This is a genomic window from Streptomyces sp. NBC_01006 (assembly GCF_045162725.1).
GTDB lineage: Bacteria > Actinomycetota > Actinomycetes > Streptomycetales > Streptomycetaceae > Streptomyces.
The window spans coordinates 7,072,198-7,128,497 of record NZ_CP108700.1; the positions used below are offsets into that span (position 1 = coordinate 7,072,198).

55 protein-coding genes and 2 pseudogenes (1 of these 57 running past the window's edge) are annotated in these 56,300 nt (G+C 68.9%); 31 read left to right on the forward strand and 26 right to left on the reverse strand.

Going from position 1 to position 56,300, the window contains the following annotated elements; all coding sequences use genetic code 11:
- The 6 genes from OG509_RS32020 to OG509_RS32045 all read right to left on the reverse strand — a co-directional run.
- Window positions 1-259, reverse strand: partial view of a hypothetical protein gene (locus OG509_RS32020; protein ID WP_406186103.1) — the start only. 392 nt of this gene lie to the left of the window's left edge; 259 of the gene's 651 nt are visible here — the first part of the coding sequence; it begins with the start codon at window positions 257-259; the stop codon falls past the left edge of the window.
- Window positions 256-741, reverse strand: coding sequence for a DUF6114 domain-containing protein (locus OG509_RS32025; RefSeq protein WP_406186104.1), 486 nt, complete (start codon window positions 739-741; stop codon window positions 256-258). Before OG509_RS32025 ends, OG509_RS32020 begins: the two co-directional genes overlap by 4 nt.
- Complete coding sequence (locus OG509_RS32030; protein ID WP_387284219.1) at window positions 732-1,382, reverse strand: DUF6230 family protein; 651 nt, start codon at window positions 1,380-1,382, stop codon at window positions 732-734. The genes OG509_RS32025 and OG509_RS32030 overlap by 10 nt, the downstream gene beginning before the upstream one ends.
- 107 nt (window positions 1,383-1,489) lie before the next feature.
- Window positions 1,490-2,317: a MerR family transcriptional regulator gene (locus OG509_RS32035; protein WP_406186105.1), complete on the reverse strand. Its 828-nt coding sequence runs from the start codon at window positions 2,315-2,317 to the stop codon at window positions 1,490-1,492.
- A gap of 52 nt (window positions 2,318-2,369) precedes the next feature.
- Window positions 2,370-3,566, reverse strand: a complete 1,197-nt coding sequence (locus OG509_RS32040; protein ID WP_406186106.1) for a methyltransferase — start codon at window positions 3,564-3,566, stop codon at window positions 2,370-2,372.
- Window positions 3,567-3,650: 84 nt separating this feature from the next.
- Window positions 3,651-4,001, reverse strand: a complete 351-nt coding sequence (locus OG509_RS32045; RefSeq protein WP_406186107.1) for a tetratricopeptide repeat protein — start codon at window positions 3,999-4,001, stop codon at window positions 3,651-3,653.
- Between the two features lie 107 nt (window positions 4,002-4,108).
- On the opposite strand from OG509_RS32045, the gene OG509_RS32050 reads away from it, so the two are divergent.
- The 6 genes from OG509_RS32050 to OG509_RS32075 all read left to right on the forward strand — a co-directional run bounded on the left by OG509_RS32050 (window position 4,109) and on the right by OG509_RS32075 (window position 15,661).
- Window positions 4,109-5,074, forward strand: a complete 966-nt coding sequence (locus OG509_RS32050; protein ID WP_406186108.1) for a pirin family protein — start codon at window positions 4,109-4,111, stop codon at window positions 5,072-5,074.
- Window positions 5,075-5,785: 711 nt separating this feature from the next.
- The gene (locus tag OG509_RS32055; protein ID WP_398672668.1) at window positions 5,786-7,057 is read left to right on the forward strand and encodes a helix-turn-helix domain-containing protein; all 1,272 of its coding nucleotides are present in this window, start codon (window positions 5,786-5,788) and stop codon (window positions 7,055-7,057) included.
- A gap of 65 nt (window positions 7,058-7,122) precedes the next feature.
- Window positions 7,123-8,343: a hypothetical protein gene (locus OG509_RS32060; RefSeq protein ID WP_398672666.1), complete on the forward strand. Its 1,221-nt coding sequence runs from the start codon at window positions 7,123-7,125 to the stop codon at window positions 8,341-8,343.
- The gene (locus tag OG509_RS32065) at window positions 8,334-11,618 is read left to right on the forward strand and encodes a hypothetical protein (protein WP_406186109.1); all 3,285 of its coding nucleotides are present in this window, start codon (window positions 8,334-8,336) and stop codon (window positions 11,616-11,618) included. Before OG509_RS32060 ends, OG509_RS32065 begins: the two co-directional genes overlap by 10 nt.
- Window positions 11,619-11,647: 29 nt before the next feature.
- Window positions 11,648-14,413, forward strand: a complete 2,766-nt coding sequence (locus OG509_RS32070) for an RNaseH domain-containing protein (protein WP_406186110.1) — start codon at window positions 11,648-11,650, stop codon at window positions 14,411-14,413.
- A gap of 360 nt (window positions 14,414-14,773) precedes the next feature.
- Window positions 14,774-15,661, forward strand: a complete 888-nt coding sequence (locus tag OG509_RS32075) for a DUF5655 domain-containing protein (RefSeq protein ID WP_406186111.1) — start codon at window positions 14,774-14,776, stop codon at window positions 15,659-15,661.
- Window positions 15,662-15,831: 170 nt separating this feature from the next.
- On the opposite strand, the pseudogene OG509_RS32080 reads toward OG509_RS32075, so the two are convergent.
- Both OG509_RS32080 and OG509_RS32085 read right to left on the reverse strand, forming a co-directional pair.
- Window positions 15,832-16,053: pseudogene (locus OG509_RS32080) on the reverse strand (transposase family protein); the annotation flags it as partial.
- 27 nt (window positions 16,054-16,080) lie between these two features.
- Window positions 16,081-16,305, reverse strand: a pseudogene (locus OG509_RS32085) (transposase); the annotation flags it as partial.
- Window positions 16,306-16,454: 149 nt separating this feature from the next.
- Between OG509_RS32085 and OG509_RS32090 the strand changes: the two are divergent.
- On the forward strand, window positions 16,455-16,787 hold the full coding sequence (locus tag OG509_RS32090; protein ID WP_406186112.1) for a DUF2071 domain-containing protein: 333 nt from the start codon (window positions 16,455-16,457) through the stop codon (window positions 16,785-16,787).
- A 430-nt stretch (window positions 16,788-17,217) separates the two neighbouring features.
- On the opposite strand, the gene OG509_RS32095 is transcribed toward OG509_RS32090, so the two are convergent.
- Window positions 17,218-18,663, reverse strand: coding sequence for a competence protein CoiA (locus tag OG509_RS32095; protein ID WP_406187742.1), 1,446 nt, complete (start codon window positions 18,661-18,663; stop codon window positions 17,218-17,220).
- A 689-nt stretch (window positions 18,664-19,352) separates the two neighbouring features.
- On the opposite strand from OG509_RS32095, the gene OG509_RS32100 reads away from it, so the two are divergent.
- From OG509_RS32100 to OG509_RS32125, 6 genes are all read left to right on the forward strand, one after another.
- Window positions 19,353-20,753: a protein kinase domain-containing protein gene (locus OG509_RS32100; RefSeq protein WP_406186113.1), complete on the forward strand. Its 1,401-nt coding sequence runs from the start codon at window positions 19,353-19,355 to the stop codon at window positions 20,751-20,753.
- 172 nt (window positions 20,754-20,925) lie between these two features.
- Entirely contained in the window at window positions 20,926-21,462 is a 537-nt protein-coding gene (locus OG509_RS32105) for a hypothetical protein (RefSeq protein ID WP_406186114.1), read from the forward strand.
- 179 nt (window positions 21,463-21,641) lie between these two features.
- Window positions 21,642-25,166: a HelD family protein gene (locus tag OG509_RS32110; RefSeq protein WP_406186115.1), complete on the forward strand. Its 3,525-nt coding sequence runs from the start codon at window positions 21,642-21,644 to the stop codon at window positions 25,164-25,166.
- A gap of 152 nt (window positions 25,167-25,318) precedes the next feature.
- On the forward strand, window positions 25,319-26,974 hold the full coding sequence (locus OG509_RS32115) for a hypothetical protein (RefSeq protein WP_406186116.1): 1,656 nt from the start codon (window positions 25,319-25,321) through the stop codon (window positions 26,972-26,974).
- Entirely contained in the window at window positions 26,971-27,588 is a 618-nt protein-coding gene (locus OG509_RS32120) for a hypothetical protein (RefSeq protein ID WP_406186117.1), read from the forward strand. Before OG509_RS32115 ends, OG509_RS32120 begins: the two co-directional genes overlap by 4 nt.
- Window positions 27,585-29,630, forward strand: coding sequence for an Hsp70 family protein (locus OG509_RS32125; RefSeq protein WP_406186118.1), 2,046 nt, complete (start codon window positions 27,585-27,587; stop codon window positions 29,628-29,630). The genes OG509_RS32120 and OG509_RS32125 overlap by 4 nt, the downstream gene beginning before the upstream one ends.
- Window positions 29,631-29,661: 31 nt before the next feature.
- Here the strand turns inward: OG509_RS32125 and OG509_RS32130 are convergent, their stop codons facing one another.
- Window positions 29,662-29,784 carry a hypothetical protein gene (locus tag OG509_RS32130; RefSeq protein ID WP_406186119.1) on the reverse strand — a complete coding sequence of 41 codons (123 nt, stop codon included), beginning with the start codon at window positions 29,782-29,784 and terminating at the stop codon, window positions 29,662-29,664.
- A 578-nt stretch (window positions 29,785-30,362) separates the two neighbouring features.
- On the opposite strand from OG509_RS32130, the gene OG509_RS32135 reads away from it, so the two are divergent.
- The 15 genes from OG509_RS32135 to OG509_RS32205 all read left to right on the forward strand — a co-directional run bounded on the left by OG509_RS32135 (window position 30,363) and on the right by OG509_RS32205 (window position 40,048).
- Window positions 30,363-30,644: a hypothetical protein gene (locus tag OG509_RS32135; RefSeq protein WP_355801129.1), complete on the forward strand. Its 282-nt coding sequence runs from the start codon at window positions 30,363-30,365 to the stop codon at window positions 30,642-30,644.
- Window positions 30,598-31,122 carry a DUF6879 family protein gene (locus OG509_RS32140; RefSeq protein ID WP_384365652.1) on the forward strand — a complete coding sequence of 175 codons (525 nt, stop codon included), beginning with the start codon at window positions 30,598-30,600 and terminating at the stop codon, window positions 31,120-31,122. Before OG509_RS32135 ends, OG509_RS32140 begins: the two co-directional genes overlap by 47 nt.
- Before the next feature lie 22 nt (window positions 31,123-31,144).
- Window positions 31,145-31,993 (forward strand): Scr1 family TA system antitoxin-like transcriptional regulator, encoded by an 849-nt coding sequence (locus OG509_RS32145; protein WP_384365655.1) that lies wholly within the window; start codon window positions 31,145-31,147, stop codon window positions 31,991-31,993.
- 165 nt (window positions 31,994-32,158) lie between these two features.
- Window positions 32,159-32,335, forward strand: coding sequence for a hypothetical protein (locus OG509_RS32150; RefSeq protein ID WP_406186120.1), 177 nt, complete (start codon window positions 32,159-32,161; stop codon window positions 32,333-32,335).
- 19 nt (window positions 32,336-32,354) lie between these two features.
- Window positions 32,355-32,564, forward strand: coding sequence for a hypothetical protein (locus OG509_RS32155; RefSeq protein ID WP_406186121.1), 210 nt, complete (start codon window positions 32,355-32,357; stop codon window positions 32,562-32,564).
- 113 nt (window positions 32,565-32,677) lie between these two features.
- Window positions 32,678-32,806, forward strand: a complete 129-nt coding sequence (locus tag OG509_RS32160; protein WP_355801073.1) for a hypothetical protein — start codon at window positions 32,678-32,680, stop codon at window positions 32,804-32,806.
- Window positions 32,807-32,828: 22 nt separating this feature from the next.
- Window positions 32,829-34,013: a JmjC domain-containing protein gene (locus OG509_RS32165; RefSeq protein ID WP_406186122.1), complete on the forward strand. Its 1,185-nt coding sequence runs from the start codon at window positions 32,829-32,831 to the stop codon at window positions 34,011-34,013.
- Entirely contained in the window at window positions 34,010-34,903 is an 894-nt protein-coding gene (locus tag OG509_RS32170) for an aldo/keto reductase (protein WP_406186123.1), read from the forward strand. The genes OG509_RS32165 and OG509_RS32170 overlap by 4 nt, the downstream gene beginning before the upstream one ends.
- Window positions 34,884-35,729 carry a hypothetical protein gene (locus OG509_RS32175; RefSeq protein WP_406186124.1) on the forward strand — a complete coding sequence of 282 codons (846 nt, stop codon included), beginning with the start codon at window positions 34,884-34,886 and terminating at the stop codon, window positions 35,727-35,729. Before OG509_RS32170 ends, OG509_RS32175 begins: the two co-directional genes overlap by 20 nt.
- An 88-nt stretch (window positions 35,730-35,817) precedes the next feature.
- Window positions 35,818-36,306, forward strand: coding sequence for a GNAT family N-acetyltransferase (locus OG509_RS32180; protein WP_406186125.1), 489 nt, complete (start codon window positions 35,818-35,820; stop codon window positions 36,304-36,306).
- 96 nt (window positions 36,307-36,402) lie between these two features.
- Window positions 36,403-36,924, forward strand: coding sequence for an NUDIX domain-containing protein (locus OG509_RS32185; RefSeq protein ID WP_406186126.1), 522 nt, complete (start codon window positions 36,403-36,405; stop codon window positions 36,922-36,924).
- Complete coding sequence (locus OG509_RS32190) at window positions 36,917-37,687, forward strand: GDSL-type esterase/lipase family protein (protein WP_406186127.1); 771 nt, start codon at window positions 36,917-36,919, stop codon at window positions 37,685-37,687. The genes OG509_RS32185 and OG509_RS32190 overlap by 8 nt, the downstream gene beginning before the upstream one ends.
- On the forward strand, window positions 37,684-38,511 hold the full coding sequence (locus tag OG509_RS32195; protein WP_406186128.1) for a hypothetical protein: 828 nt from the start codon (window positions 37,684-37,686) through the stop codon (window positions 38,509-38,511). The genes OG509_RS32190 and OG509_RS32195 overlap by 4 nt, the downstream gene beginning before the upstream one ends.
- On the forward strand, window positions 38,508-39,164 hold the full coding sequence (locus OG509_RS32200; protein WP_406186129.1) for an AAA family ATPase: 657 nt from the start codon (window positions 38,508-38,510) through the stop codon (window positions 39,162-39,164). Before OG509_RS32195 ends, OG509_RS32200 begins: the two co-directional genes overlap by 4 nt.
- 221 nt (window positions 39,165-39,385) lie before the next feature.
- Window positions 39,386-40,048 (forward strand): HAD-IA family hydrolase, encoded by a 663-nt coding sequence (locus OG509_RS32205; protein WP_406186130.1) that lies wholly within the window; start codon window positions 39,386-39,388, stop codon window positions 40,046-40,048.
- A 113-nt stretch (window positions 40,049-40,161) separates the two neighbouring features.
- Here OG509_RS32205 and OG509_RS32210 read toward each other — a convergent pair whose 3' ends face one another.
- Window positions 40,162-40,737, reverse strand: a complete 576-nt coding sequence (locus OG509_RS32210; protein WP_406186131.1) for a hypothetical protein — start codon at window positions 40,735-40,737, stop codon at window positions 40,162-40,164.
- A 53-nt stretch (window positions 40,738-40,790) separates the two neighbouring features.
- On the opposite strand from OG509_RS32210, the gene OG509_RS32215 reads away from it, so the two are divergent.
- The 3 genes from OG509_RS32215 (at window position 40,791) to OG509_RS32225 (ending at window position 41,784) form a co-directional block, all read left to right on the forward strand.
- Window positions 40,791-41,144 carry a VOC family protein gene (locus OG509_RS32215; protein WP_406186132.1) on the forward strand — a complete coding sequence of 118 codons (354 nt, stop codon included), beginning with the start codon at window positions 40,791-40,793 and terminating at the stop codon, window positions 41,142-41,144.
- Window positions 41,145-41,160: 16 nt separating this feature from the next.
- The gene (locus OG509_RS32220) at window positions 41,161-41,361 is read left to right on the forward strand and encodes a hypothetical protein (RefSeq protein WP_406186133.1); all 201 of its coding nucleotides are present in this window, start codon (window positions 41,161-41,163) and stop codon (window positions 41,359-41,361) included.
- 108 nt (window positions 41,362-41,469) lie between these two features.
- Window positions 41,470-41,784, forward strand: coding sequence for a hypothetical protein (locus OG509_RS32225; RefSeq protein ID WP_406186134.1), 315 nt, complete (start codon window positions 41,470-41,472; stop codon window positions 41,782-41,784).
- Here the strand turns inward: OG509_RS32225 and OG509_RS32230 are convergent.
- The 15 genes from OG509_RS32230 to OG509_RS32300 all read right to left on the reverse strand — a co-directional run bounded on the left by OG509_RS32230 (window position 41,781) and on the right by OG509_RS32300 (window position 56,196).
- A complete protein-coding gene (locus tag OG509_RS32230) occupies window positions 41,781-42,020 on the reverse strand; it encodes a hypothetical protein (protein ID WP_406186135.1) in 240 nt (79 codons plus the stop codon). The two genes, OG509_RS32225 and OG509_RS32230, sit on opposite strands and share 4 nt — an antisense overlap.
- Window positions 42,021-42,402: 382 nt before the next feature.
- On the reverse strand, window positions 42,403-43,269 hold the full coding sequence (locus tag OG509_RS32235; RefSeq protein ID WP_406186136.1) for a class I SAM-dependent methyltransferase: 867 nt from the start codon (window positions 43,267-43,269) through the stop codon (window positions 42,403-42,405).
- Between the two features lie 198 nt (window positions 43,270-43,467).
- The gene (locus OG509_RS32240; protein ID WP_355801107.1) at window positions 43,468-43,749 is read right to left on the reverse strand and encodes a hypothetical protein; all 282 of its coding nucleotides are present in this window, start codon (window positions 43,747-43,749) and stop codon (window positions 43,468-43,470) included.
- Between the two features lie 248 nt (window positions 43,750-43,997).
- A complete protein-coding gene (locus OG509_RS32245; protein WP_406186137.1) occupies window positions 43,998-45,392 on the reverse strand; it encodes a DUF317 domain-containing protein in 1,395 nt (464 codons plus the stop codon).
- A 59-nt stretch (window positions 45,393-45,451) separates the two neighbouring features.
- Window positions 45,452-46,579 (reverse strand): DnaB-like helicase N-terminal domain-containing protein, encoded by a 1,128-nt coding sequence (locus tag OG509_RS32250; RefSeq protein ID WP_406186138.1) that lies wholly within the window; start codon window positions 46,577-46,579, stop codon window positions 45,452-45,454.
- Window positions 46,579-47,814 (reverse strand): DNA cytosine methyltransferase, encoded by a 1,236-nt coding sequence (locus OG509_RS32255; RefSeq protein ID WP_406186139.1) that lies wholly within the window; start codon window positions 47,812-47,814, stop codon window positions 46,579-46,581. Before OG509_RS32255 ends, OG509_RS32250 begins: the two co-directional genes overlap by 1 nt.
- Complete coding sequence (locus OG509_RS32260) at window positions 47,811-48,740, reverse strand: hypothetical protein (protein WP_406186140.1); 930 nt, start codon at window positions 48,738-48,740, stop codon at window positions 47,811-47,813. Before OG509_RS32260 ends, OG509_RS32255 begins: the two co-directional genes overlap by 4 nt.
- A 393-nt stretch (window positions 48,741-49,133) precedes the next feature.
- Window positions 49,134-49,727, reverse strand: a complete 594-nt coding sequence (locus tag OG509_RS32265; RefSeq protein WP_406186141.1) for a hypothetical protein — start codon at window positions 49,725-49,727, stop codon at window positions 49,134-49,136.
- A 23-nt stretch (window positions 49,728-49,750) separates the two neighbouring features.
- Window positions 49,751-50,152 carry a hypothetical protein gene (locus tag OG509_RS32270; RefSeq protein WP_406186142.1) on the reverse strand — a complete coding sequence of 134 codons (402 nt, stop codon included), beginning with the start codon at window positions 50,150-50,152 and terminating at the stop codon, window positions 49,751-49,753.
- Window positions 50,153-50,408: 256 nt separating this feature from the next.
- Entirely contained in the window at window positions 50,409-50,900 is a 492-nt protein-coding gene (locus OG509_RS32275; protein WP_406186143.1) for a hypothetical protein, read from the reverse strand.
- 316 nt (window positions 50,901-51,216) lie between these two features.
- On the reverse strand, window positions 51,217-52,092 hold the full coding sequence (locus OG509_RS32280) for an alpha/beta fold hydrolase (protein WP_406186144.1): 876 nt from the start codon (window positions 52,090-52,092) through the stop codon (window positions 51,217-51,219).
- A 104-nt stretch (window positions 52,093-52,196) separates the two neighbouring features.
- A complete protein-coding gene (locus OG509_RS32285) occupies window positions 52,197-53,990 on the reverse strand; it encodes a type IV secretory system conjugative DNA transfer family protein (protein ID WP_406186145.1) in 1,794 nt (597 codons plus the stop codon).
- Between the two features lie 53 nt (window positions 53,991-54,043).
- The gene (locus tag OG509_RS32290) at window positions 54,044-54,634 is read right to left on the reverse strand and encodes a hypothetical protein (protein ID WP_406186146.1); all 591 of its coding nucleotides are present in this window, start codon (window positions 54,632-54,634) and stop codon (window positions 54,044-54,046) included.
- Window positions 54,635-54,668: 34 nt separating this feature from the next.
- On the reverse strand, window positions 54,669-55,433 hold the full coding sequence (locus tag OG509_RS32295) for a DUF317 domain-containing protein (protein WP_406186147.1): 765 nt from the start codon (window positions 55,431-55,433) through the stop codon (window positions 54,669-54,671).
- Window positions 55,434-55,536: 103 nt separating this feature from the next.
- A complete protein-coding gene (locus OG509_RS32300; protein ID WP_406186148.1) occupies window positions 55,537-56,196 on the reverse strand; it encodes a DUF317 domain-containing protein in 660 nt (219 codons plus the stop codon).
- Between the last annotated feature and the right edge of the window lie 104 nt (window positions 56,197-56,300).

Here is a 56,300-nt window from a genome sequence, read left to right on the forward strand (position 1 = left end):
AGACGGGACCTGCGGGGTTCTGGTTGCCGGGGGCGGCCGGGACCGTGCCGGTGGAGACGGAGACCGTACAGGTCACCGTCACCGAACCGGCCTTGAGGGTGGCCTTGCCGCTGAGGGCGGCCTTGAACGAGTGCCCGGCCGGGGTGACGGTGGTCGATCCGGCCAGCGGCGAGGGCGCGGCGGTGGCGGTGACCGAGGCCACCGACAGCGCTCCGGCGGCGGCCAACCCGAGGGCGAGCGCGGTACGCGTGCGGCTCATGGCTGTGCTCCTTGGGGATCGGGGTGCGCGGTGGTGCCGGTTGGGGTGGGGGAGTGCGGTGGTACGGAGTCCTGCGGCTCGGGGGAGGGGTGCGGGACGGCGGCGTTCGGTGCGGGAGGGTTCGGCGCGGGAGGGTTCGGCTGCCAGGCGAACATCAGCCCGCCGCCGAGGATCCCGAGCAGGGTGCCGATCAGGAACCCGCCGAGGTTCGACATGACCAGTGCGGCGGTGGCGATGAGCGTGGTGAGGACACCGGCGAGGCTGCGCTGTGCGGGCGAGAACCAGGCGGTGAGGCCGAGCACGATCATGACGATGCCCATCAGGACGGACGGGATGCCCGCGATGCCCTGCTGGAGCATCACCTTCAGCGGTGCGAGCGGCAGGGCACAGATCTCCGCCCCGGCGAGGACGGCGAAGAGCCCTCCCCAGAACGGCCTGCCCCGACGCCACTGCCGCCACCGCCGCCAGAGGCTCAGAAGCATTCCTTCTTGCCCTTGCTGATGTTCATGCTGAGCCCGGAGAGCTTGAAGGTGCCCGCGTTCGTGGCCCAGGCCGTCTGCTGGAGATCGGTGATGCTGACGGTGTCCGCCTGCTGGGCGAACAGGTCCTGCATGCCCACGGCCTCCGTCGGCCCCTTGTCGAGGGTGGAGGCGTCGCGGCCGATCTCGATGTTGCTGAAGACGGCGTCGCCGGAGAGCTGGGTGGCGTCGACGAACAGGTTGCTGGCCTCGACGGGGGCCTTCTTGCCCGCGGTGAGGTTGAGCGAGATGTCGCCGACGACCGGGAGCGTGGTCACGACCGACTGGCAGAGGCTGTGGAGCTTGGCCTCCTTGATGGCGGTGACCGCCACCGGGATGAGCTCCTCGCGGGCGTTGACGTCGATGCTGCCGTACTGGGCGAAGCCCTCGCCCTCCAGGCTCGTCGCCGACACCTTGAACTGCTGGCCCGACACGGCGAAGGAGGCGGCGAGCGCGCCTTGCGCGAGGGCGATGCCGAGGCCCGCGGTCACGGCGATGGCGGGGAGGGTCAGGACGGCGAAGCGGCGCCAGCGGACACGGCCGCCTCCCTCGTCGTCTCTGCCGGGCGGGGCGGAGGAATCCGATAAGTTGGGGGAATCTGCCATGAGATCGTCCCTTATTTCGGCTGTGCACCGTTGTTACCGACGAGTTGAATGTAAGAGTGCCAATGGGGGTTGGCAAGGTTGCTCGACCGTGCCTTTTCGGCCGACTCCTACCGATCGGTCACTGCCTTCCGGTGCGGCCTTTCGGGGCCTTGCACGTCCTTGCGGAGCAGTTCGGCGACCTCCGTCTCCACCCGCAGGGCCATCGCCCGGGCGAACTCCGAAGCCACGACCTCGCCCGCCACCGGACGCAGCGCCGCCACCGCGTCCGAGATGTGATCCAGTTGGGTGGCTGAAAGTCGCTCCAGCCCGTCCGGTCCGATCACATGCCGCCGGAACAGTCCGACGAACCGGTCGGCGAGCGCGGCCGCCTGCGTCTGTACGAAGTCCCCCGCGTCGAGGATCTCCGCGAGCGGCACGCCCTGCCGCACGAGCGTGAGCGTGGCCTCCAGCAGGCGCCGGCTCTGGTGCGTGACCCGGTCGCCCTCGATCCGTACGTACCCCAGCTCCGCGGCCCGCCGGGTGTCCTCGGCCGTCCCCGCGGGGCCGAACAGCCCGCGCAGCTCGGCCAGGGTCATGGTGACCGGCTCCTCGTGGACCCAGTCGCGGGTCATCGCCCGCTCCAGGCCCAGGAGTTGGGACAGGCCGCCGCCCGCCTCCCAGGCGTGCAGCAGCTCGGCGATCCCGTTGACGGTGTACCCGCGCCCGAGGAGATCGCTGATGAGGCGCAGCCGGGCCAGGTGGTCCGCGGAGTACCAGGCGATGCGGCCCTCGCGGCGAGGCGGCGGGAGCAGCCCGCGCTCCTGGTAGTAGCGCAGGTTGCGCACCTTGACGCCGGCCGCGCGGGCCAGCTCCTCGCGGCGGTAGCGCTCGCCGTCGGCGCTGCCGTCCGTACCGTCGTCTCGTACCTGACCGTCTTCTCGTACCTGCCTGCTCACGCGGCCGAGTGTAGGGCGAACCGGGGGAGCTACCGGCGGGTGTACCGGCAGGTCACATGGGGCGCGGTCGCTCCTCCTGCTTGACCGCCCGCAGCACCACGAACTTCGGTTCGCTCGCGGCGACTTCGCTGTTGCCGAAGAGGCGGCGCAGGTGGGTGTGGTAGCCCATGTGGCGGTTGGCGACCACCCACAGCTCACCGCCCGGGCGCAGCACCTTGCGCGACTGCGCGAACATGCGCAGCGCCGTCGCGTCCGTCGTCGCCTGGTGGGAGTGGAACGGCGGGTTGCACAGCACCAGGTCGACCGAGCCCGGGTCCAGCATGGCCACGCCGTCGCCCACGAGGAAGTCGGCCCGATCGCGCTCGTGCTGGACGTTGGCGCGGAAGGTGGCCTTCGCCGAGGCGACGGCCTGGTACGACTCGTCGGTGAACACGATCTCGGCGCGCGGATCCGAGACCGCGACCGCCGTACCGACGATGCCGTTGCCGCAGCCCAGGTCCACGACCCGGGCGCCGTTCGTGTTGTTCGGGATGCTCTGGAGGAAGAAGCGGGTGCCGACGTCGAGCCGGTCGGCGCAGAAGATCCCGGCGTGGTTGACGGCGGTCAGGCCGGCGCCCGAGCCCGCGTCCTCGTCCAGCGTGTACGTCAGCGGCCACGGGTCGACGGCCCGCGTCGAGGCGGCGCTCGGCGTGCAGAAGATCAGCCGGGCCTTCTTCTCGGCGAGCGAGGTCCTGGTCGGGCCGAGGATCCGCTCGAAGAGCTTCAGCGTGGAGGTGTGGATCTCCTTGACCATGCCCGTGCCCACGACGACCGTGCCGGCGTGCACGTGCGGCGCCAGCCGGTACAGCTGGTCCTCCAGCAGCGCCAGGCTCTTCGGCACCCGTACGAGGAGCACGTCGATCCGCTCGGGCGGCGCGTCCTGCGTGGTCAGCAGCCGCACCGTGGACTTGGCGGTGCCGATCCCGGCGCGGTCCAGGTTCGCGGCGGTGCCGGCCCGGGCGAGGTAGGAGTCGGTGATCTGCGTGGGGTGGTACGCGGCCAGCGCCGTCGTGAGCGCCCCCCAGCGGTCCCCGAGGATGGTGATCTGCCCGGCGCCGGCCAGGTCCACCGGGCCGTGTTCCCCCGTACCGGAGTCGAGGTGGCGCAGCAGGTACTCGTCGGCAGCGTCCCAGGCGCGGAGCTGGTCGCGCGGGTCTTCGGGGAAGCGGGTGAGCTCGTGGGAGCCGAAAGGCGTGGTCAGACGGTTCATCGTGACCCCAGGCTAGCCGAGGCTGCGGCCCGGCCCCGCACGCACGGGGCCGGGTGGTGCGCACTGGGCGCACCACCAGGGGCGCTACTCGGGGAACTCGCCCGCCATCGCGGCGGCCATCCGCAGGTGGGGGCGGGCTTCGTCGGCCCGGCCCTGGCGCTCCAGCGTCCGGCCGAGCATCAGCTGCGCGTAGTCCTCCACCGGCCAGCGCTCCAGGATGGCGCGGAGCTCGTGCTCGGCGCGGGAGAGCCGGGCGGAGTGGTAGTAGGCGCGGGCCAGCAGCAGCCGGGGCGCGAGCTGCTCGGGGGCCTCGCCGGCCAGCGCCTCCAGGATGTTCGCGGCCGTCGTGTACTCCTTCGCGTCGAAGAAGAGCCGGGCGCGCTCCCAGCGCTCGGCCGCAGTGCCGTGCTCGAAGTACGTCGTCGGCGCGTTCATCGGGATCCCTTCCGCCGTTCAGGTGATGTGTCCGCCTGCCCCAACACGTGGGGGCGGCCGGACATTCCACCGAACGCGGCGCCGGTGTCGGTACTAAGTTGTGCAGTATGAGCAATCTCGATCGCCAGCCCGCTCTCTCCGCCTGCGGCGGCCGCGGCTTCGTCGTGGCCGAACCCGTACGCGAGCTCCTCAGCCCGCGTACGGTCAAGCTCGGGGAATCCACCGAGGTCCGCCGACTCCTGCCGAACCTGGGCCGCCGCATGGTGGGCGCCTGGTGCTTCGTCGACCACTACGGCCCGGACGACATCGCGGGCGAGCCCGGCATGCAGATCGCCCCGCACCCCCACTCCGGGCTCCAGACCGTGAGCTGGCTGCACGACGGCGAGGTGCTGCACCGGGACAGCGTGGGCAGCCTCGAGACGATCCGCCCGCGCGAGCTCGGCCTGATGACGTCCGGCCGCGGGATCAGCCACTCGGAGGAGAGCCCGCGCTCGCACGGCCGCATCCTGCACGGTGCCCAGCTGTGGGTGGCCCTCCCGGAGGACCACCGCAATGTGGAGCCCCATTTCCAGCACCACGCGGAGCTCCCGCAGGTGACCTCCCCGGGCCTGACGGCAACGGTCATCCTGGGCACCCTGGACACCGCGACCTCGCCGGGCACGGCGTACAGCCCGATCGTCGGCGCGGACCTGGCGCTCGCGGCGGGCACGGAGACCCGGCTCCCGCTCGACCCGGACTTCGAGTACGCGGTGCTGTCGATGTCGGGGGAGGCCTACGTGGACGGCGTCCCGGTCCTCCCGGGCTCGATGCTCTACCTCGGCTGCGGCCGCACGGAACTCCCCCTGCGCGCATCCTCGGACACCGGCCTGATGCTCCTGGGCGGCGAGCCGTTCGAGGAGGAGATCGTGATGTTCTGGAACTGGATTGGCCGCTCCCATGAGGATATCGCACAGGCCCGCGAGGACTGGATGAATGGGACGAGATTCGGCGAGGTGAAGGGGTATGACGGCCATCCGCTTCCGGCTCCTGACCTGCCTCCGGCCCACCTCAAACCACGCGGCCGAGTGCGCTGACCTGCGATAACTGGAGAGAGGCGGGCCCGCGGGGCGCAGGTCAGGCGCCTTCCGGTTACGGAAGCCTCGGCGCTTCCGGTCGCGCCCCGCGCTTGCCCTTCGCTGGTGCGGGGCCTTCCCCCTCTGTGGGCGTCCGTGGGTGGGTGTATGTCTACGAATGCTGACCCAATGCTGACTTTCCTGACGCTGCGTCAGGTGAGGCTTCGTGCAGGTACAGACATCGAAGCGGCTTCGTCGGCGATCGGCGCTTGTCTGGAAGTTGTTCCCAGCTACCTGCCGGTCGGGTTGCCCACTGTGCTTCGCAACGGGCGGACCGAGAGTCTGATCGCCTGGGTGCTACCGCTTGTAGGAAGCCGACAACCCCTGCAGGGGTTGTCGCAGCGACGTCCGCCGTGCAGTCTCGGCGAGGCGGGCTTCCGGGAGGCGGTGCGATGAACGGCACTGCCGTAAGGGTGTCCGCGGCTCTGTGGCGTGCCTTCCCTTGCCCCTCGTCAGAACGGTTCACAGGTGCGGTTGGGCTGGTAGCCGCCAGCGTGAGTCAGCGGACCGTTCGGACGCGCGAGCGACCGGCAGTCGGCACAGACGAGGGGCCTGAGAGCGGAGTCATGCCACGGCAAGCCCGACGAGTTCGACGCGCATGGAGGTGTTGCTGACGCACAGGCTCCATCACCAGTGCGTGTCACGTGACAGCAAGGTGTCTAGAGTTAGCGCATGACCAGGAACCGGGTTCCGATCTGGCCCGACAGGCTGCGTAGGGCGCGGAAGGCGAAGGGGTTGTCCCAGACGGATCTGGGTGTCTTGATCGGTGCCGATGTCTTCCGCATCACGAGCTATGAGACTGGCAAGAGTGCTCCCTCCCCGAACCGATTGATGCAGCTAGCAAGGGTTCTGGAGTGCGAACCGTCTTACCTCATGCAGACCGATCCGGACTCCTTCCTCCTGACAGATCTCCGCATGAGCGCAGGGTTGACCGCGGCCGAAGTGGTTGCCAAGTGTGTTCCCCTCCTAGGTCGAGTCGGCGTTCCCATCTCGCGCCCCAGGCTCTTGAGGGCGGAGAGAGGAGAGTTGCCAGCTTCCTGGACCTCGCCGGATGGGCGGAACCGTGTACAGGCCGTTCTCGCGCATGTTTATGGCGTCCCGGTGCGAGCGGTGATGGATGCCTGGGTGCTCACACTGTCTCGCTCCGAAAAGTCCGGCGACAACAGTGGCAGCGGCAAGAGTTCGAGATCCGCAGTCCCCGCGTCCCGCCCTGCGACGACGAAGGCCGCGAAAGCCTGGGCCGCCCTCAACGACCGGCAACGCACATACCTGAGGGTGATCTTCGAGGAGGATCAGCGCGCCGAGCGCCGAGCGGAGAGGGCGAGTGCGAACCGTAAGAGCCCTGGTCCGGCTGCGCGATGGCGTCGGCTCGCCTTCTCGGTGCATGGGGATCTCCCGGCCGACTACACCACGATTCAGGAGCGTCTCCGGACGGAGGGTGAGCACGACACCGCCGCAGGGTCGACGCTGCGGGCCTTGACACGGCGTGGGCTCATCGAGACGGAGGAGGAGATGGTCACGGTCCCCGACTGGGGAATCCTTCGCCAAGTGATGGTGAAGGTGACCCGTGCTGGCCGGGCCTGCGTGCGCGCCGGCCTGGATATTCCCCCCACGGGGCGCCCCCCGAAGCACCTGCTTTCGGCATGGCTGTGGGAGAAGTTGGTGATGCTCGCGAAGGAAGGAGACGAGGGCCTTCCCGAGCGGATGTTGGGAAAGGCCCGCATGTACCTGGACTCCGGGAAGATCCGGGGCGGACACGCTGCCCGCGGGTTTATCGCTTCCTACCCTGTTTACGCTGGCGCGGACGACACGGGCCCTGTCGGCGAGTACTGGTGGTTCGTCAACGAGGCGGGATGGGAACACATTCGCGCATACCGCACAGAGTATGAACGCCTCTACCCCCAAGTGGAGTTCACTACCCCAGAAGGTGAAGAAACCGCCTGATCGGCGGCATTGTCAGTGGCGGCCTTTAGGGTTCGGCCGTGACTCATGACATGCCAGCACGGCACATGACTGACCAGGAGGCCCGGGAGCGGGTGATGAAGGCGGCCGCCCGTGCTGTCCCGGCCTTCACCGCCGGCGACGGGGAACCCACGAAGCGGCTCCAGACCCTGATGGATGCCCATGGCGAGATCCTCGCCGCCCGGGGCCCCGCGCACCCTTTGACGTTCTCTGGTTTCTTGGACTCCCTCACTGGCGACCTCGCCGGTCTCCTTCCAGCGGGTGTCGAGCCGGAGGAACTGGAAGGGGTCCATCTGATCGACCCCGACGGGTACCCCGCCGACGAGCTGTTCGATATCACGTACGAGCAGCAGATGGTCTTGGACGCAGTCAGGCATAAGACCCGGCGCGACGGTTCGCCCCCGACGATCGAGGAGCTGGACGGGGAGCTGGATCAGGTCATCGTCAACGAGGTGCTGCGGCAGACCGGCCGACAGGGCGACTACGTGAACGGCCGGCGGAGCCTGTCGACGGTGCCGTCAGGGACGGAAGAGGAGATCACGGAGCTTGGTCTCCCGGCCCGAATCTTCCAGTTCTACGAGCCGATCGATCACGCGGCTCTATTCGAACAGTGGTGGTTCGCATGTCCGTTCTGCCGATGGCCGATGAAGGTAACCGTCCACGGGCGCCTCGGGGAGCGGATGGGCCGGGTGCGGTGCCTGTACCCGGCGCACGCCGAAACACTCGGCGCCCACTACATGTTCTCCATCCCCGAGGTCGGTGCGCCCCCGGTACTGCTGCCGACGCTGGACGTACCGCGGCTATCGGCGGAGGCGAAGGTGCTCGCCCCGGAGGTGCGTGGGGAGATCCCGGTGGCGGTCCCGGCCGCCGGTCACTGGGCGCTCAAGCGTGGACCGTGGCGGTACACCACGGTTCCCGGTCTCACGGAGATCGCCCTGTTCGAGGTATTGCGGGAGCGCGGTGTCCAGGTGGACCTCTGGCCCGATCTGGACAGCTACGACATCAGAGCGGTTCCCGCAACGCCCTCTGGTGAGAAGGTCGAGTTCAGGATCGACATCAAGGACTTCACCTCGGGCTTCCTCCTGGGGGAGAAGATCCGACGCGATAAGGGCGACAAGGGCGGCGCGAAGTGGATCGTCGTCCCGGACTACCGACATACCCAACTCCATTACCTGCGTGGGGTGTGTGACGAGTATGGGTTGCGGGTGGCTACGGCAACCGTGATGGGCAAGATGATCTGCGAGACGGCGGGTGTTCGATGGGTATGACTGGCGGGGGGAAGCTCAGCAGGGATGAAGCGGCCCTGCTGGTGGCCCTGGCTCTGGCCGCCCACTATTTCCCCGACGAGGATCACGACCAGGACGCGGTGGCGGGGACCTTCCGGCACGCGGCATTCTTGCTGTCCGGACAGTACGACAAGTGGAGTGCGTGGCGTGGCCTGCCGCTTGGGGAGAAGCAACGGATTGCGGCGGCCGCGAGGATCGCGCCGGCGGAGTACGCATCGGCTTCCGGGGTAACGCGCGCGGCCCGTTCGCGGCTACGGGACACCGGCATGAAGGGGGTGGCGATCAGGAATTTCACGGCGGTTGGCGCCCCGGAGACGTGCGAGGCGGTGATTCCGCGCGTCGGAGGTGACCTGCTCGCCTACGCGGACCGAATCCTGGCAAGGACGGTCAAGCGGGGCGGCGTCGGCGGGGCAGGTGAGCCTGCAGGCCCCGGGTCGTGGCTGACACGCACGATCTACGAGACCGGCCCCGGTGAGATTAGCGGCCGCGTGGACATTCCCGTTTTTCCAGCCGGTGAGACTCCCGAGATGGCTCGCAGCGAGATCGCCGCGAGCACGCCGGAGATCAGCATTCCGGTGGAGGAGCTACTCGCCATCGCGACGAAGCTCGACACCCGCATGTCCATCCCGTACCTGCATGGTGTCCTGTTTGACCTGTTAGCGCAGGTAAAGACAAGCGACACGATGCCGGCGTCGGAACTCCTGCGCCTCACCGCTGGGCCGATGGAGGTCTTCAACGCCCCCACTGGCACTGGCAAGAGCGTGATGGTGCGTGTGCTGGGGTCCTGGTTCACCGTGAAGCAGATGACCGTCACGCTGGTCCTGCCGACCGTGGAGGCAAGCCTGATGACAGCCCTGGAGATCCGCGAGGACCTCGCATGGCTGACAGACAAGTACGACTACGGGATCGACGCCGCGAGTGCCTGCGTGCCACTGATGTCTGCCTACGGGCTCCACAACCGGGCGATGAAGGTCGTCTCCCGCACCGAGGGCGCCATCAGGGCAGTTGACGACAAGGTGAGGTGGAAGCTCAACCAGCTTTCCTACGGCTGCGCGATGAAGCCGTTCGTGTCGTCCACGCATCCCTACCCGCACGGCAAGGAGCCCTGCTCGGGGTTGCGGCCGTTCCCGCCGCTCAAGGGCACCCGCTGCTGCCCGTGGATGTCCTCCTGCGGGAAATACCAGCAGCACCATCTCGCCCTGAATGCCAACGTGATCGTCACCAATCACCACAACTTTATGGGCGGCCGGATGCCCATCCCCGTCGCCTTCGGCGACCGGCCGGCCGAACGTCTGTCCGTGGAGGAGTTCCTCCTGCGCCGTTCCCACGCGATCCTCCTGGACGAGGTCGACCAGTTCCAGTCCATCGCGGTCGGGAAGTGCTCGACGGAGTTGGTCCTTTCCTCCCGGATGAACAAGGAGACCTTCCTCCCACAGATTCACCGGGCACTCAAGAACCGGCCCAGCGGCACCTCCCAGGAGCTGATCCCGCTGGTCGCTCACGCCATCTACCTCACTGACTTCTTCCTCGCGGCCGCCTGCCAGGGACAGATCCACCTACGGCACGACACCGACGACGAGGACGAAGTGAAGTCCACCGGCTGGCACATTGCCGGAAGCCGGGACCGGCGCCTGATCCGACTACTGTTCCCTGGCGAGGTCAACGGCGACGACCACGAGATGCCGGAGTACCTCTTCGGTCGTCTCAACGAGCTTCGCCCCCCGAGGACAGTATTCGGGCTCTCCGACGACCCCCACCCCGACCTTGAGCGGTCTGAACCCCTCGAAGCGCCCTACGACCGCGTACGTGACACGCTGACGGATCTTCTCTCCCCCCGCGGGGACAACGTCCTCAACCACGCCAAGCACCGCTTGCACGAGCTTCTGAACGGCCTCATCGCCGACCCACACGACCGGGCCGAAGCCATCACCCTCCTGGTCATCCGCACCTGGCTGGCAGAGCTGGACGACATCCTTGGCCGGCTCATGGCCAAGCTGTCCGACCTCAAGTCCATCACCAGCGACGAAGTACGCCGCATCTCCGAACGCCTCGACGGCGCCGTAGGCTCCAAGGCCATCCCCTACGGCATGCTCGGCCGGGCCCTCTTCGGGTACCGCCTCACTGGCCTGGACGACCCCGAGAACTCTGCTGAGTTCACGTCCCAGACTATGACCGGCGACCCCCATACCTACACTGCACAGCTCGGTTCGGTGGTTTCCCTGGTCGCTGCAGGTAGAGAACGCGTCGTCATGGGCCTGTCCGCGACGGCCTACTTCCCCGAGGCCGTCCGCGAGCACATCCACTCCGAGGTCAAGTGGTGGATGACCGATGCCGCGCCAGATTCCATCCGGGCGCGCCGCCAGACCTTCACCGACCTGCTGAACAACCCCATCCAGATTTCCGGCAACGCCCAACACCTCAAACCCAAGGCCCTCAAGGCCCTCGGAGAGGCCCTGTACCGGGACGAGATCCACCGGGAGCTGGAGCGTCTGGAGCGCGAGGACAGCGATCGGGCCAATGTCGTCCTGGTCGCCAACAGCTACGAGCACTGCCGCTACTTGGCCCTAGGAATCTTCAACGCACCCGAGTTCCGCAGCAAGGACGGTCTGTGCGTGGCCATCCCCGCAGACCAAGACGCACGCCGCGACCTGCCCGAACTCCCCGACAAGATCATCGAGCTAACCCCGGACGAGTTCGAGTCCTTCCCCAAGCGGGGAAGCATCCTGATCGTGCCGATGGCCCGGATCGCCCGCGGCCTGAACATTGTGACTGGCATCAAGTCCGCGATCAGCTCCGTCTACCTGTGCACACGCCCCCTCGCGCTGCTGACGGACCCAGCCGAGATGTACGCGTCCATCAACGCCTACGGCATGAACTCCTTCCGTAGCAAGCAGGGGATGGACCCCGTGCAGGCCCTCGCCGAAGCCCGGGAGAAGGCTTGGGACCGGCTGTCGTTGATCCTGCGCTCCGCCCCGGGGTTCCAGTCCCTGTCCCAGGCTCTCCAGAACGAAATCGTTGCCGGAATGATCGTGGACATGATCCAGCTCGCCGGCCGTGCCCGCCGAGGCGGCACTGACATGACTCTGCACCTGGTGGACCACGCATTCCACTTGGAGGCGTGGCAGGGCGGACTCGCGACTGTTCTGGAGCGCATCTATCAAAAGTGGTCCCCCCAGGAACGCGCCCGGATGAACGACATCTATGGCGAGGCCCTGGCCGCCTTCCTCGCGTACGCCGGCATCGACCCGCTTGACTAGCCCCCGAACTCCAGGAGTCACCCCTTCCCATGGCTGACGAAGACCAGAGCCCCTACACCGAGTACCTCGCCTTCCGGATCACGAAGGACGTCGTTCAGGACAGCACCGTCTACGTCCGCGACATCGGCGCCGACGGCCGGACCCAGTGGAGGAACTTCCGCAACGCCTACAAGCAGCGGACGAAGAAGTCCGAGGCGCAGCCCCCGCACTCGATCGTCCCCATCACCCTGAGGGCGATGACCGGCGGCTACGTCTGGCTGGACCGCGACACTGGCCTCCTGGTCAGTCGCGACCCCATCAGCGACACCACCGTCCAGCGGGTGTTCTCCTACCTGCACGGGCTCTCCATGGGCCGCAAGATCCACGAGATCGACCCCAACATGCCTCCTCGCCTGGCCGAGATGTACGCGGCCGCCGCCCAGGAGGAGCGGCTGATCGCCGACTACCTCGACCGCACCCCCGAGGGCCAGCCCAACGCCCCGAGCTGGGTGTACAACACCATCACCTGGGACCTGTCCCGCCGCCTGTCCAAACTCCCTTTCGTCTCCGGCGGCAACGAGTACCACCTGATGCCCGACACCACCGGCGGCCTAGTTGCCTGGGACGACGTCTGGCGTGATGCCGATGGCGCCAAGGCTGTCAAGGAGCACCAGGAGCTGGAGCGCATCCGCTACGCCTTCGCCCGGATGCGGCTGAGCATGAAGACCGCGCGGGACATCAACGATCCTCTCCTGTTGGTGTCCGCGTCGGCGTCCCGCGCACGTTGGAACATGGACTTCACCCGCAACGTCCTGGTCCGGCAGGCCAGCCCCACCCGGCCCGTGATGGAAGTAGGCCTCGATGGGCGCGGCCGGGCCCGGGGGGTGAGCAGGATGGCCCTGGAGACCTTGGCTGCCATGAGCTTGGGCGAGTCCGCTCTCCACCAGATCGATGCCCGGATCGGGGCTGAGAACAAGGCCCGGGAGGCAGAGGAGACCATTGCCGATCTCGGTCCCGACCAGAATCTGCGGCCCATCGTCTCAAAGAACTACGGCTTCCCCGTCGGCGCCGGCGTCGGCACCCAGTTCCTGCGGGACGCCTACGACTGGGTCCGCGGCTTTCTCGGCGAGGACTCCCGACCGCTGACCAGCATCCCGGTCAAGAGGAAGGCCGTCCGTGGCGCCCCGAAGGAGACCTCCGACGCCTACGTCATGCCGCCGGACAACGTCCTGCGCTCCCTCGACGCGATCGGTGCTGAACGCCTGCGCGTGCTGTGCCTGTGGAGCAGTGACCCAATCCGGCTCCGTATGATCGCCACCCTCGCGTCCGCCTATGGCCTGGCCCCGGACGCTGACCCCGTCGATGGCAAGCGCTGGGAACTTCATGTTGGCCGCGTGTTCGCCGAGTTCCGACACGTCCCCGACTTGCTCGAACACGGAGACTTCACGGCTCGCAAGAAGGCTGCCGAGGGCGTCTTTAGCCTGGAAGCCGAACCTGGCGAGATCCTCGGGGTCCTGGCAGAGACTGAGTACGGAGACGGAAAGGAGGGCCGCCCAAAGCCGCCCGAGAACGACCAGGACGCCAAGCACCAGGTCCGGACGATCCTCGGAGCCAAGGGAATCGTCTCGCAGTTCATCAACAACGCCCGGCCAGCCGCCAAGTCCAAGGCCAAGAAGAGCAAGGACGGAGCCGAGAAGAAGGCGGTGGACTACGAGGTCAGGGCATCCCTGATCGACCTGTACCGCTCCCTTGGCTTCATCGACGAGCGGTTCGACTACCGGGCCTTCGGTGCCCCCATCGGCCCCTACCAGCCCACTGAACTCGGGCACTGCGGTATCCACGTACGTCGGCAGGCCAAGCAGAAGGGCGACCCCGGCGCAAAGATCTCCATCGCCGCCACTACCCTCAAGCCGCCCACCCGCCGCGGCGGAGCCTGGACACTGCACGGATGGGACGTCCTCACCGGCCGGTGGCGCCCCTACCACGAGGCGGTGGCCGCGTTCCACTCCCGGCCACTGCTCAAGGGAACCCTGACCGAAGCCGACGACAGCCCCGAAGAGAACGCGAAGGTCGCGCTCGTCCTAGACCAGGCCCTGGAAGACCTCCACCACTACCTCGGCGGCATCGCCTACACCGTCACCGTAGACGGCGTCGCCTGCCGCCGCTTGTGGCCAGGCCTGCACAACAACAAGGCCGGCCAGACACCCCCGCCCCGGACTGCGTGGACCCCTGGCGCGACGCGGGCGGCGAAATACCGTCCCGCCGCTGTTATCAGGCTCAACAAGAGCATGAGTGAGGTCGGTCGTCCTGTCCGCATGATCCACTGGCGCAAGGGGGAGCGTGAGGAAGCCATCACGACTACTCTCCTCAACCGGCTGCCCACCGACCAGGAAGACGGGCGCTCTTGGCTCCTGGTCAACATGACCCACCAGCACGACGGCAACGGCCACTACCGCAAGGGCGAGCACAAGACCAGGTGGGATGCCCGCCCTCCCGTAGAGAGGGTCAACAAGGATGAGATCGGCCCGAATTACTACTCGATGACCGCCCTGGAGATCGTCACTCTTGAGTGCCCGTCGGAGATGTGGGAACCTCTCGCCCGCCTCACCTGGAGCCTGTGTGACATCGCCATGGCATGGCAGCACCGCACCAAGTACCCCGTCCCCCTTCACGCCGCACTCCAGATGGACCAGGACCATCCGCACTACAGGCGCACACTCGCCGACAGCGACGGCGAGCCGGTGACAGATCCCGCAACAGAAGGTCCCGAGACGGCAGCCGACGAGAACGAAGACGAATTCTTCGAGCTTGTGTAGTGCGCTGCTTCAATCGGGTGGTGTGCCGGTCGGTGGCGGTCTCCACTGTCCGGGTGCTCCCTCGGCGGCGATCAAGTAGTCGGAGGTGGCAGCCCAGCCGCAACCGGGGCTGCCACCCTGGCCAGCCGTGCAGCCGTTGGAGAGAGGTGCCTGCTCTGCCCAGTGGGCGAGTGCGGGGATCGAAGCGGCTCGTAGAAATCGCCGCTCCATCACTCTCAGTAGGCGTCACGGGTGCGGCCGGGGAGGCGTTCGGCTGTTGGGCACATGCGACTCTTATGGGCCCCTCACAACCCCGATGGCTCCGCCGGAAACAATCCCGGCTCCCTCACCGTTTAGGCCTGCGAAGCACGAGCTATGGGGGTGTCGGGGCTGAGGCTGTTCGATGTGGCCGGGGGGAGCGCGGTGGAGATCGCTGCACGCCCGGCAGAGGTGGAGCGCCACCTTCAGGACGTGGTCGAGGCGAACATGGAGGCCTTGCTGGGGGTCCGGTTCCTGGCCAGCGAGTACAGCACCGGGCCGGTTCATCGCGGCCGGATCGACTCGCTGGGCCTGGATGAGAACGGCTCGCCGGTCGTGGTCGAGTACAAGCGAGGCCGCGACGCCGGCGTCATCACCCAGGGGCTGTTCTACCTGGCGTGGCTGACCGACCACCGGGCCGAGTTCCATCAGTTGGTCCGCGAGCGTCTCGGGGCAGACGCCGCTTCCCAGGTGCTGTGGAGCAGTCCTCGGCTGATTTGCGTCGCGGAGGACTACACCCGCTACGACCTCCACGCCGTGCGCGAGATCCGACGGACCATCGACCTCGTCCGCTACAGCTACTTCGGCCCAGGGTTGCTCGCCCTCGAACCGGTGGCCAAAGCGACGGCAGGGGCTAACGAGCGCAGCGAGCAGCGTCGTCGGAAGCCGGTCAGGTCAGTCGGCATGCGTGAGGGCCCCAAGGCTGGGCTGCGCAGCGCGCTCGACGAACTGCTCCAGGGGCTGGGCGACGATGTGAGCAGCGTTGATCGCAAGCAGTACCGCGCCTACCGGCGGCTGCGGAACTTCGCATGTGTCAGGCATGCCCACCAGCAGGAGGTCGTGGTCACGCTCCGCCTTGCCCCCAAGGACATCGACTTCGTCCAGGGCTTCACCCGGGACGTCAGTCAGATCGGCCACCATGGCACCGGCGATGTCGAGGTCCGCCTTCGGACGGAGGCCGAACTGAACCGCGCTGAGCCGTTGCTCCGGATGAGCTACGAGGCTGCCTGAGAGCGTGGACGCAGAGCTGGCGGTGCGGCAGGCATGGAGAAGTTGGCTCCCTCGGTGAGAGTGACCTGGATCCGGACTGGACCGGTGCCTCAACGAAAGGGTGTTGCAGAAGGTCTCTCTCCGGCAGGCCGGAGTAGTGGTTGACCTGCTGTTTCATCCTGCCAGGGCGAGTTGTGCATGGTGGCGACGGCCTGGACGGCGTGGTGGAGGCCGTCGCCTTTCTGCCGGCAGTCGCGGAGGATCTTCCAGTTCTTCATGCGGGCGAAGGTGTGCTCGACGCGGGCACGGACCCTTCGGTGCTCGGCGTTGTCCTCTTCCTGCCCGCGCAGGAGGGGACGGCCGGCCCTTCTGCGGTGCGGGACGATCAGCCCGGTGCCGCTGTAGGCGCCGTCCGTCTGCTGCTCAAGGACGCGTGCCCAGACCCCGGCCTTCGACCAGCGGTCGAAGTTCTTGTAAATCGTGTTCCAGTTCCCGAACCGCTCGGGCAGATCACGCCACGGCGCCCCGGTGGGAAACCGCCACGCCGTCGCCTCGACCACCGTGCGTCGGTCTACCGGCGGACGGCCCGTAGCCTTCACAGCGGGAAACAGAGGCCCGAGCACGGCCCACGCCTCAGCAGAGATCACGTCGCGCGACGCAAGCACAAGGCTGCGCCCGCTGACTTCGAAGGCCCTCTAGTGCCGCATCAGGCAACGTTCGCCCTATCGTGACGCGCCGTCCGGAGTGCAGGTCCGGGCGGTAAGCGCCCGCCATGCTGTCCTCGTGGCTGAGCGTGTGCGGGTGCGTGAGATCGATGCGCTCCTCGCAGGCCGAGGCCGCCCGCCCCCTCGATCACTGGCTCACCAACCGCTTCCACGCCTATTCCGCACGCATGGGCCTCCTGTGGCGCACCCCCGTCCGGCACGAGCCTTGGCCACTGGTCCACGCGACGACGGTGGCTCTCACGCAGACCCTCACGCGGGCCGCCGGCCTACCCGACCCCGAAACAGAGCCGACAACCCACACGTCCCCCTGCGTCGGACCGGTCAGACTCGGCCCGGCCCGGCCCGGCCCGACCCGCCTGAGCCACCTGGGCAGGCCGGCGTCACCTGGCCGCCAAGCCCTAGATCCAGGAGTGCGTCTTTGAGCCCGGTCAGGATCGGCCCGACCGAGTCAGCGGGAATCCGTAGGTGGACGTGGCATAGAGGGGACAGTGCTGGATTGAGCAGCCGCGCCCGGACTCCGCCGAGCTACATGATGTGCTCGTGGAGGCACTACCTCCAGGCATCGGGCGCATCGGCGAGCCATCCGGCTTATCCGGCCCATCGCGAGCGCCTGGCTCCACTGGGCTGACTGCACCCCACCCCGTACAGCTCGCCGCCGGCCTCGCCCCCGACCGATGAACCGAAGCCGTCATCAGCCCCTCCCACCGCGCGTAGGAGACGTATCGGATAGTGCGCGCCGCAGTGCCGCTCGGCTCCGGGGCTTTGCCCTCCTCATGGTCGCAGCCCTGGCCGCGCTCTGGGGAGGCCGAACGTCGACCTCCCCGGCGCCTTGCCGGCCGCGGGGCGGCCAGCTCACCCGAAGAAGAGCTGCTCGTGTTCCGGCAGATCAAAGACCACGAGCTCCTTGCACTTCACGTCTGCCAGCAGTTTGGCTTCGGCCTTGTTCCGGACGAACACCGTAAGCTGGCCGACCCCGTTCGACGGCACGAGCACGCCAGGGCATGGTCGGGCCACCCCGTACACGTACCCGTCCACCCTGAATAGGGGAGCGCCGTGGCCATAGCGGAGATCCGTGTAGAGGTCATCCGGGATCCGTAGCTGCACCTTGTGCTCCTGCCGGGCCCAGGCAGCGACCGCCTCGAACAACTCCCGCACCTGAGCGCCGGAGAGCAACGACCACCACGCCCTGCTGGCCTCCTCAGCGCGCAAGACGCGCTCCGCTTCCTCGGCTTCCTCACGCAGCCGCCGCTCCTCTGCCTCGGCCAGCTCCCGGTTTCGCCGAGCCACCTGCTCCGCTCGTTCTTCCAGCCACCGGGCGTGCCGTGCATCCGCCAACTCCCGCGCCCTGCGGTTACTCTCCTCCTGCTTCTCCAGGCGGCGCGCCTCCTCCCGCGCGGCTTCTTCCAAGCGGACCTGCTCGGCCTCCGCTTCCGCCGCCAGCCGCGCCTCTTCCGCGACCCGCTTCCTCTCCTCCTGGCGCTGGCGCATCACGTCGTGCTCGGCCTGTAAGCGGGCCGACTTTGCCGACGTCCACCACATCCCACGTCGCAGCACCCACAGCCGCCCACCCACCCGCCGCTTCACCCGGTGATACCGGCGCAGACTTACCACCGGCTCGACCTGACCCTCCAGCGCCCACCGAACGAACACCGGCAGCGGCGTCGTCCGCACACCCCACGCACCGAAACTCCAGTCGAACGCGGCGACACCATCATCCACCGCCCACGCCCCGCCAGCCTCCGGAGGCTGGGCCCGCACTGCCGGTACCTCGTCGATCCACTTCGGGGACTTCTCGTGCGGGGACACCCAGCACACTCGGATCCCCGCCTCCGCATACCGGTCTGTGCGCGCCTGGATGTCGGGAACGGTTATCGGCGACAACTGCGCCTCCCACGCCATCCGCCGGCTGCCGTCCGGGGAGGTGGCCATCACGTCGGCCCGCCAGGACTTGTCCGGCGCGCTCACTTCCAGCTCGGCGTGCCAGCCCGCATCGCGGATCGCCCCGAGCAGCACCAGCTTCGTCATGTGATGCTCGAAGCTTTCGTTCTCCAGCGGGCAGTCGTCTGGTCGCTTCCCGTGATGCGCGAAGAACCGGGTCCCGCCCCGCACCACCGCACTCATCGCGCCCTCACAGTCCGGACAGGACAGTGGTGCTCGGGGGCGTACCCGGTGGACGTCTTCCCAGACGATCCCGCACCCCAGATCCGGAAGCCCCGCATACAGCCGCCCCAAGACGGCATGCACAGCCGTGTACGGCACGAGCCCCTCCCCTCCCGCACAAACAGACCACCCAGGCATAGCAGCCCCCGCCGACAACGGCCCCGCCCAGACCATGCCGATCTGGCCAGATCGGGCGCCAGCAGACTGGGCAGAGCGGGAGAACCTGGGACTCCGAGATCCTCGCCCAGGCTTTCGGGCCTGTGGCCGACACCTACCGTCGTCGACCGCGTGGCCAGGCGTCCACAGCGCGTGCAGGCAAATGTCTCTGTAGCCACTTGCGTGCGGCTTCTTCGCCGAAGCCGTGTGTCCGGAGGCCGTCGAGCGCGGCAACTCGGACGTCCCGAGCTTTGTCAGCGCGGCCCAGGTGGGCCCGAGGTGGCGATCAAGAGGAACCGGTCGTCGCCAGCGGTACGTATGTCGCGGAGCTGCGCGGGTGAGGGGATTACCGCGCGCTCGGGGTCGTATTGCGGGGCTTGACGCCCAGGACGGGTTCTCGACGTAGATGTCGAAGCGGTACGCGTCGAGGAGGACCGACTTCACCTTGTCGAAGGTGCTGGACTGCGTGGCCAGGCTGGCGCCATTGCGTTCCATGGTCCGGATGAAGCCGTCGAAGACCTCGTGGTCGAAGGTGCTCATCCGGCGGCTGCCGAGCGTCAGGAGGAGGTGGTGCTCGAGGACGACTGACGGAGACCTTGCCCTCCGACCGGGTTGCCTCAACGCTGTAGGTAGGCTTCTTGAAGCCAGTAGGTACTGGATAGGGGGAGCCGATGACAGACGCGTTAACGGACGCGGCCCGGAACTATTGGGTCGACGTCAACACCCAGAGCTACGAGCCGCTCCGGGCCCGCGCCCTGGGCGGCCGGAACATGGCGTCAGTCATTGAGGCGACGGTCGATGCGCTGGTCGAGCACGGCATCGATCGTTCTTGGATACAGGTAGGCCGTGATGCCTACCTGCCGGGCTCCTTCGGCTTGGGGAACACTCGCTGGGACATCCTCATAGCCAAGGAAGAAGTACCGCTCGGAGCCATCGCGTTCACGGGGCAGTCCGGTCTCTCCGCAGCAAAAAACCTGACCAACAGGATTCACGATTGGACCTCACGGGCCTTTTCCGTTCGGAGTTCTCACGATCTCGGCGGGCTGCAGCCGCTGCTGGGGCTCTTCATCATGCTGGAGCAGGGAATCGAGCACCGCGTCCAGTCGAGGCTCGAAGAGGCCCTCAACCAGTTTCATGGCGATGAGCTCTACGACGAGATCGCCTACACCTGCTTCGCCGAGGAAGTGTTGCGGGAGCCGATAGCAGAGATGACCGTGCAGCGGTTCATCGATCGGTTCAGCCGTCGCCTACTAGCGCGCGCTGTGGGGCCGCTGGAAGACATCCCGCCGTATCTGGAGGGTTATCGTGAGGTAAGTGAGGCTGCACGGGGCGTGAAGAGCGACTATGCCCTGGAGCGCATCCCCGAGAAGGGTGGGCAGGCTGAGGTGTTCCGTGCTGTTCACAAGGCGTCGGGCATCGAGGTCGCGTTCAAGCGGAGACTCTCGCCAAGAGAGAAGGCAGCCGCCCGGATGGGGCGGGAGATCGAGATCTCCCGCCTGCTGAGCGGGCACCCGCACGGCACGCCGGTCCTCGACTTCGACAGTCGGCACCAGTGGTTCGTCATGCCTCTGGCTCGGGCGACGGCAGAGGAGCAGGCCGTTAACCTGAAGGACCAGAAGGAGCTGCTGAGGCTGATCAGAGCGGTGGCGTCCGTGCTGGCCGAAGCCCACCGCCACGGCTGGCGCCACCGCGATGTCAAGCCGTCGAACATACTCCTGCTACACGGCCGATGGACGCTGGCCGACTGGGGTGCTGCGCGTCGGCCTCGCGGCCAGACCACTTTCGCCGGCCGCACTGGCGCATACATAGGTACGCCCGGTTTCGCTCCACCCGAGCTGTCCGTCAACCCGCATGACGCCGTCCCCGCGTCGGACATCTACAGCCTCGGCCGGGTGGCGGCGTGGGCGCTCACCGGAGAGCGGCCGCTGCCAAACATTCCGCTCCTGCCGGCGCATGAGCCATGGCAGACCATCGTCAGGGAAGCTACCCAGCACGAAATCGAGCGGCGGCCACAGAGTATCGACGAGCTCCTGACCCTCATCGACCGTGAACACGACAAGCACCGTTCTTGACCTGGGCGCTAGGGCGTGCGCAGATGCCGGCCTCGACAAGAACGCGCGCAGATGCCGGCCTCGACAAGAACGCGCGCAGCGAATGTGGTCTTGGTGGTCTCGTCGGCGTTGAGTAGATCTCATGACACGAGAATCCACCACGACAGCTAGGGAGGGCATTTAGCCTCTATCTATGGATTCTGAGGAGATTGCACGCCGGGGGAAGGAGCTGGAGACCTACTGGTATGGGGAGAACGGGTTCCGGCAGAAGTACCTGATCGACATGGTGCCGCTGCCGTTCGTCGCCGACGAGGACGTCATTGGCGGGCGCCTCATCGTGGCCACGGGCGACATGCGGCTGCGGAAGGTCGCCGAGCAGTTCGCCGGTCACTTCAAGCGCGAGCTTCGGTTCGACTTTCTCCAGTTCACGGCGACTGGCAGCAACCGCGGTCAGGAGGTGCTGTTGATCAACTCCAGGGACGTTGTGATGCTGTCGCCAGTCGCGTGCGGCGCAGTGGGGTTCGACCTGGAGGAGAAGTGCCTGACGTGGGTCTGGATCCATCCCTTCCAGCGGGGAAGAGGTCTTCTCGATTGGGTGTGGGAAGGACTGGAGCGACGGCACGGGACAGAGTTCACCGTGGAGCAGCCGGTCTCGATCCCGATGCAGCGCTTCCTCCAGAGCAAGGGCGTTGACCCTGCCCGCTGGGGCGGGCCCTCCCCCACCGAGTAGGGACCTCGGTTTCACTGAGCCCATTCCAACGTGGGCGTGAGGCAAATGGGCTTTGGCGCCCCAGCTGTGATCAACGACGAAGCACCTGGTAGACGGGTTCTCGACCAGAGTTCTTACAGTAGGGGCACCCGCGTGTCCGCCGACCCGTTGCGTGCCATGCAGAAGGGGGAGAGATAAGGATGCCGAAGCGCGCTCGCCGTGCGGCCGTGCTCGCTGCTGAACAGCGCGCGGTCGACCACGCGTACTCCTGCTTGGAGCGGGCCCGGCAGGAGGCGTCGGAGCTGAGCGGCCTCGACGCCGCGGCCAGCGGCAAGGACTCCATCGACGTCCGGCGGACTTGGGAACGCGAGCTGGCATCGCTCGAGATAGGAGGCAAGTCCCTCGTCTTCATGAGGGCCGATGTCGACGAGGGCGAGGGCCGCGACACGTTCTACGTCGGGCGCCGGGTGGTGCGTGACGAGCAGAGCAATCCCGTCGTGGTCGCGTGGAGTTCGCAGGCCGCGGTGAACTGGCGGCTGACCAGCGAGCGGGATCCGGGAGAGGTGCTGCTGTTGCGCCAGATCATCTGCGATCAGCAGTTGGTCAAGCGCTATCTCGACCTCCACGGATCCGAAGCGGAACCAGCAGTGGTACCAGCGGGACCGGTCGACGCTGCCGCGCCGGACACGGCGGCCCAGGAATCGGCGTGGCGTGATCCGCTCCTCGAGGAGATGGACCGCGCGCGCGACGGCTTCATGCACGACATCGTCGAGACCATCCAGCGGGAACAGCTCCAGCTCGTGGCGGAGGAGCCCGCGGGCGTGCTCGTGATCCAGGGAGGTCCGGGCACGGGCAAGACCGCGGTCGGCCTGCACCGCGTGACTTGGCTGCTGGACAACAAGCACCGGACGGCCAAGGACATCCTCGTCATCGGACCCAACCGGGGATTCCTCGACTACGTGGGCGTCACCCTGTCCGAACTCGGCAGCGACGACGTGTCGATGCTCGAACTCGCCGCGCTGTGGTCGGCGGCAGCGTCGCCCAACGATCCGCGTCCGGTCGCCGCGCTGAAGGCTGACTCGAGGATGGCCGCAGTACTGCGCAGGGCCGTCGACTGCGAGACGATGAGTTCGGCCGAGCGGCTCACCGCCCTGGTGGGTGGGCCAGTATTCACCTTCGAGTTGAACCGCCGCGAAGTCGTCGTCCCCGTGGAGGAGATAGCGGAGATCGCTGGTGCGGCGCTGGCCGGCGACAGTCCGTACCAGGTGCGCCGGGAGCGGTGCGTACAGCAGATCACACAGCACCTGACCGATGTCTACGTCGGGCTGCTGCCCGGTCCCGCCGACATTGACTACCTGGCCGAGATAGGCAGGACCCGCCCTGTCGTGCGCCTCCTCAAGCGGATCTGCCCCAGCCTCGCGGCCCAGGACGTGCTGCGGGGCCTGTTCTCCGGCGGGGCCGCCCTCGGCCGGGCGGCCGAGGGCATTCTGTCGGCCGTCGAACAGGACCTGCTCACCGCACCCCACCCGGGGTCCGGTCCGGGGAGCCGTACGGCGCGCTCGCGGACCGAGCCGAGCCGTGAAGACCTGGTCCTTCTCGATGAGTTGGATTACGTACTGGGCGGGCGCCCCCGGAAGGTGTACGGGCACCTGGTCATCGACGAGGCACAGGACGTCACGCCGATGGAAGCCCGGGCTCTGGCACGTCGCTGCCCCAGCGGTTCGATGACGGTACTCGGAGACCTCGCGCAGTCGACCGGGCCGTACCTCCACCAGGACTGGGACGGGCTCGGGCGATTGCTCGCGGGCCGGGACGGATGGAGGGTCACGCAGCTGCTGACGGGGTTCCGCGTACCGGGAGAGGTGATGGATTTCGTGGCCCGGCTGGGGGCGCACTGCGCGCCTGGCGTGGCAGTGCCCGACTCGGTACGCGACACGGGTACTGACGTCGCGGTGGTCCGGGGAGCGGAGGCGGGCACTCTGGCCGCCGACGCCGTGGCACGGCTGCGGGCGAGCACGCCCGGCAACGGGGACGAACGTTCGATCGGCGTGATCGTGCCGCCGGGCGGTACGTGGGGTGGCGACATGGCGCGCGAGCTCGGTTCGGTGGGCCTCGCGAACCTCGCCGTCCTCACCCCGGCCGAGGCAAAGGGGCTCGAATTCGACCACGTCGTGGTGGTGGAACCCGCGGAGATCGTCGCGGGCGAGTCCGTGGGTCTAAGGCATCTGTACGTCGCGCTGACGCGGTGTACCCAGTCGCTGAACGTGGTCCATGCCCTGCCGCTGCCTCCGCAGATCGGCGGCCCGAACCGGCCACCCACGCCCACCGCCCCTCCGGCTCCCGCCCCGCGTGACGGGGCGGGCTCCACCGCGGATCCCGCGGCGAGCTTGTGCAGCCGCTACTTCGCCGACGGGACTCCGTGCACCCACTCCACTCACCACGCGGACAAGTGGTGCAGGACGGACCCCTGCGGAGGCTTCCGTACCGCAGAACCTGTGGCCTTGGCCAAGCCCCGCCACCTTGCCCCACCGGCCGGTGCGCGGGAACGAGGCCAGCTCGACCTCGACGCGCAGCAGAGGGCCGCCGTGCGGGTCAGCTCGGGAGCATGCGGGGCGTTCGTCGCGCGGCACCGGGGCAGCTTGCGCGAGGCAGCGGTGGAACTTCACGCCATGCTGGCCTCGTTCATCGGGCGAGCTCGGCACCTGCGCGCCGCGGACGGCACCTGGACGCTGGACCTGTCGGGATTCCGCATCGTGCTCAGCCCCGAGGCCGACACGATCACGGGCTACGACGCCGTGCACGCGGAGCGGAGCTTCGCACAGCTCGAAGCGGGCGTCGCGTCCCGGGTCGGCAAGGACGCCCGGGCCGCGCGGAGATCTGCCCTGACCGCGCCGGCGCAGGTGAGCGGACCGCCGCTGGGCGCCGTCGAGCAGGTTCGCCTGCTCGACGCCTTGACACTGCATGCCACCGCCTCGGCCTGCGCCGGATACGAACGGGTGGGGCAGATCCGAGGTACGGCCGACGAAGCCTTCGTACAAGGGATGCGCGCAGCGCTCGCCGATGATCTGAGCACCGCGGACATCGAGTTGTTCGAGACTCGTGTCATCGTCGGGGGCGGCCGCTTCCAGTGGCGGCTTTCGGCCGACGGCCGCTCCCTGCTCACCGTGCGTGAACCAGGTACTGACGTGTACCGGAGACCGCCTGCCTTGCCCGACCCCGTCTCCAAGCCTCGAAGGGCGATCATGCTCACCACCGACCCGGCACCCCGACCCGTCGCACAGGAGCGGGCGGAGGAGGAGTGGCCAGCCGAGGCAAGCGCCGGGTTGGAACGCCTTGTGGCCGCGCGTACGGTGGCGGCGCGGGCGGACCGATCCCACGAAGCGCTCCGGCACCGTCTGCTCGCCGACCTCTACGACAGCGCACCGGGGGTCGGGGAGAACGTATTCGTGGACGCCTGGTGCACGCGGGCTGACGGTACCGTGCTCTTCGACGTACTGGGCAGTGAGGAGAGAACGTACCCGTCCATCCGGGAGTCGGCACTCCACCTCATGGAGGTCTCCCACCTGCGTACGGAGGGTCAGGCGGAGTTCCTCGTCATCGTGCTGGCCGGCGAGCCGACGGAGCCATGGGTGGCCAACGCGGTCGACGGCGCCTTCAGCGTGCTCCTCGCATGGCGCGACGGCGGGACCTGGGCGGGGCCGGGCGCGCGGCACATCGTGTCCTAGCGAGGGCCCTGTGACCATCCCGAGAAGACCTGCCAAAATATGACGCAGGTTTTAACGTGGGAGACGAGCGGGGTCGCATGGGGAACGAGGACGCTCCGGCCGGTCAACTCGGCGGCGGATTCGGCGCGGGGGAACCACTGATCACGGAGTCGATGACGCGATCTGAGATGGTCGAGGCGTGGCGGGCGCGGCGGTCCGCCCGCCGCTCCGCCGCGGTGGCTGTTACCGGGACCGCGGTCGACGGATTCGCCTTGCGCAAGTGGCGCAGGGCCGGGGTCTTCGGCGCGGACGCGGTGGCGCGTGTCGAGGACGTACTGCGGGGACTGTTGGACTCCGCGGAAGCCGAGGACGAAACCCTGCGGTGGGGAGCGGACACGATTCGTGCCTGTCTGGATGGACAGCCGACGCCCCAGTTGCTCCCCGCCATCAAGGCACTGCTCGAAGCCGCTGAACCGGGCCGGGCCGTCGCCCAGACCGCCGCCGTGCTCTCCGTCGTCCATGAAGCCAGCCTGCCCTGGCTCTCCCCGACCGGTGAGCGCCGCCTCGCCGTCATCGCGGGCGCGGTCCCGGCAGCAGACCTTGGCGCGGACGACCTCCCCCTCGCCGAGGAAGACCCCGCCGGAGCCTTCGGGCTTCAGCAGGCCCTCGCCCGGGGGAGCCTGGAGGAACTGACCAGGCACCAACTGGAGGCAGTTGTCCCGTGGGCACCCCTCGGCGTGGTCGACGACCTCATCGAGTCAGGCGTACTGGACCGGGGCCATCAGCCGTGGAGCCTGCGGACGGACGCCGGCGAACAGAGCTACCTGCTGGCCAGGCTCGCACCCGAGAAGACGAACGCCGCCCTTGCCCGCTCCCTCGGCTGGGACGAGCCCGCCGAGCGGGAGGCGTTCCTGGCAGGTGCGCCGGTCCAGTCGGCACCGGGCAGCCTCTACGACCTGCTCCTGCGCATCACGGACGGCGAGACGGACGTCCTCAAGGAACTTGAGGAGCTGCTGCCCCGCGAGCTGGTGCTGCGCCTGCGCAAGGTGCGGGAGGGCGCCATGACGGGCTCCTGGGACCCGGACATCCCTGCCGACCGCGGGCTGTGGCGGCTGATGTGCGCCCTGTGGGAGCCGAGGGCGGCGGTCAATCCGGCGCGTGGCCCGTTCTACGCACTCGTGGCGCTGCGGCATGCCTACGACCTCATCTGTCAGGGCGAGAGGAAGAAAGCCCAGGCACAGGTGGACAAGCTCGTCGATTACGACGGTGCGCCGGCCGAGCATGCGGCCGAGGCGTGGAACATGTTCGCCTACCTCGCCCTGCTTGACGACAATCTCGACCTCGCCTTCGTCTCGCTGGCGCGCGTCGCCCGGACCGACCGGCGGGTCGAGGAAAACCTGGCCCTGCTGGAACGCCGTCGTGGGACCAGGCGCAACGACCGGGACCAGCCCGCAAATCCGTATCTGGAGCTGGGCCTGCCGCACAAGAGTGAGCACTGGAAGCACCAGTGGCGCGAGCGCCGACGGGCTGACCGGGACGACCTCGACCTGGCGGCACAGGCCAACTGGGCGAAACGCCGTATCGAGCAGGCTGAGCGGACCGAGGACTGGTCCGACTTCTTCGTACTGCCACTCGATCCCGCGGCCCTGCGACTGCCCACGGCCAGACCGAAATCCCTCACGCCGAGGCCCGCCGCGATGCCGCGCCGGACCACACCCCGGGCCGCCGCGGACCTCGCGGCGGTGCGCGACCGCGCGATCGCCGACCTTCTTCCCACCCTGCTGACCGCGCCCCGGCGCCCCGATCACGAGCACAGGAAAAGTTCATGAGCCGCAAGTCCGCACGCCGCAAGTCCACACCTCGCAAGTCCGACCCGAGCGGGGCCGGGCAGGCCAAGAAGCCCACCGGACTGACCCGCCGCAAAGAGGTCCGGGAGTTCGAGGCGGACATGAAGCTGCGCACGCTCAGGCCGGACGAACTCCTCCATCCGGCACAGCTCCTCGCCCGGTTCGCTGAACGGGCCTCGGAACTGATCGCGCAGTTGCCGGACGACGTCCGCCCCACCCCCGCCACGGTCAACGCCGCGCTGCGGCAAGGCGTGCTGGAGGCGTTTCGGACGCGGGACGAGCACATCGCGCGACTGGTCGAGACTGATCTCGTGGCCAGCAAGCCCGACCAGGGGGCAAAGGTCATCCGGCGAGCGGTGCGTGCCTCGCTCGTCGACATGGGGGTCCGTGTGGTGGAGGAGGCCGACGAGCAGGAACTTTTCGTCGTCGTCGAGGGAGAAGGCGAGGGCTTCGAGCTGGTCCGGCCGGCCTACGTCGACCAGGCGACGGACAAGCTGTTGCTGGCAGGGCAGCTGCGCCGCATCCCGGCGCCGAGGACCCTGCCGGAGCAGGCCGGGACCAGCGCGGTGGGCGCGCGGGGAGACGACGCCAAGTGACCTCGACAGGAATCGACTTCGGTACGACCAACTCAGTCGTGGCCCAGTGGCAGGGCGAGGACGCTGAGGTGCTGCCGCTCGATGCCCACCACATCGACGCCGACTGGCGTCGTCCTGGGTTCGAGCAGCTCTTCCCCTCAGTGGTGGGGGTCAGCTCGCTGCGGCGCGGCCCTCTGTTCGGCTGGGAGGCCAAGCTCCGCTCGGAGGAGGCGGCCGAAGCCTGCAAGCGACTGCTGAAGAGCGACGAGTACGTGACCATCCAGGGCAGGCGCTTCGCGGCGACCACGGTCGCGGCGGGTGTCTTCACCGCCATGCGCGATGGTGCCCAGCACAACCTCACCGACATCGATCGCGCCGTCATCACGGTGCCCGCCAACGCGACGGGCGCTGCCCGGTACCGGACCAGGGCGGCGGCACGGTTCGCCGGCATCGAGGTCCAGGCCCTGCTCAACGAGCCGACAGCGGCCGCCATCTCGTACGTCCACGACTTCCGCGAGGACTCCCAGATCCTGGTCTTCGACTGGGGAGGCGGCACCATCGATGTGACCGTGCTCGACTATGCGGACGGGTTCTTCGAGGAACGCGCGTCACGCGGGGTGACGGAGCTCGGCGGTCTGGAGATCGACCGGCGGCTGCGCGAACTCGTCCTCGAACGCGCGCCCGCGCGCAGGGCCTGGACTCCGGCGCAGGAACGGCAGTTCCGGCTTGACGTGGAGCGGAACAAGATCCTGCTCTCCTCCCAGCCGTTCGTCACTGTGATCACCCCCGACGGTGTCGGCGTCGAGATCCACCAGGGCGAGCTCGAGGAGGCCATCAGCGACCTCGTCGACCGCGCCCTCGGGCCGGTCGAGCAGTGCCTGAGGGACCTGCACATGGCCCCGCTCGACGTGGACGAGATCCTCATGATCGGCGGTACGAGCCAGATCCCCAGCGTGCGGGCCGCGGTGGCCGAAGCACTCCAGATGGAGCCCGTGCCCACCGAGCTGTGCGACCCGATGACGGCGGTGGCGCGCGGCGCGTCGATCGCGGCGGCGGTGCTCGCTGGTGAGACTGAGGGGGTCATCCAAGTCGCCACCAGCCATGCGCTTGGCACGATGGTCAAGGACTCCGCGGGACGCAAGCGGTTCAGCCAGATCATCCCCAGGAACTCGCCGCTGCCCTGGAAGGAGCGCAAGAGCTACACACCGCAGAAGGACCACGCGCGGAAGCTGTCCGTGGAGATCTGGGAGGGCGACCCGGACAAGGAGCTCGCCCACCGCGACAACGTGCAGCTCACCGAGCTCACCCTCACGTACCCCACGCCGGGGGTCCGCGACGAGTCCCGGTTCGACCTGGAGTACACGTACGACTCCAACGGGCTGCTCCACGTCAAGGCCACGTTGGAGCACACGGGGGAGGTAGTGGTCGACCAGGAGGTCGAAAGCTTTGGTTCGGGTGGCCCCACCCCCGAGGTTCGGGAGGAACTGGACCGCCTGCTGAAGGCCAACTCGAATCCGGACTCTCTCGGGTCGACCCCCTCGGCAGGGGGCGCCCGCCCCGTACCAGCGCCGCCCAAGGCTCGGCCGGTCACGGTCGACGGCGGCCCACACACCCTGGTCATCGACGGCTCCAACCTCGCCTGGATCGGTCATTCACCAGTCCGCCCGGGGGTCTACGAGGATGACGACCACCCGAGCTTCTCCCAGCTCCAGGCCGCGCGGGCGGCGCTCGCCAAGAAGTATCCCGAGGCCGACATCCACGTCGTGGTCGATGCCACCTTCCGGCACAAGGTCTCGGACGGAGAACGGGAAGCGGTGGTTGCTGCCCTTAGCAAGGGCGACATCATTCAGCCGCCGGCCGGTACCGAGGGCAAGGGGGATGCCCTTGTCGCGGCTATTGCGGATGACTCTGGTGCGATGGTCGTGACGAACGACAACTTTGCGGAGTTGCAAGGCCGCTATCCCTGGCTCCGGGAGAAGGGTCGGGTTCTGGGCGCCACATGGGCCAAGGGTGCCTGGTTCTTCACCGACCGCACCTGCGTGGCGCCGCGGGGGCGGGGGTGAGGGATGCCCGGCCGTGTTGATGCTGCGTGAGTTACTTGCCGGTTCGGTCCCTGCCGGGGACGGCGTTGGCGATGACCAGGAGTTGGGCCGAGACGTCGGTGAGTGCGGGGTGTGGGTCGGCGATCCGTGCTGTGGTGAGGGCCGGGTCGTACATGTCTATGCCTAATAGGTTGGTATCGGTGTACTACTTGATGGCCTTGACCCCACCCAGCCGGGTCCTTCGACGCCGGGTTCGCCTCGAAGTAGGCACCGTGGGAGCGCCGCCGCGGCGCGGTTCGCGGCGCCTAGCGCGAAGAGCGGCGTGCTGAGAGGCATCCGCTACCCACAGTTGCCGCAAGGGCGTGAAGGAAGAGGGCGGGGGAAGCCTGCTTCGGCGCCGCCGATCTGCCCTGGCTGATCGCACGGGCGGCCACTTCCTCAGAGCTGCATGGTGAAGCGGTTCGGGCCAGACGCGGTTATTCCATTGCCCAGTGGTTGGTCGGATCGAACCATCCCAGATTCGGAAACCACGCAGGCAACGGTCAGATGCCTGGGCCCCGATGAGCCAGAGGTGGGTGAACTCTTTCGGGAGCAGAGGCGCCTTCGGCGGGGGCTTCTTCGTTTCCGGGCTCAGCGCGGTCCGGCACTGGCCGGCGCCCCGGACCCTGACCGGTTCCCGCCCTTGACGCCCGGGTGCCCGTGGACGAGCGTCACACGCAAATACGCGCAACTCACTGGACAGGGGAGATCGTCATGGCGCTACGGTTCGTCGGGATAGACCCCAGCACTGGCGGCGGAGGTTCCCCCACCGTCTGGGTTGACGAGGAGAAACAGGAACTCGTCATCCAGGGGTGGAACCTCGACCCGGCCCGCACGGCCGAGGTCGCGTCCACCGAGTGGATCGCCGGGCACGCCGTCGGCATACCCGAGGGCGAGACTCCGGTGCGGGTTCCGTTCCGGCTGGTTCCGATCTTGAGGGAGGCATGTGATGTCGCAGAACGCTCCGGACTTCGCCGCACTGATGAGGCAGGCTGAGCACAGCGCGGTCCACCTGGAGATGCGCGACACCTACGGAGTCGGAGACGAGGCCGAGGAGTTCGAGGAGTTCAAGCGAACTGGCCATGTCGACCTCGACCCCACCTTGCGATGGTGGCCCGAGTGGCTCGGCATCGTCCGGGATACCGTCGGCCGCGGTGTGGTCATGCGGCGGGCGCGGATCGTCTCGGAGCCGGTGACCGACTACATCCGTTGGGAACACGCCGTCACCCCGATGAACATCGAGGCCGGGGAACAGGTCCGCTGGCTTCCGCGTCGGCGGGCGTCGGACATCGCGCTGCCGGGGAACGACCTGTGGCTGATCGATCGCCGCCTGGTGATGTTCCACTTCTGGACTGGTGAAGGCGACTGGGCCGGCCACGAGTTCACGGAGGAGCCCTCCGTAGTCAAGCTCGTCACCGACGCCTTCGAGACGGTTTGGGAGCGCGGCACCCCCCACGACCAGTACACCGTCTGACTCCGACCGGACCCACCTCCTCATGGCATCATCCCCGTCATCCAGCGCACAGGCTGCCCGTGAAGCGCTGGCCATGCGCCTGTCCCACCTCCGCAAGGACGCCGGTCTCACCGGGCGAGAGCTGTCCGCCCGGTGCGGCTGGCATCCCGCGAAAACGACCAGGCTTCAAAAGGGTGAGATCGCAGCCTCGGACTCGGACATCCGCGCGTGGTGCGCGGCCACCGACTCCGACGACCAGGCGGCCGACCTGATCGCCACCGCCCGCGCTGTCGATTCGATGTACCAGGAGTGGCGGCGCCTCCACCGCAACGGCATGCGCAAAGCCCAGGAAGACTGGTCGGACCGGCATCGGCAAGCCCGAATCTGCCGTACCTACGTCTCCAACGTGGTCCCCGGCTACCTTCAGACCCCCGCGTACGCTACGGCGCTCATGCGCAGCATCACCACCTTCCAGGGCACTCCTGACGACGTGACCGAGGCCGTGGCCGCCCGCGTCGCCCGCAGCCGGTTCCTCTACGAGGGTGGCCACCGCTTCGTCGTGCTCATGGAGGAGTGGGTCCTACGCTCCCGGATCGGCGACGCCGACACGATGACCGCCCAACTCCGGCACCTCCTTAACGTGCAGCCACTCGCCTCGGTCTCCCTCGGGATCATCCCGGCCAGCTCACAGCGCACCATCTGGCCGTTGGAGGCGTTCTACCTCTTCGACGACCGCCAGGCCGCCGTTGAGACCTTGACCGCCGAGGTCAACATCACCCAGCCCCGGGAACTCGCGGACTATGCGGAGGCGTTCGCCGGCCTGGCAGACATGGCGGTCTACGGAGATAACGCCCGCGCATTGATCACGGCCGCGATCGGCTCCCTCGGATAAGAATCCGCAATTAGGCGCAACTTCGTTGAGTGCGGATCCCCCGTCTCCCTACGGTGAGGACACGCTGCTCGGGGTGGTCACAGGCCTCCGGGTGGCTCCCCCGAAGCAGCGGACCGCAGTCCATCGCGCTGCGGTCCGCTGCCTTCCACCGGTCAGGAGCACGCCATGCCCGAGCCTCCCTCGCCGCCCGCTCGCCCGCAGCTCCAGGACCAGCCGGAGTACGCCCCCTGGGGCGACGCATTCGGCAGCCCGACCCCAGCCCGGCCGCCCGAGTCCGCGCCGAGCGCGGCATGGAGAGATGCCTGCGCTGTGCTGGCCGCGACGACCGGGGCGACCAGGTGAGAGACCAGGACGGTGCGGCATGAACAGGCTTCCCGACTGGCTGTACGCGGGCGCCCGCGTCTTGGACCCCGCCAAGGACCGCGAAGGAGTCATTCAGTTCATCGGCGAGTGGGAAGACCCTCAAACCCGCCGCGTCATCCCCAAGGCCGTTTTCCTGCGTCCTGAAGGGGGCGGCGTCGAATGGGTCGTCGCCGACCACCAGGCGCTCCGCCAGGCCGACGCCCGCTGAACCCACAGGCTTCCCGCCCCGCACCTCCTACAGCGCCAACGCCGGGGCGGGCACACCACTTCCTGCCGGATGACCGGCAGGACAACACCACGAGGAACAGGAAGGAATACGCCATGCACGAGAACACGCAGACGCAGGACAGCGGTCTGGTGGTCGGCGTCCGCCGAATCACCGCGGCCCGCACCCGTGCCGAGGAAGCCTCGGACAACACGGGCGGCAAGTCGGACATGAACGACACCTGATCCACGGAAGGACACGCGCACGATGACTGATTCCTCATCGTGGGCGGCGCGGCTGGGCGGGGAGACGTTCCTCGCCCAGTCGTGTTTCCGCGCCCACAAAGTGGTCCGCTCCACCGGCAACATCAGCGCCTCGCCGCTGTCCTGGGACGATCTGAACGAGATCATCGCCACGCACCGCCTGGAGCCGCCGAGGATGCGGCTCTCCCGTGCAGGCGAAGCCGTCCCCGCCACCGCGTACTCCCTGCTCCGCACCAACCGCAGGGGCACCACCTGGTACCAGCCAGAGCCCGCCGAGTTCCACGCCCGGCTCGCTGAGGGCGCCTCCCTCGTGATCGACGCCATCGACCAGATCCACGCGCCCATCCGCGAGTCCGCCGAGGAGCTGGAGCGCTTCTTCCGCACGCCGGTCCAGGTCAATGCGTACGCCTCCTGGACGGCCGAAGAGGGCTTCGGCACCCACTGGGACGACCACGACGTAGTGGTGCTTCAGCTCGACGGCGCGAAGCGCTGGCGCATCTACGGACCCACCCGGCAGGCGCCCGCATGGCGCGACGTCGAAGCCCCCCAGGCCCCCACTGGGGAACCGCTGGCCGACATCGTCCTCACGCCGGGCGATGTGCTCTATCTCCCGCGCGGCTGGTGGCACGCAGTTACCGCCGACCAGGGCACCGCTTCCCTTCACCTGACGTTCGGGCTCGCCACGCTGACCGGCGCCGAGTTCCTCGGCTGGGCCGTGGACGAGCTGCGCGCCAGCAACACCGTTCGCCAGGACGTGCCGCGCCACGGCGACCAGGACGAGCGCGCCACCTACCTCGAAGCCGTACGCAAGGACGTCCTGGCGCTCCTCGACGAGCCGGACGTGCTCGACCGCTGGGCCCGCTCGATCGACAGCACCCACCCCGGACGCCCCCGCCTGTCCCTGCCCCACTTGGGTGCCGTCCCCGCTGAGCCCCGGACCACGGTCAAGCTCACCGCCCCCCGTGCCTACCTCGACCAGGACGACCAGGTGGTGACGCTCGCCGGCGCGGGTAAGGAGTTCGCCTTCGCCCTCCCTGTCGCCCCGCTCCTGCACCTCCTGGCCGAAGGCGGACCGGTCACCCTCGCCGCGCTCGCGCAGCACTCCGGGCTCACCGTCGACCAGGCCGCCGAGGTCATGACCGCGCTGGTCGCAGGGCAGGCCGCCGCCGTCGTCGGGAGCAGCCAGTGACCGCCTCGCCCGGTCTGGGCACGTACAAGGTGCGCGACGTCGCCGAAGCGGCGCGCACCGCCTGCTCCCGGGGCACGGCCTGGATCGACACCGCCCCCAACTACGGCCGCGCGCACCAGGAACTCGCCCCGGTCCTCGCCGAGCACCCGCAGGTCAAGGTGTCCACGAAGACGGGGTTCTTCGGTAGGCAGGAGGGTACCGCGGCGGTTCAGCAGGGCATCCTCACCGACGACCAGGCCGCCGCCGGTCATAGCCTCGCTCCCGAATTCCTGCGGTGGCAGACGGACCGGTCCCTGGATGTCCTCGGCCGCGCCGATATCGTGTTCGTCCACAATCCCGAGCACGCCCACCTCGACCGCGAGGCGCAGCACGAGCGGCTGCGCGAGGCGTTCGCCGTGCTGGAGGAGTTCGCCCACGCCGGGCGCATCGGAGGGTACGGCGTGGCTGCCTGGTCCGCCTTTACCTCCGGCGCGTTCACCGTCGCCGAACTCCTCGACCTCGCGCGGGAAGCCGCCGGATCGGGTGAACATCACCTGCGCGCCGTACAGCTCCCGGTGAGCCTGGTCATGGCTCGACCCATCAGCCTCGCCCTGGACGGCCGCGGCCCCCTGGTGCAAGCTCGTGCGGCGGGGCTGACCACGTTCGGCTCCTCGCCCCTGCACGGCGGAGAACTCCCGCACTTGGCCACACCTGAACTCGCCGACTACATCCGCCCCGGCAGCACGCCGGCCGCCGCCTGTATCCTCGCCGCCGTCTCCTGCCCCAGCCTCGACGTGGTACTGCTGTCCGCGAGCACCCCCGAGCACTGGGCCGCCGCGCACGAAGCCGCCGCAGCCCCGCTCGCACCCGACCACCTGAGGAAGGTCACCGATGTACTCGCCCAAGGATGACGAGACCCAAGGCCGCATGGAGCACGCCCTGGCCCGCGCCTGCGACCACTTCGGTACCACCGCGACCGGCCCGGTCTCGTGGGGCTGGCTCGGCCGCACCATCGGCTCCCGCACCACCGATGACCGGTGGCTGCGTGTCCACTGCGGAGAGATCACGAAGGCATCAGCCGCGATGACGGAGGGGATCGTGGTCGCCGAGGAGCGGATCTCCAGCCTGGTCTCCCGCCCGCACCTGCACGGCCTGCACCGCTGGGAGTCCGACCCCTACGTCTTCGAGGGCGAGCTGATCGACTACATCGCCCAGTCGGTGATCTCCCCGGAGACGCCCGACCTGGCCGAGGACCCGCACCTGCCCGACGCCTGGTGGAGCGACCTGCGAAACAGCCTGGACGCCCTCGCCGACGCCGAGCCCCCGCGGACAACCATCCGCCAGGAGTGGGCGGATCGCGTGTTCCCCGAATTCCTCGGCATCCCCGCGCCGGCCATCACCGAACGCGTCACCGGCCACGCCGATCTCCAGTGGGCCAACATCACCGGACACCCCTTCGTCCTGCTGGACTGGGAACGCTGGGGAGCCGTCCCCCTCGGCTACGACCCCGCCATGCTGTACGTCAACAGCCTCCGCGTCCCGGCCATCGCCGAGCGGGTCCGCAAGGAGTTCGCGGACATCCTGGAGACGGATGCCGGGCGCATCGCCGAGCAGATCGCCCTCGCCGAGATGCTCCAGGCCGTAGGCCGCGGCTGGTACGAAGAGCTTGCTCCCCACCTGCGCCAGCGGGCCGAGGAGCTGACCGGCGTCACGCCGCCCACGCCCCTCAGAGCGTGATCCCGACATGACCGTGACCCCTCCTCGAGCGACTGTGGCGACGAAAGGAAGCGAGGAAACAGTGAGGCTTTCCAGCCGACGTCTTGTGATGCGTGGGCCAGAGGCGGGCGATGTCGACTGGGTTACCACCGAGCTGCAGGACTTGGAGATCCAGCGGAACACCGCCGTGCCGAGCCCGTACGCCAGAGCCGACGCCGAGTGGTTCGTGCACAACGCCAACACCGGGCAGCGGACCACGTTCATCATCACCGAGAGCGGTCAGCGTGCCGGAGCGATCAGCCTGCACCTGCACGACAAGAGGGCGTCGAGTATCGGCTACTGGATTGGCAAGGCAGCCCGCGGCCGCGGCATCGCCACCGAAGCCGTCACCAGAGTCTGCCGCTGGGGCTTCGAAGACCTCGGGCTGCCGATCAGCACCTGGTCGGCGAAGGTCGGCAACGAAGCGTCCCGCGCGGTGGCGGCCAAGGCCGGATTCCAGATGGAAGGAACCCTGAGGCTCCGCTCCATGTCCCAAGGCGCCCTGCGGGACTGCTGGGTGGGCTCGCTGCTACCGCACGAGCTGCGAGACATCCACTGACAGACGGGCCTCGGGGAGAGTACCGGCGGCCGAAATCGGCTGCCGGCCACGGAGAGTGCCTGTAGCGTGACCGGCCTTGACGATCGGAGGAGAGCCATGCCCGAGACGACTGCCGGGTCCGGCCGTACTTACACCGCTCACTACGCCGACGTCCATCTGATCGTCCGCCAGGGCGACGAGATCCTGATGGGGCGCCGCAGCAGTCAGCCGGTGTTCCCCGACATGTACCAGGTACCGGCCGGGCTGATGGAGGACCACGAACCCGCCACGATGGCGGCGGCCCGGGAGTTCACCGAGGAGACCGGCGCCACCGTCGATCCCGGCGACGTGCGGTTCGTGCACCTGATGCATCACGTCTCCACTCACGCCGGGTCGCGACGGATCGCGTTCTTCTTCGAGGTCGACCGCTGGCACGGCCAGATCGGCAATCCGGAGCCGGACAAGTGCCAGGGCTGGGAGTGGCATAAGGCCAACAACCTCCCGGAGCCTTTGCCCCCATATCTCGGCATGGCCCTGCAGTACATTGCCGACGGTGTCACGTACAGCGAGTACGCCTGGCCCCGCGGCGCCCAGGCCGGTGTGTCGGCGACTGCCTCCACAGGCACGACCCATGGGTGAACTCGTCACCCGCGGGCGCACCGTGCGGGTCGGCTGGTTCGGGACCAGCATCATGGAACACCTGCAGGCCAACGTGGCTGCGATGTCGGACCAGACCCGGCTCCCGCCGGTCGGCGCGACGGTGACCGTGGAAAAGTGGCAACGGCGCGGCTACCCGTACCTCGTCGCGCTGGCGCTCCAGGCCGACCATCCAGGCACGCTCTTCGAGCACGACAACCGGGCCCAGGGCGGAGCAACCATCCGCGACGTGCACCGAATCGTGCACGACACCGTGAAGGCCGGCGGGGCCCGGTACGACGTCGCGGTCATCGGCTGCGGCATCAACGACGTGTGGCGCGCCCATCAGGCCGGCAGGGAAGCGGAGGGCGTCGGGCCGGAGGAATTCGCCGACCTGTACGCGCGGACCCTCGATGTGCTCGTCTCCGCCAGCAAGGAGGTGCTCTGCATCGGTGAGACGGCGGTGGGGGCCGGAGCCGTCAATCTGGGCGCAGTGACCGAGATGAACAACACGTTGGCTGCGTACAACACGATCGCCGCGGCCGCGGCCGCGACCGGCGGGGCCCGCTACGTGGACGTGCAACAGGCGTTCCAGAACGCGGCCGAGAACCTCCCGCCCGGCCTCTCGCTGTGGACGGACGGCGTCCATCTCACCGAGCTCGGCGCCACCCTCCTCGCCCGACACGTCCACCCCCAACTCGCGCGCCTCGTCGGAACTCATTCACAGCCAACACAGCCAGTGCCGGCAAGGAGAATCGACGGATGACCGCACGCCACTGGAATGACCTGCCCGCCTCCATGAGGGACTGCCTTACGCACGACCTCGCGATTACCGGCGTGCCGGTCCCTGTGACGGGCGGCTACACCTCCGGGGTTCGCGTTCGGATTGACACCGCCCGCGGCCCGGTGTTCGTCAAGGCGATCCCCGTCGATGACCCCGCCGCCGAGATGTACCGCACCGAGATGGCAGCCGCCCGGACCCTGCCCACCGGTATCGGCCCGGCGCTGCTCACAGCGGCCGAGTCGCACGGCTGGATCGCGCTCGCTTTCGACTACGTCACAGGCCGGCACCCCGACCTCGCCCCCGAATCACCGGACCTGCACACCCTGACCGAGACCCTGAGCCACGCACACGCAGCACTCACCCCATGTCCCCTTTCCTCTGCCCCGCCGCTCGCGGACAGCCCGATCTTCAGCGGCCGCCCCCTCCCCGAGGAGTACGGGCGTGGCGACACCCTGCTGCACTGTGACCTCCGCGCCGACAACCTCCTCGTCACCCCTGACGGCACCATCACCCTCCTCGACTGGGCATGGCCCTACCGCGGCCCCGCGTGGGCAGAGTTCGCGCTTCTCGTCCCGCAGCTCATCCTCACCGGTCACACCCCCGCCAACGCCGAACGATGGGCCGCTGAGGCCCCCGCCTACCGGAGCGCACCCCCTGCCGGGATCGACGCCATCGCCGAAGCCCTCACCGACTACTGGACCAGCCGCACCCAGCAGGGAACACCGGAGCTCCGCGCTTACAGGTCCCGAGCCGCTGAGGCAGGCCGGGCATGGGTTCAGCACCGACAGGCGAACTCGACACCGTGACCGAGGAGACCACCACGAGCGCCACCAGCAACGAGATTACGCTCGACGGAAACCACTTCGGGAACGAACCGAGGGCCGGGAGCGCGCCGCGCTGCATTCTCATGGCGGGGCTACCCGGCTCAGGCAAGACCTACCTGGCTGAGGCCCTCGCCGGGGCCGGGCTGGTGCGGCTGTGTACGGATGAGGAGATGCACCGACGGTACGGGATCTACGGTGTGGACTACCCGCGCGGGACCTTCACCGCTCGCGAGCGGCCAGTGCTCGAGGAGATCCGATCCCGGGTGGGCGCCCTGTTGGGGTCAGGCCATGACGTTGTTCTCGACCACGGCCTGTGGACCCGGGCCGAGCGGCAGGAATGGCGGCAGACCGTCACCGAGGCGGCCGGCGTGCCGCTGATGCTGCACCTGCCCGCTACACATGCGCAGCTGTGGGCCCGGGTCAGGGAGCGGAATGTGACGGGAGGCCCGGCTGATATCCGGTTCGAAGAACACGACCTCGAACGGTTCGCCGCACGGTTCGAGCCCCCTGGACCGGACGAAGATGCCATCACGTACGAAGGTGACCCGGCCTTGGTGCTCGCGCTCCTCGGAAACGGCAGGCCGGCCACCGAACACAACCCCGCCCAGACCCTCGACACCACCCGCAGAAGCTAATGCGCGCACCGACAGCTCCGCCCCCTGTCGGGCGACCAGCCTCGGGAGCAGGGCCCCCGGGGTAAACGGATGAGCCGGTCCAGCGTCGACGGGGAGAATTGACTCATGCCGGGGAGCGGGAGCGGCTGCTCGGCGAGCGCGGGGCCTCCTCGAACGCTCCGCGTGTCTGGGTGCGCGGTAGCGTCCCCTGTGAGACCAATCGCGGAAGGGACGGTTACCGGATGCCGCACAGCACTGACAGCGCGAACGGGCGTGAACAGCTCGGCCTCGTCCTCGACTTCGCAGGAGTGCTCACTGCCAACCCTCTCGCTGTCCACCGCGCATGGTGCGTATCCGAAGGACTGGCCCCGGAGGCGTGGCGCAGCACCCTCAACGACCACCCGGACGGTCGGCGTCTGTACGCGGCCCTGGAGGTCGGGGAGATAGGGCAGGCGGAGTGGAACGAGGGCACTGCCGCTCTGCTGGGTGCGCACGTTGACCCGGTGAACCTGATGGGCCGGGCGTGGGCCGGGGTGCCGGCGGCTCGTCGGATGGCTGCCCTCGCCCGTGCGGCAAGGGCGGCTGGTCATCGGGTCGCCCTGTTGTCCAACAGCTTCGGCCTGGACCCGTTCAACCCGTACGAGCACGTCGGAATCTGGGATCTGTTCGATGTGCACGTCGTCTCCGAGCTGGTCGGCATGGCCAAGCCTGATCCGGCGATCTACCGGCTGACCCTGGACCGCATCGGCCTGCCCGCTGAGCGGTGCGTGTTCGTGGACGATCACGTGGTGAACCTGCCGCCGGCCGCAGAGCTGGGGATCACCACCGTCCACGCCACCGGTGAGGACGAGACCGTTGCGGAGCTGGAGGCCCTTCTGGGAGTCAGTGCGGTCCTCGCCGCTTGACCTCGGCCTCTGGCTGGTGGCGGCCTTCCTCGCCCGTTTGGAAGCCACAGGTCCTGGGTGAATTCCGGTCGGCCTGGTCGCGGAAGCCGTCGCCACAGCTCAAGGATGCTGTTCTATGCGTGCGCTGTTCGGCAGACGAGGATTCCGCCGAGGCGGGTGACCTGGAACGCGCCCTCCGCCCGGATGGCTTCGTCCACCCGTTGGTGGGCCCGTTCGATCGTCTCCTTGGACGGGACGCCCATCTGGTCGGCCCACGCCGGGCAGCCCGAGATCGCCGAAACCACGGCCCGCTGGCACACCAGAACCGACCTCGATGCCCCATCCCCGGACTGGATCCCCATCCCGACGACTGGCGCCGACTCCTCCAGCTCGTCACAGACGCCCACGGACCCGGCCGCGTACCGCTCGGCCACCTGGACCTCAAGCCGGAACACATCCGCCGCCGCGCCGACGGGCACCTCGCCCTCATCGACGCAGAAACCCTCCGCGCGGACATCACCGGGCCGCCCGATCTGATCACCCTTGCCCACACGGCGGACCAGCAAGGAAACCCGTCTCCGCGCTGGGTACGCCACGCCTACCTGCACCACGTACGCGAACTCGGCGCCCAGTGGAACGATCACGACCCCATACGCGCCCTGGCAGCGTTCGCCGCTGCCACCGGCCTCCGTTCCCTGCACGGTGCCCACGAGTGACCACCCCGGCGGTACCGTGCCACTTCCCGACGCAAGGAGAATCCCAAGTGCGCGGTATCCGCACCGTCATGGTCTTCGTCGACGATCCCGAAGCCGCCGCCCGCTGGTGGGGCGACATCTTCGAAGCCGAGGTCAAGCTCGATATCAACGGCAATGTTGTCTACGCCTGGCTCGACCTCGATGGGCTCGAGTTCGGCTTCCACCAGGCGTCTCCCAAAGCCAACGCCCACGGGCGAAGCACCGTCCCGTACTGGTCCGTCGAGGACCTCGAAACCGAACGCAAGCGCCTCCTGGAAGCGGGCTGCACCCATCACCGCGGCCCCCTCGATGTGGAGCCCGGCCGGCGCATCTGCCAGCTCATCGACCCGTTCGGCACTGTCTTCGGACTCGACGGGCCCTGACTCCTCGGAGCCCCCAATGCGCCACTGGCCCCTCACCGGCCTCCAACTCACCACCGCCGAACTCGTCCTGCGCCTCCCCTCGGACGAGCTCGACGCCCTAGCCCAAGTGGCCGCCGACGGAGTCGTCCCCGACGACGCCGTGTACTTCCCGCAGCCCTGGCCCTCCGCTATCTCACAGACGTACCAGGAGTTGTGCGGCAGCATGACCACACCCTGAGACCCGCCTCGATGGGACTACCTCGTGGCCAGGTATGGAAGGCTGTACACACTCCCGGGATCTCAATGAGTCACGTTTCGGGAGATACGCGACACCGAGGAGACGGCCATGGACCAGTCCGCCCGCGAGGAGCAGCTGCGCGCGGAGGCTGAACAGCATGGGGTTTCCCCAGCCGCGATCCAGCACGCGGTGGAGGTGATCGCAGCTGTCCAGCAGCGCGACAGGGATGACTATCGCGCCAATTTCGGCGGCGAACTCACCCTGGATCAGTGGTTTGAAGGGTACGGAACGCACGGCTTCAACCAGCTGCTCACGTACGCGGCACACAAGTCTGGCCTAGGCAGCGAGGGACCCGACATGCTGCGTCGTGTGCTGACTGCCGCTGCGCTCGCAGAGCAGGGCGCTCCGAGGACGGCCCACTAGGTGTTGGTCTGGCGCCATTCGGCCAGCAGGACCTGGGCCGCGTCGCCGTAGGCTCGGGCCCGCTCCCACACTTTGTGCCGGTCGGTATGGACCCGGCGGGTCTCGTCCACCATGTCGGGGCGGATACGCAGCCCGGCTGGTGCTCGCCTGCCGTCCGAGGCACGACTGGACTCGGTGGACTCGTAAAGGGCTGAGGAGCCCCGGACGTCCTTGGCCTGGCAGCTTGCGCCCAGCATCTCTGCCCAGGAGGTGACAGAAGCGACAGCAGGGTGATCCGGCGGCATCCCCAAGGCGCGCTCCGGCCCGGCCTTGGGGGGGTGCTCCGCCAGACGGCGCCGGAATGCCGGATCGCCTCGACCCACCAGGAGGGCGCCGCTGGACCCACGGGCAGCGGTCGGGGAAGCCACGCCGGCGGACGCCGCTTCGATGCTGCCTTCCGAAGAAAGTCAGACGCCTGATCACCCGCCTCACCCGCCCCCGCCAGAGCACCAACCACGTCCTGCACTGGTCGTACTGGCGCCGACGACGGCAACACCAAGCCCGCGTCAGCCACTACAAACGCCGAGGCCACACACCACCCGAAGCCAACAAACCATCACAGCAGACACCGTTGCAGTACTAGTTATCGCCGGCATGGCGTGCCAGGCCTCGTGCGGGAGGTTCCTTGGGAGAGCGGGTGCTGGTGATGGCGAGGATGTGGGCGGAGGCATCGGTGAGCGCAGTGTGCGATTCCGCGAGGCGAGCTGCGGCGAGGGCAGCGTCGTACATGTCCGTGCCCAGGAGGTTGGTGCTGGTGTACTTCTCGATGGCCTTGACCGCCACCCAGCCGGGTCCCTCGATGCCGTACAGGGTGGGGTCAGCGAGTCCTGCCTCGGTGACTTCCGCGCGGAGCTCGTCTGAGGTCTGGAAGTAGGCGACGGTGAAGCCGCGCTGTCCTGCGTAGCGGCCCTGGTCGAGGGTGTCGCGTACTCCATCCTGGATGGCGGGCTCGGTGATGCCGGTGGTGGCGATGTAGTCGAGGAGGGGCGAGTAGCGGGAGATCGCGGCTGCGGCGATGAGACCGCCGGGTCGGACTACGCGGGCCGCTTCGGTCAGCGCGGAGAGCCGGTCGGCCTTGTCGTGGAGGTGGTACAGGGGACCGAGGAGCAGCACTACGTCGTACGTGCCGGATGCGGCGGTGAGGTGGCGGGCGTCGCCCAGCTCGGCTGTCACGCCGTCGAGGGCGGCTGCCTGGCTGACGTGCTTGGGTACGGGGTCCACGACGTGCACGGTGTAGCCGTCTGCAGCGAGCCATCGGGCGTGGGTTCCGGGGCCACCACCGACATCAAGCACGCGGGCCGACGCGGGCGGGAGGTGGCGGCGTAGTAACTCGCGGGTGCGTGCGAGTTCCAGGGTGCCCGTGGCGGTGGTGTGCAGTCGTGCGGCCTCGTCGGAGCGGGTGTAGAAGTCGATGATCTCCGGGCGTACGGCGGGGTTGCTTGTCATCGTGGAGTCCTCGTCCTGAGGGGCAGGTGGTGTCCGGCAGGGTAGGGGACATGGCGAAGTGATCACTGCGAATTTCGGTGTCCTGCGGAGGGGGCACCGGGCGCAATTACGTGCTGCGAGGATCGAGTTCGGGCGGATGCCCTCCCAGAAGTCGTGTGATCAGACCCGTGGGAGGGCGGCGAGCTGTACCGCCTGCGTCTACGTCATGGTGGCGATGTCGTGCTGCATGACCGACTTGAGGCGGTCGCGGAGGTCACCGATTTCCGCCTTCAGGCTCTCCAGGGCGGGTCCGTCCCCGGGATCTGCGGTGGCGACGTGGCGCCGGCTGTTGCGCAGGGCGCGAAGGACAGCGTCGGCGGCGTCGGATACCGAGGCAGGAGCGAGGACGTGGATCCGGTGGCGTCTGGCTCCCAGCCCATATGCGGTGAAGGCCGTCTGCGCGGCTGCCGGACGTTCGTGCACCGGCGCGGTGCGGACCACGGTGAGGAGTTCCTGTCCGGTGTCCTCCAGCGCGGTGAGGTACTCCGCGTACAGGGCAGCGTGCTGCTCCCTGGAACGGGCCCGTTCTTCGCCGCCAGCGGCGTTGGTCGTTCATAACTGATGCGCGGCGCCCAGCAGGACGCCCAGGAGGGCGAAGAGTGGAGCTATCCAGGTCATGCGCTTTGTGTACGCGACGCCGGGAGCCGGAACGCATCAGTCGGGCAGCCATCGGGGAAGGACCCGATCGTTCAGCGTGTGGCCGCTGGGCGGGTCACTGGATTCGCGGGTCGGGGTATGGCGGGCTGCGTGGTCAGGCGGGACGGGGTTCGGGCGGTGCTGGTCCGGCGTTTCCGGTGCCCCTGGCCGTAGGCGAGCTCGAAGGTGATGTCCTGGAGCAGGGCCGCGGGGGTGTGCGTGGAGAGCCGCACGGCCCAGGTGGGCTGGTGGGGCGTGTTGCCACCCCAGACGGTCCAAGTGTCGGTCGATCCGTTCGGTTTCGTCGCGGCGACGGTGTCGAAGGAGACACCTGCAGGTTCCGCGTCCGGCGCTGTCCACTCGATCAGACGTGCCCTAACGGTCTGCGGCCAGCCGGTCTCGGCGAGGGGGCGGGTGGCTTCGGCCAGGGTCTCCTTGGTGACGGCCGCTGCCGTTCCCGAGCCCCAGCCGTTGCCAGAGGCAAGGCTGTTGAGGAGGGCTTTGGTGATCTCGAGCGGGGTAGTGGGGGTGACGGCGGCGTGCCAGAGGCGCTCGCCGACCGGGGACTCGTAGGCGGCGACGGTCCAGGCGTTGTCGCCGTGAGCGGCTTCGTGGAGGAACTCGACGCGCAGGGTGAGGGATTCGTGGCTGGCGATGGTGGTCTCGTCGTGGGGACGGTACTTCTCCCATTCCCCGTTGGCGGCGAGGAAGTCGTTCAGCAGGGCTTCGTGGTCGCCAGGGTCGGCGGCGTACACGGGCACCATCTTCGACAGCGGTTCGGCGGGTGCCGCCGTCCGGGCCGTCGCGGGCACCGGCGTTTCGGCGTGGGGCGCGGAGAGGACCTTGGCGGCGGCACGCTCGATGCGGGTCAGGGGGGCCGGTCCCGGACGCACGGCCACGGTGTACTGGCGGTGGAAGTCGGCTACAGCCTCGGGCTCGGAGTCGTAGTCCATCGTTTCCTGCCGGACGTAGTCCTCGCCGTGGAGGTGGACGCTCTTGCCGTCCTGGTAGGTGCCGACGGCGACGGTGGTCCAGCCGTCTTGGGCGTGGCGGTGGATGACGAGGCGGCCAGCGGCGATGTCGTCGTGGATTCGCTGGGCCTCGGCTGTGGCCTCGCGGATCTCGTCGCGCGTCAGCCACTGCCAGTGCGTTGGTGCGTTGCCGTACGTCCACTCGGTGTCGATCTCCTCCTGGAGCGCAGGGTCGATCTCCACGGTGGCGCCGTCCTCGCGGAGGGCTCGGGCGGCCTGGTCGGCGTAGTGGGGTTCGTCGTGGTCAATGCGGGCCAGGGTCATGGTTTCGTCGCTGGTCCAGCGGAAGCCGTGGGCTGACAGCACAGTGGCACGGGCGAGGTAGGGGTCGGGGCCGGTGAGAGTGGCTGTCACAGCGCTGGAGTGGTCCGGGTGCCGGGCCAGGCTGACCTGGGCGTCGACTGCGGGGCGGGGCATGCGGCTCGCTTCTCGGGTCCGGCCGGCGGGTGGCCGGCCGGACCCGGTCAAGGGTGGGGTTATCGGGAGGACCGCGCGGAGGCGGTGCGTGCGGTGGTGCGTGGGGCGGGCGGCCCGGCTCGGGAAGCCGGAGTAGGGCGGGTGCGTGGCGGGCCGGTAGGCGGCGGGCTGGTGGCGTGCTGCCAGCGGACTCGGACCGCGGTGAGGTCGGCGAGCGCGCGGCGACCGCCGGTGATCACCTGGTGCGTGGAGTTCGCCGGATCCTGCGCGTAGGCGCGGATGTGGAGACCGGCAGTGTGAGCGTGGTGGAGGAGGGAGCGGAACAGAATCTGCTCGCCCCAGTGCTCCGGGGGCCCGGCCGGTGCGGCGAGTAGCTCCAGTACGTCCTTCGGGGCGAATGCCTGGGTGAGGAGACCGTGCTGCTGGGCTTCCCAGAGCACGGTCACCGCATCCACAGGTTCGCCCCGGAAGGCCAGGGCGGTCAGGCACCGGTACAGGGCGCCGTGCAGCGGGAGGGCGAAGTCCTCCGGGCGCAGCCAACGCATCGATGGCAGTGCGGCGGGACGGGCGGTGGCTGTCGACAGCAGTAGCTGCTCCTCGCTGGCGACGTCGGGGTCGGCCGCGCGGCTCTGCGGGGGCGGGGGCTGGGTGCGGGGCAGCGAGCCCGGGTGTGAAGGGATGGACGCGGCCAGGTCGTCGAACAGGGAGGCGAGGGCGTCGGCCCGGCGCAGCGTCAGGGCGGCGGGGTCAGGCAGGGACGGGTCGGTGGTTGCTTGGATGAGGAGTTCGGCGTGGACGAGGACGGTGCGGCGGGCATGGTCGGCCCGGACCATCCGTGCGTACGCGGCGGCGTGCGCGGGTTCGGGGCACGCGCTGACCAAGGTGTGGAGGTAGGCAGTGGTCAGTCCGCGGGCGTGGGGGCGGGCGTGGTCGAGGACGGCGGTGATCCACACCGGCTTCTTGGCGTGGAGGGCCGGGGGCGGCGGGGCGAGCGCGGCCATCGCTGCGAACAGCGCGCGGTGCCCGGCGGAGGCGAAGTGTTCCGGGCCGAGCGGGCCGATCGTCTTGATCCGGTAGGGGTCGAGGAGAAGCGCGCCGAGGAGTGCCTGCTCGGCGTGGTGGACGGGCGGGTTCGCAGGGATGTCGTCCAGGCCGAAGTCTGGCTCCGGCAGGCGGTTGTCGGGCATCAGGCCGCCAGGATGAAGTCGGACCGGGTAAGGGTCTTGTCGAGGTGCGGAGCCAGGAGGTGGGCAGCGAGCAGCGGGGGCACTGCGTTGCCGATCTGGGAGAACTGCTGCCCCTTGTTGCCAGCCCACGGATAGTCCGCGGGGAAGGTCTGCAGTGCGCCCGCTTCGGCTGCGGTGATCCGGATGGGGGCGGGAGCCGGGTCTTCCCCGTCGGGAGCGGCGCCTGCAGGCTCGGCGACCCACATGCACTCGTTGGCCCGGTGCCCGAAGAACAGCGTCCCAGCCGGCTCCTGGACCGAACGGATGGTGGCGTTGGCCTGGTTGTTGCTGCGCAGCGACCAGGACCAGTGGTGGGTCCCGCAGGTGCAGGTCGGGGAGCCCGCGCGGGAAGGGCGAGGGCGTGGCCGGTGGGAGGCGGGGAGTGGGCTGGGCGGCTTCCAGGTACCGCGTTCGCGGGCGTCGGTGAGTGTCTTGCGTGCCCCGGACGGGAACGGCTCTGGGCCGCCCCCGGGGCCGCCGCCGGCGCAGACGGTCGGGACGGGCCGGTCTGTGGCGCCCCAGCCGAGGGCTTCGGCCATGGACACCCACTTCTCGCGGCCCGGCCCGAACAACGACTCCGGCTCTGCGGCCTGGGCGTGGGTCGGCAACGGCGGCTCGGCTGTGCGGGTTCGGGAGGCGAGCAGGATCGCCCGCTTCCTCGTTTGGGGTACGCCGTAGTCGGCGGCGTTGAGGATCCCGGTCCAGACGGAGAAGCCCCAGCCCCGAAGGATCACGGCGTATTGCCGCCACAGCGGCAGGACGTCCGGGACCTCCTCCATGGCGATCCACTCCGGCTCGCCCGCCGAGTGCAGGGCATGGAGGTAGCGCATCGGCTCCGCGGCCAGCAGGGATCGGGGGTCCTTGCAGGCGGCCAGTAGCTTTACCCGGGTGTCGCGGCCGTCGGCGAGGTCGGCGACGGCTTGGTGGACCAGCGGCTGGTCCACCAGGCCGAGCCGTTTGCCGGCCATCGACCAGGCCTGGCACGGTGGACTCGCTATGAACCCGTCGGTCCGGCCGACCATGGGCCACACCGGGTACGCCGCCACGTCGGTGCGGATCGTCAACTGGCCTGCGCGTACACGGGTTTTGCAGGCCCACTTGTCCCACTCCAGGCCTACGTCCCGTACGCCGAGCACGGCCAGGGCGTGGCTCCAGCCTCCCGGACCCGCGAACAAGTCGAAGACGTAGCGCCTCACGTCGCCAGCCCGAAGTCGTCCTGCGTCGGCTCGGACTCAGAGCCGGAGCCGCGGCAGGCCCAGGGTGAGCAGCCATTGGCCACTCCCTGTTCCAGCTCTTCCAGATCGGCGTCGGATTCCTGCTGGATGGCCGCCCACTCCGCTGCGGTGACGTGGTCGATCGGCGCTTCGCTCAGGGGTACGCGGGAGCGGTGGAGGAATGCCTGCCCGAGGAGCTGGTTTCCTGTGGCGTTGGCGCGCGCGTTTCCCTTGCGGATTGCGGCGTCGAATGCCACCACGTCCTCCCACTCGGAAGGCGAGGTGTCCCTGATCGTCCTCCACTGCCGGTTACCGTGGAATGGACATCCGAGGCAGCTGGATTTCGGGGTGTCCGCCAGACCGAGCGAGGTCAGATACCGGATGCAATCCGTGCGCGACCAATTCAGATCGATAAGGGGGTGCCGGTTGCGCATGTACTTGACGTCGGCATCCTTGGCCCGATGGAATTCGTCGGTGGAGATGCCGACCCACTGCTCGACGAACACGCCCTTCGGGACGCGGAGAGGGAATGGATAGCCGAGAAGCTCACGCACTGCCTTCTTTATCGGCTTTATCTTATATTCGCCTGTGCATTGGCGTCGAGTCATCCCATTTTTGCCGTCCTTGTTGAGGATATAGAGCGGCATTGAGGCGAATCGGTGATTCGGGTCGAGGGCGTCCTTGCGGATATTTCCGGAGGAGACTCGGACGATGGGGATACCGGCCGGTCTGGCTATCTCGCGCTCCAGCCGGTCGAGGTGCTCGTACACGGCGCGTGGCTCCCAACCGGTGTCGGCGAAAATCGCCGCATCGACCTTCGGGAGAATCCCTTCGGCGGAGAGCGCCAGAAGGGCCGAGGACTGTACGCCGGCCCCCAGGGAGAGCAGGCGGTGGCGGGGGTCTTCCAAGAGGGATTCCAGAGGGTGGTGCGGGCGCCGGAGGGGACGGCGCCGGAGGCGGGGAAGGGAAGGTGCTTGGCGGGGATCAGCGGGGTGCGGGACGTGCCCGGGCTCCCGCTCTGCGCCCGGCCGGCGTCGGCCGGGGAGGGGTGGCCGAGGGGTGGAGAGTCGTGTCCCGCCTCGGTCAGGCGCAGTCGCTGGCCAGCGCGGAGGGTGCCGATGCGGTCCAGCAGGCGAGCTGCAGGGGCTGATGTGCCCTTGGGGCTGTAGGGCGTCACTCTGTGGTCCTGCTCCGCCTGCCAGCCGAAGAGGTGGACGAGCGGGCCGATGACGTCGGTGAGCTTGTCGGCGCCGGCCTCGTACCGGGAGAGACAGGGACGCGGTCCTTGGGAGCGAAGTCGGTTACCGGCGCCCCGGGCTCCGGGGCGTGGGCGGTGCCAGTGCCGGGACGGTGGTGCCCGACGCGTTGGCCAGCCGTTCGGCGAGGGGCCGGCCGGCGACGGTCGCGACAGCGTGTTCCTGCAGTGCCCGGGTGACGATGCCGATGAGTTCGTAGCAGGTGTCGGCACTGTCTTCGAGGTGGTTCGCTGCCTCCAACTGGTGCCCGGCCATCTCGTACTCCTCCGCGGAGTACCGGTCCTCCGTCGGCATGACGTCCTGGCGGGACGGGAGGATCGGGACGTCGCGGTACGGGTTGGTGCTGAGGGCGAGAGCCAGCTCGGCGCCGGCCTGGGCGGTTGAGCCCACGAGCTTGGAAGCCGTCTCCTGGACGGTGGCCCAGCCGAGGACCTCTGCGAACCGGTCCTGGTCAAGTTCCGTCAGCAGGCTGAGCGTTTCGGCCGTCAGGTTGTGTGTCCTCAGGATCAAGGAGGCGATCTTCAGCTGCGCATCGGTACCGAGGGTGTAGTCGAGGTCGATGATTTCGCCGTAGAGCTGACCGAAGGTGGCGGGCAGCTCCCATAGATGGTCAATCGGATCGAAGTCGTCGAGCTGCATACGAAGTTGGGCTCCAGAGGATGTCAGCGGGTGTGGGGCCCGGTGGCCCGGGCTTGTACGGGGATCGGGACCGGTTCGACAGTTGCTGGGCGCGGGCTCGTCGTGGCGGGGATGCCGAGGGCGATGGTGAGGCCGGCGCCGACCGCGTGCAGGTTGTGCTTCGTCATGACGGTGATCGCGACGGTGTCGCTCTCGCTCGTCTCCTTGGGCAGGGCGTAGGTCCCGCCCGCGGGACCGGCCGTGGCGGTCCAGCCGTAGCGGATGAGGACTTCTCGAGCCTGCGGAGATCGGGCGGTGGCGGTGGCCGGTGAGGTGGTCAGGTCGATCCGGACGTCCGGATCGGGCGGGGGCTGGCTCTTCTCGTGGACTTGCGGACTGGTCAGGTCAGCGATGTAGGGGGTGTAGCGCAGCAGGGTCGTGTACACCTGGGCCACGGTGTTCAGGTGGGCGGTGAGGGACGGGCCGGGCGCGGCAGCCGGTAATGGCCGCTGTTGTGATGGCCGTCCGGGGTGAATCCGGCGGCCAGGAGGATGCCGTGGACGGGCGGGAGGTCGGCGGCGACGGCGGCGAGGGTGCCTCCGTCGGCGGTGGTGGCGAAGGTGATGTGGGCGTGGTCGGTGAAGACGGCGGTGCTCCGTGGAGGGCGGTCGGTGGTGGGATTCGTGGTGCGCGGCAGCCGTGTCAGCGTTTTGCGGGGGCGATCACGGCGCCGGTCGGTAGACGTGGCGGGAGTGGTGTGGTGGCGGGTGCCGGCGCCGGGTGACTGAGGTGCGGTCGCGGTTGGGGCATGGGGTTGTTGTGGATGTGCTTGACTTGGTCGAGTCCTGCCGCCGAGGCGTGGGTGAGGCGGGCGGTGTCCGCGAGCCACCGGGCTGTGTCGGCGGGGACGTCGTGGCGTCGGCTGGCCCAGGTGGCTGTGAGGTCGAGGATCTCGGCGAGCTGAGGAAGCTGGACGGCCAGTTGGTGGAGGACGTCGGCTCGCTGCCAGTGGCTGTTGGCTGTATGGGCTGCGTCGAGGAGGGCCGCGAGGGTGGGCGGCTCTTCGACGGGGTCCTTGGGCAGTCCGTAGAGCTCGGCGTGGACCGACCGGGCGACCGTGGTCAGCGGTCCTCCCGAAGAGCGGTCTTTGTAGCTGGACGTGGTCTGCGGGCGGACACGGAAGTTGACGATCACATCCCGTACGGGGACGTCGGTCGCGATGTGGTCCGCCAGGGCGCGGGCGATGTCGTTGACGGTGGGGGTGTCGCGTTCTATCGAGGGCTCCAGAGCGGGGGAGGGGCCAGGACGCGCGGTCTGAGGGCGGCTGGTGCGGACGGGCGTCCGCCCGAGGGTGGCGACGGCGTGGTACCTGTTGCCGGGCTAGCGGCCGGAGGTGAGGTGGGCGGTGGTCCGGGCAGCTTTCGCCACGGGTGTGACGACTGGGCCTCGGGTGGGCGGCCCGGCGTTTCAAGGACTGGGGTCGCCGGGCGGCGTGATGAGCTCCGGGCGGTCACATGCCCCCGGGGTTGCGGGGCGGCGGGTCCGGCAGGGTGACGGCGATGTGCTCGGTGACGAGGAGCGGGTGACGCAGGGGCAGGGCATGGGTCGCTTCCGGCAAAACCTGGAGCTCCGCCTCGGGCAGGCGCTGTGCGAGGCGGCGGGCCTGGTCTGCGGGGATGTGGGCGTCCCGGTCGCCGGCCAGGATCCGGACGCGCTGTCCCAGCGCCCGCAGGGGGTCGAGGTCGTGGTGCTGTTCGGTGAGGTCGTGCCACAGGGTGGCGATATCGGCTGTCGGCAGGGTGTGAAGCCCATGCCGGCAGGGGAGAGGCTGGGCCGGCACGTCCACGGGTGCTGGCGGGCAAAGTGCCCAGCGGCTGGTGGCGGGAAGCAGTCGCCGGAGCGCGTCCAGTAGCCGGGGGGCCCTAGCGCATGCATGCGCCAGGAGATTACGGCTGCTGGTGACAAGCGCGTGTCCGGCGCCGGTTCCGGTACGGGTGCTCAGCCCGGCGTGTGGCGGGGAGATCAGGACGAGGCTTGTGATCCGTGGTGCGAGGTGGGGATGGCGGGCAGCCAGCCGCATGAGTGTCATGGCTCCCATGGAGTGCCCGGCCAGCGCGATGGGCCCGTGTGGTGCGGCGGCGTCGAGAAGGTGTGCGAGATCGTCGGCGAGCTGGTTCAGGGTCAGCGGGGCGCTGCCGCGGGTGGAGTGGCCGTGACCGCGCTGGTCGTAGCGCACGACACGCAGGTTCTGCCGGGCCAGCAGCGGCACATGGCGCCGCCAGAGCGCTGAGGTGACGGAGAGACCGTGGACGAGGACCACGGTCGCGGATCCTTCGTCCGGACCGTCGATGTGCGCCGACACTCTGGCGCCGTCCGGGAGCGCCACGGCCAACGGCCTGGACGTTGCGATGGTGTGGGCATGGGTGACAGGGAAAGTCATCGATCTCCGAGACAGGGGTCGGCTCGCGACGGAGCGGCCGAGGCTGAACGTTAGGCGGCGGTGCCGAAGTCGGACTGGCGTGGTGCGTGCTTGGCCACCGCGCGGGCGGTGATCGCCCCTGACGCGGAGGCAGAGGCCGCGGACAGCTCTTCGGCTCCGGGCTCCATGTACCAGGGCCTCAGGTCGAGCATGGCGGCGCGCATGCCGGTGGCGAAGCAGAGCGCGGTGCCCTTGGGGAGGGCGCGGATCGCATCGGCGGGCAGGATCCGTTCCTGTCGCATGCTGATGCTGGTCGACTTGCCGGAGTCGGAGACGGAGGTGGACTTCGTCTCGACGTCGTGGTCGCCGATCAGCCGGGACAGCTTGTCGGCGAAGTCGGGGTCGTCGATGCCGGAACCGATCACCTTCACGGTGCTCGCGCTCCACATGGCGTCCATGCCCGCGTCCCCCCAGACTTTCTGGCCCTGTCTGTAGGACTGCAGGATGGTGATCGGGATGATCCCGCGGGAGCCGAGGTGGGAGTAGAGGTCGGGGAGGTCGCTGATCTTGCACACGTTGGCGGCCTCGTCGAGGATCGCGAGCATCGGCGGGTCCAGGCGCCCGCCGGTGCGTTCGGCCTGGGCGGTCGCGGCCCGCATCACGGAGTCCGCGCACGCCGCGATCAGCGCACTGGCTCCGCCGCCGCCGTCCTTCGACAGGAGGTACAGGGTGTCCTTGCTGGTGACGAAGTCGGCGGGCTTGAACTCGGGGATGTCCTTCTGGGGGGTGACCCACGCGGCGATCTCGCTGTTCAAGAGGGCCGACGCGTACTGCCTCGCGGTCTCGTAGATTCCGTCCCTCGTTTCGGGAGGTCCTTCCACGGTTCCCTTGAGCTGGGCGGCGACGGCCGAGTATCCGTGATCGCGGAGGATGTCGAGGGGCCTGCGATCGGCGGGGAAGGCCAGCCACTGCATGACGTCCGTGATGGGCCGCTCGTCGAGGGCGGCGGCCAGGAACAGCTGACTGAGGATGTTACTGCCGGCCTTGGACCAGAAGTCGCCCTGCTGGGAGGCGTCCACGCTCGCGGCGAGGAAGTGGCTGGCCAACCGCCCTGCTCCGTCTAGGGACTTGGCGGAAGCGAGGGGGTTCCACCACATTTCGCGGGCCGAGTGGGCGATCTGCTGCGGATCCATGCTCCATGTCCGGCCGACGGCGGAACGCGCGTCGATCGTGGCCGTGAAGGCGTCGCCCGCGGCCTTGTTGGAGGTGAGCAGCACCGGACCGGGGGCGGCGAGGATCGCAGGGATGGCCAGGCAGGTCGTCTTGCCGGATCGGGGAGCCATGATCGCGACAGCGACATCCTCGTATCCCATGCGGACTTCGTGGCGGCTGCCCTGCAGGTTGCCGAGGAGGACACCGGTGTCCTTGGCCTCGATCGTCTTCGCGTCCTTCAGGCTGGGCCGCAGGGAGCGGGCCTTGGCGGTGATGGCCTTGGCGAGCAGCGGCTCGATGTCCTTCTGCTTGGCCATCCCGGCGATACGCTTCTTCTTTCCGCGGGCTCCCTGGTGCCGGGACCACCACAGGTAGCCGGACAGGGTGAGGGCCAGCAGGAGCACGGCGGGCAGGATCCGGGTGCCGATGAGCAGCGCGGTTTCGTCGGCACCCGGCCACAGGCGGTCGGGGTGGAGGAGGGCGTCGGCCGGCTGGTAGGGGGCCCAGGGGCCGCTGTTGGTGGCCCAGGCGATCGCGTTCCCGCCGAGCCAGGCGAGGGTGGACAGGGGAAGGGCAACGGCGATGGCGCCGAGGAGGGCCTTGAAGGCTATGTCGTAGCCGTCGGAGTTCGAGTTCGGGGAAGGGGAGGGCAAGAGGGCGGTTCCAGGGGGCAGGCGGGAGCCGTCGGCTCAGCGGGGGAGGGTGGCTACCGGCGGGCAGGGGCTGTGGCTGCCTGGCCGGGGAGTGCCGGAGCGGGCGTGGGTGCGAGGGTCGTCAGGCCGGGCCGGCGTTGCTTCACCGTTGTATGGATGTCGAGGACGGCCCGGCCGTGCAGGGCCCATTCGTCCAGGTAGTGCCAGGCTTCGGCGTTCCGCTCGGCGAGCGGCTCGTCGTACTCCTCGACCCCGGGCCGCGCGGACGGCGGCAGAGTGTCGCGCACGTCGAGCCACTCGCCCTGCAGGGTGGTGATGTGGTCCAGGGCGGTGTGCAGGGTGGCGATCTGCCAGGCCCAGCGGGGCTGGATGCTGCGGCCCGGCAGCTTCTGAAGCTGGACCTCGGCGGTGGCCAGCAGTCCCTTGGCGCCGTAGCGGACCCGGTTGAAGGTCCGCCAGGTTTCGGCGTCCCGCTGGGACTGCCGAAGGCCGTAGGCGGTCTCGTCGTGGGGCCATCCGTCGAGGTCGGTGTGCTCGTCGGAATAGGCGTCCCAGGCGGCAAGGATGCGTTCGGCCTCGTTCAGGTACAGGGCGAGCTGTCGCAGGCGCAGTTCGTGTGTGGCGTGGGGAGCGGGTGTCGTCACAGGGGCCTTGGGGTGGAGGTGTTCGTGGCCGGCACTATCGGGTGGGCCTGGCCGGAGAGGTGGTACGCGGGGGAGCGGGCGGAACCGATGGGCTGGTGCTGAGGTCTGGTTTGGGGCGGTGGCGGCGGGCGTGGGCCAGTCGTGCGGTGTGTGCTGCCGCTGTCTTCGGGCCGAGGGGCTCCTCCTGTTCTTGCTTGAGGGGGAGGCCGTAGGGGATCTCGAAGCGCCCGCGCAGGACCGGTTCCGGGTAGGCCAGGGCGGTAGCGAATGCGGTGACCAGGTGGGAAGGCGTGTTGTCGTCCAGGCTCGCGCGCCAGAGGAATCCCGGTCGGTCCAGGTTGTGCCGGTCGACCGCCTCGATCGCCCAGCCGAGCGTTCCCGCGACGGGGGAGATCTGCCACTCCATCGACACGGCCTTGTCCGGCGACGTCGCCGATTCGGAGCCGCCCGACTGTCGGTGGTAGCTCCAGCCGTGGGAGGTGAGCAGCTCCATGGGGCCGCGCAGGTGTTCCGGGGGCGGCTGGACGAGGGCGTCCGTGAGGCCGGCGATGATCTCCACGGGGGTGGTGCCGCTGAACTCGGCCGACCAGTGGGCGGGGCCGTGCGGGCTGCGGATGCGCCACCAGGGCCGGTACGGACGCCCTGGCTTTGGGGCGAGGGTGAGCTGGAGGGAGTAGTCGGGGTTGTGGAGGGCGACCGTCGGGTGGAGCGGGTCGGACGCCGTGTGCCAGCCGGCGGCCCGAAGAGCGTGGGTAACGTGGCGCGGGTCGCCGGGACCTGCGAGGTGACGGGGGCTCACCGCGGAGCCGAGGTGATCGTGGTCTTCGGCGAACTGGGCCAGATGCCGGTCGGGGATGGACAGGGGGGCGGCTCCTTGAGGGACCGTTTGGGTCGGGCGCGGGTCAGCGGCGCCGCCCGGCGGTGACGGGCGCCGCCGGGGTCGTGCTGGTGACGGGCTGGGTTGCGAGGGCGGTGCGTCGTTGGCGGACGGCGGTGGCCCGGGCGCGGGCCAGGCGCGCGGCGTGTTCCTTCGCGAGCTCGTCCCCCTGGCGGCCGTGGGCTTCTTGGGTGACGAGGCTGCTGTGCGGGACATCGAACTCGGCCCGTGCGACGGGAGCGGGGTCGACCAGCGCGGTCGCGAACGCGGCGACGAGATGGGGAGCGTTGCCCAGATAGGCCTCCCACACCGTTTCCTGCCCGCCCAGGCCGGTGGGGAGGAGCGCGGCGGCGGTCCAGTTCGCGTTCCAGCCGTTCGCCGGGTTCCGTCGGCGTAGTTGCATGATGCCGTCCGGGTGTTCGGCGATCTCATCGCCGCGCTCGTCCCGTACGTGGGTCCAGCCGCGTGCGGTGAGGATGGGCCACACGTCGGGGGTCGTGTCGGGTGCCGGGCTGAGGAGGGCGTCGGTGAATCCGGCGAGGATCTCCACGGGGGTGTTGCCGCCGAACTGGGCGTACCAGTTCTCGTCGTCGCCGGTGCAGCTGATCCGCCACCACTTGGAGTACGACTCGTTCTCGGGCTCCAAGGCCAGCGCGTAGCGCTGGTCGGGGCTGGCGAGGATCACGTGCGGGTAGTCCGGGTCGGAGTGGTTGGACCAGCCGGCTGCCCGCAGTGCCTGGGTGATGTGGCGGGGGTCGCCGCGGCCGGCGAGGTGACGGGGGCTGGTCT

Excerpts from the sequence above, each read along its gene's own strand:
- OG509_RS32140 (WP_384365652.1), top strand. The coding sequence starts at position 30,598 with ATGTCGCAGAACGCTCCGGACTTCGCCGCACTGATGAGGCAGGCTGAG.
- OG509_RS32155 (WP_406186121.1), top strand. The coding sequence starts at position 32,355 with ATGAACAGGCTTCCCGACTGGCTGTACGCGGGCGCCCGCGTCTTGGAC.
- OG509_RS32160 (WP_355801073.1), top strand. The coding sequence starts at position 32,678 with ATGCACGAGAACACGCAGACGCAGGACAGCGGTCTGGTGGTCGGCGTC.
- OG509_RS32110 (WP_406186115.1), top strand. The coding sequence starts at position 21,642 with ATGCCGAAGCGCGCTCGCCGTGCGGCCGTGCTCGCTGCTGAACAGCGC.
- OG509_RS32050 (WP_406186108.1), top strand. The coding sequence starts at position 4,109 with ATGAGCAATCTCGATCGCCAGCCCGCTCTCTCCGCCTGCGGCGGCCGC.
- OG509_RS32250 (WP_406186138.1), bottom strand. The coding sequence starts at position 46,579 with ATGCCCGACAACCGCCTGCCGGAGCCAGACTTCGGCCTGGACGACATC.
- OG509_RS32130 (WP_406186119.1), bottom strand. The coding sequence starts at position 29,784 with ATGTACGACCCGGCCCTCACCACAGCACGGATCGCCGACCCACACCCC.
- OG509_RS32090 (WP_406186112.1), top strand. The coding sequence starts at position 16,455 with ATGCGCTCCTCGCAGGCCGAGGCCGCCCGCCCCCTCGATCACTGGCTC.
- OG509_RS32135 (WP_355801129.1), top strand. The coding sequence starts at position 30,363 with ATGGCGCTACGGTTCGTCGGGATAGACCCCAGCACTGGCGGCGGAGGT.
- OG509_RS32180 (WP_406186125.1), top strand. The coding sequence starts at position 35,818 with ATGCGTGGGCCAGAGGCGGGCGATGTCGACTGGGTTACCACCGAGCTG.
- OG509_RS32245 (WP_406186137.1), bottom strand. The coding sequence starts at position 45,392 with ATGCCCCGCCCCGCAGTCGACGCCCAGGTCAGCCTGGCCCGGCACCCG.
- OG509_RS32070 (WP_406186110.1), top strand. The coding sequence starts at position 11,648 with ATGGCTGACGAAGACCAGAGCCCCTACACCGAGTACCTCGCCTTCCGG.
- OG509_RS32030 (WP_387284219.1), bottom strand. The coding sequence starts at position 1,382 with ATGGCAGATTCCCCCAACTTATCGGATTCCTCCGCCCCGCCCGGCAGA.
- OG509_RS32055 (WP_398672668.1), top strand. The coding sequence starts at position 5,786 with ATGACCAGGAACCGGGTTCCGATCTGGCCCGACAGGCTGCGTAGGGCG.
- OG509_RS32150 (WP_406186120.1), top strand. The coding sequence starts at position 32,159 with ATGCCCGAGCCTCCCTCGCCGCCCGCTCGCCCGCAGCTCCAGGACCAG.
- OG509_RS32145 (WP_384365655.1), top strand. The coding sequence starts at position 31,145 with ATGGCATCATCCCCGTCATCCAGCGCACAGGCTGCCCGTGAAGCGCTG.
- OG509_RS32220 (WP_406186133.1), top strand. The coding sequence starts at position 41,161 with ATGCGCCACTGGCCCCTCACCGGCCTCCAACTCACCACCGCCGAACTC.
- OG509_RS32095 (WP_406187742.1), bottom strand. The coding sequence starts at position 18,663 with ATGCCTGGGTGGTCTGTTTGTGCGGGAGGGGAGGGGCTCGTGCCGTAC.
- OG509_RS32225 (WP_406186134.1), top strand. The coding sequence starts at position 41,470 with ATGGACCAGTCCGCCCGCGAGGAGCAGCTGCGCGCGGAGGCTGAACAG.
- OG509_RS32230 (WP_406186135.1), bottom strand. The coding sequence starts at position 42,020 with ATGCTGGGCGCAAGCTGCCAGGCCAAGGACGTCCGGGGCTCCTCAGCC.
- OG509_RS32060 (WP_398672666.1), top strand. The coding sequence starts at position 7,123 with ATGACTGACCAGGAGGCCCGGGAGCGGGTGATGAAGGCGGCCGCCCGT.
- OG509_RS32190 (WP_406186127.1), top strand. The coding sequence starts at position 36,917 with ATGGGTGAACTCGTCACCCGCGGGCGCACCGTGCGGGTCGGCTGGTTC.
- OG509_RS32165 (WP_406186122.1), top strand. The coding sequence starts at position 32,829 with ATGACTGATTCCTCATCGTGGGCGGCGCGGCTGGGCGGGGAGACGTTC.
- OG509_RS32040 (WP_406186106.1), bottom strand. The coding sequence starts at position 3,566 with ATGAACCGTCTGACCACGCCTTTCGGCTCCCACGAGCTCACCCGCTTC.
- OG509_RS32065 (WP_406186109.1), top strand. The coding sequence starts at position 8,334 with ATGGGTATGACTGGCGGGGGGAAGCTCAGCAGGGATGAAGCGGCCCTG.
- OG509_RS32195 (WP_406186128.1), top strand. The coding sequence starts at position 37,684 with ATGACCGCACGCCACTGGAATGACCTGCCCGCCTCCATGAGGGACTGC.
- OG509_RS32175 (WP_406186124.1), top strand. The coding sequence starts at position 34,884 with ATGTACTCGCCCAAGGATGACGAGACCCAAGGCCGCATGGAGCACGCC.
- OG509_RS32265 (WP_406186141.1), bottom strand. The coding sequence starts at position 49,727 with ATGCAGCTCGACGACTTCGATCCGATTGACCATCTATGGGAGCTGCCC.
- OG509_RS32045 (WP_406186107.1), bottom strand. The coding sequence starts at position 4,001 with ATGAACGCGCCGACGACGTACTTCGAGCACGGCACTGCGGCCGAGCGC.
- OG509_RS32025 (WP_406186104.1), bottom strand. The coding sequence starts at position 741 with ATGCTTCTGAGCCTCTGGCGGCGGTGGCGGCAGTGGCGTCGGGGCAGG.
- OG509_RS32115 (WP_406186116.1), top strand. The coding sequence starts at position 25,319 with ATGACGCGATCTGAGATGGTCGAGGCGTGGCGGGCGCGGCGGTCCGCC.
- OG509_RS32105 (WP_406186114.1), top strand. The coding sequence starts at position 20,926 with ATGGATTCTGAGGAGATTGCACGCCGGGGGAAGGAGCTGGAGACCTAC.
- OG509_RS32120 (WP_406186117.1), top strand. The coding sequence starts at position 26,971 with ATGAGCCGCAAGTCCGCACGCCGCAAGTCCACACCTCGCAAGTCCGAC.
- OG509_RS32185 (WP_406186126.1), top strand. The coding sequence starts at position 36,403 with ATGCCCGAGACGACTGCCGGGTCCGGCCGTACTTACACCGCTCACTAC.
- OG509_RS32100 (WP_406186113.1), top strand. The coding sequence starts at position 19,353 with ATGACAGACGCGTTAACGGACGCGGCCCGGAACTATTGGGTCGACGTC.
- OG509_RS32205 (WP_406186130.1), top strand. The coding sequence starts at position 39,386 with ATGCCGCACAGCACTGACAGCGCGAACGGGCGTGAACAGCTCGGCCTC.
- OG509_RS32235 (WP_406186136.1), bottom strand. The coding sequence starts at position 43,269 with ATGACAAGCAACCCCGCCGTACGCCCGGAGATCATCGACTTCTACACC.